Source organism: Brevundimonas sp. A19_0, from assembly GCF_017744255.1.
Classification (GTDB): domain Bacteria; phylum Pseudomonadota; class Alphaproteobacteria; order Caulobacterales; family Caulobacteraceae; genus Brevundimonas.
On the sequence record NZ_JAGHQP010000008.1, the window covers coordinates 54,958 to 111,136 of the forward strand.

Sequence of the window (56,179 nt, forward strand, 5' to 3'; positions counted from 1 at the left end):
CAATTTCACCGCCGACTGGTGCGTGACCTGCAAGATCAATGAGCGGGTGGCCCTGTCATCCGGCGAGGTGAGCGAGGCGCTGGCGGAGACCCGCGGCGTCTATCTGGTCGGCGACTGGACCGTGCGCGACCCGGCCATCACCCGCGAGCTGGAGCGTCACGGGCGCTCGGGCGTGCCGCTGTATCTGCTCTATGCGCCCGGACAGGCGGAGCCGCGCGTCCTGCCGCAACTGTTGACGCCGGGGCTGGTGGCCGAGGCTGTCCGCGACGCGGGCCGCTGATCGCTTCAGCCGAGGCTCTATTCGGGGAAGGTCTGACCCGGGGCGGTGATGACGGCGATGTTGTCGTCGAACAGGTGCACCAGTTCCGACAGGGCCAGATCACGGCTTTCGCGCGTGTCGGCGGCCTCCATGTCGGCGATCCGGCGCGGCATGTCCTCCGACAGGCCCCGGAGTATGCAGGTCATGTCGCCCTGGCTCTCGCGCGACTTGAGGATCAGGTGGCCCTGCATGTCGAGGTCGCTGAGGGCCAGCGCCTCGGTACGGAAGCTGAGCCAGTCTTCGCCGGTCAGGAAGTTCGGCTGGTGCACGGCGCCGCTGGCGGCCCAGCCCTCGGTGACGCCCTTCAGGTGTTCGGCGCGCGAGACGATGTCGACGAACAGGGGCTCGGTCACCAGACCGGTCAGGTCGGCCGGCACGGCGGCCGGATCGATCGAGGCGGCGAGCGCCACATCGGGATTGGTGAGCAGCAGGGCCGTGGCGACCGCCAGTCCACAGGACATGATGACCTTTCCGGGCACGGGGGCCCTTGAATGGTGTCGACCCGTCGGCGCATCCCGAATCAGGTCGACCGGGGGGATTGCACCGGTTTACGCCCGAGCCGTAAACGAGGCCTTGACGTTCCCCGTCCTGTTCCGGAGCTGCCCATGACCCCCGCCCTGCCCGAGACCGATGCCAAACGCCGGGCGGATGCCTGGACGGCCCTTGAGGCGATCGCGCGGCGTGACCGCGATGTGCGGATCGAGACCCTGTTCGAGGCCGAGCCCGACCGGGTGGAGCGGCTGACGCTCGAGGCGGCCGGGCTGTGGCTGGACCTGTCGAAACAGGCCTTCACCCGCGAGGGACTGGAGGCCTGTCTGGCGCTGGCGGACGCCTGTGACGTGCCGGCCTGGAAACGGGCCCTGTTCGGCGGGGCGGCGGTCAATGACACCGAAGGGCGGGCGGTGCTGCATCCGGCCCTGCGGGCACCGGACGGCGCGCATTTCGAGGCGCTGGGCGAGCCGGTCTCGCGCGAGGTCGAGCAGGTGCGCGACCAGATGGTGGCCTTTGCCGAGGCGATCCGGTCGGGCGAGCATGCCGGGGCGACCGGCGCCCGCTTCCGCGCTGTGGTGCATGTCGGGATCGGGGGATCGGATCTGGGCCCGCGGCTGGTGTGGGATGCGCTGCGGCCGGTCGATCCCGAGGTGGACGTTCGGTTCGTGGCCAATATCGACCCGCGCGAGATGGCCGAGGCGCTGAGCGGACTGGATCCGGCCTCGACGCTCGTCATCGTGGTCTCCAAGACCTTCACCACCCAGGAGACCCTGGCCAATGCGGCGCTGGCGCGCGACTGGCTGGCCGCTGCCCTGCCCGCCGAGGGGCTGCGGCGCCATCTGGTGGGGGTGTCGGCGGCGCCGGACCGGGCCGAGGCCTTTGGTTGTGGCCGGGTGTTCGGTTTTTCGGACTGGGTCGGCGGGCGCTATTCCCTGTGGTCGGCCGTCAGCCTGTCATGCGTGATCGGCCTGGGCGGAGAGGCTTTCCGGGACCTGCTGGCCGGGGCGGCGGACATGGACCGGCACACGCTGGAGACCCCGCCGGGCTGGAATGCGCCCGTGCTGATGGCGCTGGCCGAGATCTATAATGTCGAGGGGCTGGAGCGGCGCGCCCGCACCGTGGCCCCCTATGCCCACGGCCTGCGTCGCCTGCCGGCCTTTCTGCAGCAGCTGGAGATGGAGTCGAACGGCAAGGGCGTGGTCCGCGACGGTCAGGCCGTGGCGCACGGCACGGGGCCCGTGGTGTTCGGGGAGCCCGGCACCAATGGCCAGCACGCCTTTTTCCAGCAGCTGCATCAGGGCCCGGAGGCGGTGCCCGCCGACTTTATCGTCGTCCGCGAGACGATGCCCGGGGTGGACGGCGCCCCCCTGTGGTCCAATGCCCTGGCGCAGGCCGAGGCCCTGATGCGGGGGCGGAACACCGCCGAGGCGCGCGAGGGGATGATCGCCGACGGGCTGGATCCGGCCGAGGCCGACCGTCTGGCCCCGCACCGGACCTTCCCCGGCAACCGGCCCTCGACCACGGTGGTGATGGATCGCTTGACGCCGCACGCGCTGGGGGCGCTGCTGGCCCTCTATGAGCACAAGACGTTCGTCGAGGGCGTCATCTGGAACATCAACAGCTTTGACCAGTGGGGCGTCGAGCTGGGCAAGGTGATGGCGAAGCGGGTGCTGGCGGCGGCCCACGAAAAACGGGCCCCACAGATGTGGGACCCGTCAACGCGATCTCTGTTCGACCGGCTGGCCTGACGCCTACCAGCGGCGGTCGTAGCGATAGTCGCGGCGGTCGTCGCGGCGATCCCGACGATCGTACCGGCGGTCGTAGCGACGGTCATAGCGATCATCGCGGCGATCCCGACCGTAGTAGTTCCGGTCGCGGCTGTTGATGCCGTGCTCGCGCTCCCAGTGGCCGCGGTTCCGGTAGCAGCGCCCGTCGCGATAGTAGTCGCAGTTGTCGCCACGGTTGGCCGTGGCGCCGATGGCTGCACCGGCCACGGCTCCGCCGAGGATGTATTCGCCGTCACCATTGCCGATCAGGGCGCCCGCCACGGCGCCGACGGCGGCGCCGATCAGCACATCTTCGGTGCTGGAGGACCGGTCGCGGTCCGGATAGCGGTCATAGCGATAGGACTGGGCCGCCGCCGGATCGGCCGCCATCAGGCCGGTCGCCACGGTCGCGGCGGCGATCAGGCCGGCGAGGACCGCCGGGCGTGCGGTCGGCGCGGGGCGGGCCACGGCACGGGCATGGATCTGGCTTTCGGAGCGGTTCATGGGGTGTCCCTTTCCTGAAGGTGGCGTGAAGCTCATGAGGCCATACTGGGGGCGCGGGCCTGAACCCGCCGGGAGGGGACCGTTCATCCGCCGTTCATCCGGTCAGATTCCGTCAAGGCGCACGCCCTTGTATGAAAGCGGTGTTCGGCGCACCTTGCCGCCGATGATCGCGCGCGCCGCCCCTCTTCGTCGAAGTCTGGCCCATCTGCTGCTGGCAGCGGGGACCCTGCTGGTCGCGCTGCTGCTGGCCCAGGCGGCGATGGCGCAGGATCGACCGCCACCGCCCCCACCCCCTCCGCCGCCACCCCCGCCGACCGATGTCCGGGTCTCCACGCCCGACGCGCTGGCCCGACAGACGCTGGAGGCGGCCGCGGCCGCACGCGACGCCGGGGATGTCGCCGCGGCCGAGGCGGGCTTTGTCTCGGCCGCCGAGGCCTTTGCCCGACTGGACCAGCCGGTCGAGGCGTCGAACGCCTGGATCGATGTGGCGCGGCTGAGGCTGGCGGATGGCCGGGTCGAGGGTGCGGGCGAGGCCCTGACACAGGCCGTCCGGGTGATCGAGGACGCTCGGGGACCGGAGGATCCGGCGCTGGTCCTGCCGCTGCAGATTCAGGGGAAGCTCTATTACATCCAGGGGCGCTATGAGGCGGCGCTGACCAATATCGCCCGGGCGCGGGCCCTGCTGGCCGACCATGGCGACGGGGTGGTGGTGGCTGAGCTGCTGTTCGAGGAAGGCCGGGCGCTGGACGCGCTGGGGCGGTTCGCGGAGGCCGAGACGGCCGCGCGGCTGGGACTGGGCCTGAGGCTGGACCTGCTGGGCCCCGATGATCCGTTCACCGCGGATACGATGAACCAGCTGGCCAATGCCCTGATGGCCCAGGGCCGGTTCGCCGAGGCCGAGCCGATCTTCCGCCGGGCCCTGTCGGTCTATGAGGTGGCCTATGGGCGCGACAGCGACACGGTGGCGCTGGTGCTCAGCAATCTCGGCAATGTGCTGCGCCGGACGGGCCGGATGGAGCAGGCCGAGGCCGCCTATGCCCGGGCGGTGGGCATTGCCGAAGGGGTGGGCGACCCCTTCCTGCTCGCCCAGCTGCTGAACAATTTCGGCTGGTATCTGCATATGGCGGACCGCGATGTGGAGGCCCAGCCGGTGTTCGAGCGGGTGCTGGCCATGGCGCTGGAGCTGGCCGGGCCCGAGCATCCCTTTACCGGCATTGCGCGGGCCAATCTGGCGATCACCCTGTCGGGGCAGGGGCGTCATGCCGAGGCCCTGCCGCTGTTCAGCGAGGCGCTGGCGGTGCTGGAGCCGGGCCTGGGCGCCGACAGTCCCGATCTGGTCACGACGCTGGAGGGGCGGGCGCTGGCGCTGGCGGAAACCGGGGACGACGGGGTGGCCGAGGGTCTGTACCGCCGCGCGCAGGCCATCGTGGCCGCGCGCCTCGCGCCCGGCCATCCCGAGGCGACGCGTCTGGCCGGCACCATGGCGGGCTTCCTGACCGACCGGGACCGGCCGGCCGAGGCCCTGGCCGTGTTGCGACCGGCGCGGCGGGATCTGTTCGCCCGCAACGGCATGGTGCTGGAGGGGCGTGACCCCCTGCGCCGCGCCGCGCCCCTGTTCGCCCAGCAGGTCCGGGCCAGCTGGGACCTCGCAGAAACCCTGCAGACCCCCTGACAATTTTCGCAGCCTGACCGGGCCGGACCCTTGACGGGCCGGGGGTCGCGACCCTACGTGCAGGCCGCATTAGCACTCTCGACCTGTGGCTGCCAAAGCCGGGGCGGGGGACCATTCCAAAGGGAGATACACACAGATGGCGTTTCGTCCTCTCGGCGACCGCGTGCTGGTCAAGCGCGTGGAAGAAGAATCCAAGACCAAGGGCGGGATCATCATCCCCGACACCGCCAAGGAAAAGCCCCAGGAGGGCGAGGTCGTCTCCGTCGGGCCCGGCGCCCGTGACGACAGCGGCAAGGTCAACGCCCTGGAGCTGAAGGCCGGCGACCGGATCCTGTTCGGCAAGTGGTCGGGCACCGAGGTCAAGATCGACGGTGAAGACCTGATCATCATGAAGGAATCGGACGTCCTGGGCGTGCTTTCCTGAGCACCCGGCGCCTGATTTCACCCTCACAAACAGATAGATAGGGAGCTGCCGCACATGGCCGCCAAAATCGTACAGTTCAACACCGACGCCCGCGACAAGATGCTGAAGGGCGTCAACGTCCTGGCCAATGCCGTCAAGGTCACCCTGGGGCCCAAGGGCCGCAATGTGGTCATCCAGAAGTCGTTCGGCGCCCCGCGCTCGACCAAGGACGGCGTCTCGGTCGCCAAGGAAATCGAGCTGGAAGACGCCTTCGAGAACATGGGCGCCCAGATGATCCGCGAGGTCGCCTCCAAGACCAACGACAAGGCCGGTGACGGCACCACCACCGCCACCGTGCTGGCCCAGTCGATCGTCCAGGAAGGCCTGAAGTCGGTCGCCGCCGGCATGAACCCGATGGATCTGAAGCGCGGCATCGACAAGGCCGTCGCCGCCGTGCTGGCCGAGGTCAAGTCCAACGCCAGGAAGGTCTCGGCCAACTCCGAAATCGCCCAGGTCGGCACCATCTCGGCCAACGGCGACCAGGAAGTCGGCGACATGATCGCCAAGGCCATGGAAAAGGTCGGCAACGAAGGCGTCATCACGGTTGAAGAAGCCAAGACCGCCGAAACCGAGCTGGACGTCGTCGAAGGCATGCAGTTCGACCGCGGCTACCTGTCGCCCTACTTCATCACCAATGCCGACAAGATGGAGGCCGACCTCGAGGAGCCGCTGATCCTGCTCCACGAGAAGAAGCTCTCCAGCCTGCAATCCATGCTGCCGATCCTGGAAGCCGTGGTGCAGTCGGGCCGTCCGCTGGTCATCATCGCCGAGGACATCGAGGGCGAGGCCCTGGCCACCCTGGTGGTCAACAAGCTGCGCGGCGGCCTGCGCGTCGCCGCCGTCAAGGCGCCGGGCTTCGGCGATCGCCGCAAGGCCATGCTGGAGGACATCGCTGTCCTGACCGGCGGCCAGGTGATCTCGGAAGACCTGGGCATCAAGCTGGAAAACGTCACCCTGGACATGCTGGGCAAGGCCAAGAAGGTCACCATCACCAAGGACGACACCACCATCGTCGACGGCGTGGGTGAAAAGGCCGCCATCGAGGCCCGCATCGCCCAGATCAAGCGCCAGATCGAGGACACCACCTCGGACTACGACAAGGAGAAGCTGCAGGAACGTCTGGCCAAGCTGGCCGGCGGCGTCGCGGTCATCCGCGTCGGCGGCTCGACCGAGGTCGAGGTCAAGGAGAAGAAGGACCGCGTCGACGACGCCCTGAACGCCACCCGCGCCGCGGTGGAAGAAGGTATCGTCCCCGGCGGCGGCATCGCCCTGCTCAAGGCCACCAAGGCGCTGGAAGGCCTGACCGGCGACAACGCCGACCAGACCGCCGGCATCGCCATCATCCGCCGCGCCATCCAGGCCCCGATCCGTCAGATCTCGGAAAACGCCGGGGTCGAAGGCTCGATCGTGGTCGGCAAGGTGCTGGAGAACAAGGACGCCTCGTTCGGCTTCAACGCCCAGACCGAGGAGTATGGTGACCTGGTGAAGATGGGCGTCATCGACCCCGCCAAGGTGGTCCGCACCGCCCTGCAGGACGCGGCCTCGGTCGCGGGCATCCTGATCACCACCGAAGCCGCCGTGGCGGACGCCCCCAAGAAGGCCTCGGCCGGCGGCGCCCCCGACATGGGCGGCATGGGCGGCATGGGCGGCATGGACTTTTAAGGAAGTCTGTCACCCGGCCAACGAGGGAGGCGCCTCAGCGCCTCCCGAGCCCGAGCCGGGACGTCCGGCCACTCAGGCTGAACAAGCAGAAGAGGCGCTCCGGGAGACCGGGGCGCCTTTTTTGTTGGGGGGTCATGGCTGACCCACTGCGTAACTTACCAGTCAAACCGTTCGTGCCGCTCTCGGTCGTTGTCTGCCTCCCACTTCCTGGTCGCCTCGACTTCGTCGCGAAGTTTCGGAATAGCAGCTTGTACCCAATCCCGAATTCGTTGGTCCGGATCATCGGCGAGCGCTAATATTAGAGCTTCGCGACGGGAAAGAATTTCCGCGAGCGATCCGCTCCAACTCGATGGCCGGAAGTTCTCCTCAAACTCTTTGAGAACAACAACCGGGTTAGGTGCTTCATGGATTAAACGCAGTGCGGTCGGCGTCCATTTCAATCCTCTAGTCTCGTCCTCATCCTCGGGCGCGATGTCGCGGATCAAATCGCTCTTCGTGCCCGTCCAGCCAAGAACGGATGCTGCGAGTGCCGGGAAGCGCGTCTCAGGCCTTTCAAGCGCCCAACCGAGTAGTTCATCATCTGCGATCTTCCGAAGCGGGCAAGGGCGGCTCTCCCGAAAGTGTCCGAAAAGTCCACGACGCGACCCTGCTTCGGCTTCATCCGGCTCGAAAGCTGCTTCCAAAACCACTCGTGGAAAACTGGCGGCCAGCTCGGTCACGACTTCGCTGAAGTCCCACGGGGCCACCTTCCATTCACCAATCGCAGCTAGGAGACGCTGGCAAATTCCCCTAGCAAGTTCGGTATCTTCCGGATTGCGGAGACAGAGCCGCACGACTTCCGCCAACATGTGGGGTTCCCGGTTCTTTTTATCGTCGAACATAGCTTCCGGAAGCAGAAGCCGCGCGACGTCTCGCTCAACCTCTGAGACAGGCTTCTTGTCCGATCCCAAAGAAAACAGTCGCATGTACAGAATCTGGATCGCTACGCCGAAGCCGTCTTCCTTGGCCGCGATCGACGCCATAAGTTTCTTGAAGTCCTCTCCTTCCAAGTCGTCCGTTGCCCGCCCGCCGATCAGAACACCCAAGTTTCCCGCGGGAAGGGCAGGCGACTGCACGACGGCAATCAGGCGCTCGGTTCCTGCCTTGTCCAAGCCCACACTCAGTTGCATTTGAGGCAGGAATGGATGCCATTCAGGCTTCGCGAGCGCGGCATCGAGCAGCTTGCTGGCGTGATCGCGATCACGCTCAGATAGCCCTAGCAGGAACCCGCTAGGGACGTTGTATATCGTGGTGTTCCGCTCAGCTGAGAGCACGGCGTCTTCGATGATTTTCCAAGCAGTGCCGGCGTCAGAGGTCTGCTTCCCGACCGCCTTGGCAAGCGTGAAGACCCTGTCGGAGTTTGACGCTAGCAAATCCGGGATGTGCAACCGAAGGGCTCCCAAGTCTCGGGCCAGCTCAGCACCAATGCCTTCGCAAACTTCTTCGATTTTCCTTTGAGCTCTTCCGTATCGCTTCTCGTCTTCGATATCGATGTCGGCGACGTCGAATGCGCTCCATCGCGCGGGCAACACATAGGTTGCTATCCGATGCGCTAGCGATCCTGGCGCAACCTTCGACTCCAAAGCACTGAGCTTACGCACGCTCTCGGAAATCTCGGCCTTCTTGGCTTGGCGCAAAGCGCGGCAGACACCCGCCCATCCTTCAGGCCATCCACCATCGCTCACGAACCGCTCCGCAAGTGCGATCAGGTCATCGAGCCGCACACGCGGCGCGAGGTAGCTGAACTGGGCAGCCACCATCGAGCGAACTGGAGTTCTCATCGCCGGAAGAGCCGCAAGGTCGCCCGCCAGCAAAAAGGTTTCCGCGTACCAATCCCATTGCTCTCCATAGGTGCGAGGGTGGAAACCGTAGTCTCGCTTGCGCGTACCGAATTCAAATCCGTAGCTGGATGAGAAGTGGGAGCACTCGAGCATGGCATCCAGCCCTGCCAACACGAGAGCTTGGTCTGAATCTGCCCCCGAGGAGGCTAGCTTCCGGAGAAGATCCGCTCTCTGCTTCGGAGCAGCGTGGGTTCCTGATAGATGAATGTGGAACAGCGATTTAAAGACATTTACTGCGTCGCTCATGTTGTTCGACTGTGTTTTCGATCGGGCGAACTCGGCAATCAATCTTGTTGCCTCGTCGAACAGCGCGGGTTCGTAGGCTAGCGAACGAAGAAGGCGAACCAACGCGCTGGCGTTCGGATTGTTTTCAACAACCCCCGTGCTGCTCGCTGTGGCCCGCTGAATTGCATTCAGCGCAGCTTCCGGATGAACGGGCGCGACATTATCAAGGATGACCATCCCCAGCGGATTAAGGCTCTCCACTTCCGCGATCATTCCTCCACTTGCGAGCCATTCGCCCACAATTTTTTGTGCATGGGCGCTGTCGTGTAGGCATCCCAAGCGGCGCGAGAACGACTTCAGAAGGCGCTCGGGCGCAGCCTCCACAAACGTCTGTATATCCCCGGGAGGCAGGTCTTCCAGCGCGAGGTTCGCGAGCCGATGCGCCAGCGCATGAGGGAGCAGCGCTCGCCATCGCGCGCGGACCTGTACGAGCTGTCGCCTCTTCAGCTCAGCAACGTGACCATGGAACTCTGAGACAGATTGGCCGGCCAACGCCGCTAGCAGTGGCAGCTCAGTTTTATCACCCTCGCTTGTTTCGACATCGAATGAATAGACAAGGGAGCAGATCTTCGCCCCCCGAAGTAGTGCGGGGTCATCTTCGTTTTTCTGCCGAAACAGCCGATTAAAGAGCTCCGAGTCTCTAAGGTTCGCAAGCGACTGTCCACTCCTCGAGGTATTCGCCAGAGCCAAGGCAATCCTGAAGTTTCCTTCAGAGAAATCAGCTATTGTCCGGATCTCCGGGTTTGTGAGGGTTGGATGCCTCAAATTCAAAATTCTTTCGATTACGTCTTTGGATGCAGGCTCGAGCATGAACACATCAGTGTTCTCGACGTCATCGTCACTAATGTCGTATTCTACTGTTATCAGGCTTATTAAATTGCTAGCCGACAAACGGGTGGCAAGATTGCGATGAAGTTCAATACCGCAGTTATCAACAATGAAGATACATCTCTGCCCGTTAGATTGAAGCCTGCTCAGGAGTTCTCCTGGTACGGGGTCAGGATTGTCCCCCATGTCAGTGTAGACTGCGAGATGTCTGTCTAGTGGCGCCGCACCTACCCGATCATCGAATAGGGCTTGGACTAGCCGTGTCTTTCCGACTCCGGACAGGCCCACCAAACGTACTACGCCTTTGGGTTCGCTCAGTATCGAACGGAGCCGATTGATTCCCTCTTCGGCCGTCAGTCCGTCGCCGGTTTGGTGTGGGTCAACAAGGCGAACACCTTCATCCAATAGGTACTGCCCGTCTTCATTCTCCGGAGAGCTGGACCAGTCCTGAAACGGTCTCCATCCGGAAAGGGGCTGGCCCACTCTCTCCCGAACCCATGGAATGATACCGGGGTGTTGGTTCGTCCAAGTGGCTAAGCGTCGCTTGTCGTAAAAATCGAGGAAAATCGGCTTGGCGTCTGGTTCGTTTGCGATAGCCTCCGCCATCGCCTTTCTCCGATTTTCCAGGCTTGAATCGGAGACCGACCCCTTCGAGCTGACAATTATATACGCCCCTCCACTCCTGCCGAGGTCACGAATGCTCTCTCGAAGTTCGCCCTTGGGCCGCATCTCGCTCTTGATCGCCGCCGCGCTAAAGTCCTCCGCCTTTGCTTGATACCCAGTGGAAAGCCGCGGGACAAAACCCTTGATCCTTCCGCTCGCTAACGCCACACGAACGTCGATACCACCATCCTTCGCGAGTTGGTGGCCACCGTACGTCACCGCAGCCGCCGAATGCCCGGCAGCCACGACCTCCCGCTCGGCGAGATGACCTATGAGCGTGCGAAGGTCGACGTCGTTAAGCGCCTGGATATGCGCGGGGGTAACCTCGAAAATCATCTGCGATGCCGATCGAATTCAAGAAGCCGATTCCTTCATCGACTATCGCCCCGGCCCTTTCAAACAGGCTATTCGATTCGCCTGCTGAGCCGGCGAATTCCGACAGCGGGGTAGCTGGGCATGTCGGACGCGCGGGCGCGCCGACGCTTTGGGAGGGGTGGTGCGTGTGGAAAGAGCCCCTCCACCCTGCTTCGCCAAGGCTACGCAGGGTCCCCCTCCCCACGCGTGGGGAGGAGACGTAAGGTGGCTCTTGACCGCACCCGTGGCCTCATTCATCGGGCGGCATGACCTATGTCTTGCCTGTCGATCCGGAGCGGTATGCGGCCTTTCTGGGGGTGATGGCGGTGCTGGCGGTGACGCCGGGGCCGGCCAATCTGTTCTCGATCGCCAATGGCATGGCGCGGGGGAAGCGGGCCGTGGTGGTCGGGGTGCTGGGCATGAGTCTGGCGACCCTGGTGTGGTTCACGGCGGCGGCGCTGGGGCTGGGGGCGCTGGTGCTGGCCTTTCCCGAGGCGTTCCGGCTGATCGCCGTGGGCGGGGCGCTGTATGTCGCCTGGCTGGGCGGCAAGGCGCTGTGGGCGGCGGTGCGCGGGGCGGTGCCGGGGAGGCCCGAGCGGCCGAGCCTGACGCTGGGGCGCAGTGCGTTTTTCGACGGTTTCATGGTGCAGTTGGCCAATCCCAAGGCGGTGCTGTTCTTTACCGCCGTGCTGCCGCCGTTTCTGGATCTGGGGCGGCCGCTGGGGCCGCAGCTGGCGCTGTTCGCGCTGGCGACCGTCGGCATGGATATGATCACCATGAATGCCTATGGCCTGGGCGGGGCGGCGCTGGCGCGGCGGATGACGGCGCCGGGGTTCCGGCGCGGGTTCGATGCGGCCGTGGGGGGGCTGTTGCTGCTGGCGGCGGTGCTGATCGGCCTTCGGGTCTGAGGCGGAACCGGGGGCGTTCAGCCTTCGTTCAGGTGAAAAGGCCCTGGCTGGGGACAGCCAAGCTCTTGTTTCGGGCGGCGGGTGAGCGCACCTGTTGTCCCGGACGCCCCTCGCTTTCGGAGATGACCATGACCCTTCGTTCGACTCTTCGTCGCCCCGCGCTGTTCGCGGTGGCGGCCAGCGCCCTGGCCCTGACGGTCGCGGCCTGTGCGACGCCGACCGCCTATGGACCCATGCAGCCCGGTCGCTCGGGCGGCTATGCCGAGCAGCGGCTGGAGGCCAACCGCTTCCGCGTGGCCTTTGCCGGCAACTCCGTGACCTCGCGCGAGCAGGTCGAAATGTCGCTGCTGCTGCGCGCCGCCGAGCTGACGGTGCAGGAGGGCTATGACTGGTTCGCCACGGTGGACCGGGCGACCGACCGCGACACCCGCTATGTCGGGACGCGCGACCCCTTCTATGACCGGTATTATCGCGGCTGGAGCCCCTACTGGCGCTTCTACCGGGGCGGGGCGTGGAGCCGCTACGACCCGTTCTGGGACGATGTGAACGTGCGCCAGATCGACCGCTTCGAGGCGACGTCCGAGATCATCATGGGCCGGGGGCCGAAGCCCGCCGGTGACCCCAATGCCTTTGACGCGCGCGACGTGATCGCCAACCTGGCTCCGCGCATCGCGCGCTAGGGCCAGTTGAGGACGCCCCGGCCGGGTCAGCCCAGCCGGGGTGTTTTCAGGCGCCGCTTGTTGGCGTGGGTCTCGGGCGCCGAGCCCAGATCCTCGGGGATCTCGCCCTTGAAGTAATAGCGCTGCCAGGCCTCCTTGGCGGCCTCGGGATCGCCCTTGGCCAGACGCTGGTTGAAGTCGGTGCGCTGGCGGTTCCAGGCCTCGAACTGGTCCTTCATGCCCGGATTGGACTCCAGCGACCGGATCACCGGCTGGAACTGCTCGACCTTGCGCGCCTCGATCAGGGTGATGAAGCAGAAGGGCTCGCCGCGCTCGAACTTGACCGTGCAGGGGCGGGTGAAGATCCAGTTCATCGTGAAGGGGAAGGGCAGCCAGTCGGTCTCGATCAGGCCGGTCAGGGGCTGGATGCCGTCCTTGACGTGATTGGGCGCGCCGGTCGCCATCATCTGCCAGCCCGGCGGAGTCCGGAACAGATATTGCGGATGCATTGTGATCACCCCGCGCGAGAAGTGCGAGGTGACGAAGTGGCTGAGGTCGGTGTTCACCCGGTCGGTGCGGATGCGGATATCTTCCTGACGCGGGCCACCGTTCCACTCGGCCGTGAAGTCGACCGGGCACAGGATCTCCCAGCCCGTCGTATTGGCCATGTTGAGCGGCAGGCAGCGATAGGGGTGGCGGCTGGCGAAGGCGTCCATCCAGGCGCGCGACTGGCGCCCCGGGACCATGTCCGGCGGCCGGGCCGTCATGGGATAGCACTCCAGTTCCACCTTGGACCCTCCGGTTCGGCATCGGTTCAGACCCCACCTCTATCCGGTGGCCCCGCGCGCGGTCAAAACCTATGATCGGGGGATGAGCGCTATGCCCACCCCGCCCCTCGACCGCGACGGCCTGCTGGACTGGATGACCGGCCATGGTCTTCGGCCGCAGACTCACGATCATCCGCCGGTGTTCCGGGTGGAGCAGGGCCATGCGATCAAGGCCGCCCTGCCCGGCGCCCACACCAAGAACCTGTTCCTGAAGGGACGGGGCGACCGGCTGTGGCTGGTCAGTGCGCGGCAGGACACGACCATCGACCTGAAGAAGCTGGCAAAGCGGCTGGGCTCTGACCGGCTGTCGTTCGGCTCCGAGGCCGCCATGGTCGAGACCCTGGGGGTGACGCCCGGCTCGGTCACGGCCTTTGGCCTGATCAATGATGTCGAGCGGCGGGTGCAGTTCGTGCTGGACCGGGCGCTGTGGACCGCGGCGGTCGTCAACTTTCACCCCCTGACCAATACGGCGACCACCGCCCTGGGCCAGGGCGATTTCCGGCGATTTCTGGCCCTGCTGGAACGGACGCCGGTGGTGGTCGATTTCACAGGGGAAGACGGCCCTGCGATCCTTGACCCGGTTGCTGATCCCGTGCCCGATGACCATGTGGCGTCAGACGCCCCGACCCATTCCGAGGAACCCTGAATGTCCCTGATCGACCCCGGCCAGCCGAACAGCAATGCCAGCCCCGAAGACCTGATCGTCGACGGCTCGGACGCGCAGTTCATGAAACAGGTGGTCGAGGCCTCGATGAGCCGGCCCATCCTGGTGGACTTCTGGGCCAGCTGGTGCGGCCCCTGCCGGCAGCTGACGCCCATGCTGGAAAAGGCGGTCAAGGCCGCCGGCGGCGCCATCGGCCTGGTCAAGATCGATATCGACAAGAACCCGGCCTATGCCCAGCAACTGCGCGTGCAGTCGATTCCGACCGTCTATGCCTTCGTGGACGGGCGACCGGTCGACGCCTTTCAGGGGGCGGTGCCGGAAAGCCAGCTGAAGGCCTTCATCGACAAGCTGACCGGCGGCAAGAGCGGCAATTCCGACGTCGAACAACTGCTGGCGCTGGGCAAGGAGTCCCTGTCGCTGGACGATCTGGGCGGGGCGGCCCAGGCCTTTGCCCAGGTGCTGACGCTGGACCCCGACAACCCCAAGGCCATCGCCGGCATGGCGCGGGTCTATCTGGCCGACGGCGACCGGGAGCAGGCGCTGCAGACGATCGCCATGGTCGGGCCGAATTCGACCGACCCCGATGTCCAGAGCGTGAGGGCCCAGCTGTCGCTGGGCGCGGCTCCGGTCGCGGACGACAGCGAGATCAATGCCCTGAAGGACCGGCTGTCGGCCGATCCGGGCGATCATCAGGCGCGCTTTGACCTGGCCGGGCTGATGGCCGCGCGCGGCGATCTGGCCGGGGCGGTCGATGCCCTGCTCGAGATCGTGCGCGCCGACCGTGAATGGAACGATCAGGCGGCGCGCAAGCAGCTGCTGACCGTGTTCGAGGCGGCGGGGCTGAACTCTGACGTGGCGAAGGACGGGCGGCGTCGCCTGTCGTCGCTGCTGTTCGCCTAGGGCCGGCGCGGTGGCCCAGGGCATCGTCAAGGTGACCGACCTGCCCCAGGTCATCCCCGTCTTTCCGCTGGACGGGGCGGTGCTGCTGGCGCGCGGTCAGCTGCCGCTCAACATCTTCGAGCCGCGCTATTTGAACATGATCGACGACGCCATGGCGGGCGATCGCATCATCGGCATGGTCCAGACCACCGGCGGCCCCCTCGACCGGCCGCATCTGGCCCCGGTGGGATGTGCCGGTCGGATCACCAGCTTCGCCGAGACTCCCGACGGCCGCTATATGATCACCCTCACCGGGCTGTGCCGGTTCGCCTCGGTCGAGGAGATCGACGCGCGGGCACCCTACCGGCAGGTGCGCGCCGATTTTCAGGCCTATGCCGCCGATCTGGTTCCCGCGCCGTCCAGTGCAGAGATCGGCCGTCCCGGTCTGCTGGAGGCGCTGGGCCGGTTCCTGGATCACCGGGGTCTCGACATCGACTGGGATACGGCGCGTGAAGCGCCGGCCGAGGCCCTGGTCAACAGCCTGTGCATGGCCCTGCCGTTCGAGGTGGCCGAAAAACAGGCCCTGATCGAAGCGAAGGATCTGGGCACGCGGGCGCAGGCCCTGACCGCGCTGCTGGACATCAATGCCGCCGACAGCGGGGACGAGGACGATCCGCCCCCGATGCAATAGGCCGCATGCCGCTGGACGCCCGCGCGGCGGCTTCTATGATTGCGGCATGAGCGACAGTTTCAACACCCCCTCGACCGTGGACCCGCGCCTGCTGGAGGTGCTGGTCTGTCCCGTGACGCGCGGCACGCTCAGCTATGACCGGGCGCGACAGGAGCTGGTGTCCAAGGGGGCCAAACTGGCCTTTCCAATCCGCGACGGTGTGCCGATCCTGCTGGTCGGCGAAGCGCGACAGCTGGATTAGGGTGTGTACCCATAAAATCGCCGACGCTACGGGTCCGCTTACAAGCGGCAAATCAATGTCCGCTTTCGACTCAAAGGGGACGTTTGGAGGTCAGCTCGCCGCCTGCTCAGAGGGCCGGATTCCGTCTGAGGTGGATGGGATTTGGTCGCAACTGGGAATCCCGTTGAGGATGGGAGCAAGGGGTTGCATTCGTAAAGGTTGACACGTCACGCCACGCCGTGGCGACTCCTTGGGTAGGATGAAGGAGGAGAGCCTGGCCATGACGTCCTCACGTTTCCTGATCGGCGGACTATTCGCTCCCGCCGTTCTCCTTCTCGTCGCGGCCTGTGCGTCAACACCCTCCGGGGACGATGCCGATGCGTATGTCGGGATGACGATCGATGTCGATCGCATGACGGTCACGACGCCAAGGTGGAGTTCAGGCCTCATCGACTGTTCAGACGATGCCGTTCAATGCCTTGAGGCCCCGGGGCGCTTCCTTGTTTCGATGCAACGTACTTGCGATAGAAGCGCCGAATGGCTGGCGGGCGGTCAGCGCTATCGGGCTATCGGAATAATGCCCCACTACGGGCTCCCGTCGGCCAGCTACATGTCGATGAAATATCCGCATGTGCACTGGTATTTCTGGGTGGGGCCGGGCTATTCGCGCTGGGCACGAACCGCCGGAACGCCGGGTGATAGCTCTTGGGACACCAATGAAACTATCGAGGAGTACCCGGTACGCATTATTGGATCGAATGACTGGTTCCGCTGCGGTCAAGCCTCCTGACGCCGTTACCCGCCGCGTGCTCTCAACTGGCTTGTGGAGAATGGCGAATGCGCCCGGCTCGTGGAACAAGCGATCACTCTGCTCGGACTCACATCAGTCGTGGTGCGGATCAGCTATAAGGGCGAATGAGCACCCTGATTGATTCTGTCCGCTTCCCACCCATAGCGGACAGTCCGCGAGTCCGCTTTTCGGAGGGCGTCGCGCGTCGCTCATGAGTACACGATCTAGACTGCCTCACCCCTGAGGAGCTTCGGCAGGTCGCCGGTGGCGCCGCCGGCTTCGTGCATGAAGGCGCGGCGCAGGGGGGCGATGCGGTTGACCGCGGCCATGCCGAGGTCGCGGACCGCGCGGACGGGCGCAATGTCGTTCGAGAACAGCTTCACAAAGGCGTCGAAGGCCAGGGTCAGCGCCACGGTGTCGAAGCGCCGCCACTGGGCATAGCGCTCCAGCACCGGCTCGGCGCCGATGTCCTCGCCCAGCAGGCGGGCATCGGCCAGCACCTCGGCGAGGGCGGCCACATCCTTCAGCCCCATGTTCAGCCCCTGCCCGGCGACCGGGTGGACGCCGTGGGCGGCATCGCCGATCAGGGCCACGCGCGGCGCGGTCATGGCGGTCGCGAGGCTGAGTTCCAGCGGATAGACGAAGCGCGGCCCCTCGGGCCGGACCTCGCCGAGGAAGTCGCCGAAGCGCCGCGTCAGATGGGCGAGGAAGGCCGGGTCCGAGGCGCTGCGCAGGGCCTCGGCCGCGCGGGTCGGCTCGGTCCAGACCAGACTGGCGCGCTGGTCGGTCAGCGGCAGGATGGCGAACGGTCCGCCGGGCAGGAAATATTCGTGGGCCACATTGCCGTGGGGCTCGGCCATACGGACCGTCGCGACCACTCCGCTCTGGCCATAGGGCTGACGGATGATGCCGATTCCGGCGGCGTCCCGCACCACCGACCGCCGACCCTCGGCCCCGACCACCAGCGAGGCCCGCACGCGCACGCCGTCCGAGAGGGTCACGGCGGAGCGGCCGATGCCGGTCTCGACCGCCGTCACCCCGACCGGGGCGCGCACGGTCACATCGGTCTCGCCCAGCGCCCGCGCGAGCGCCACGCGCAGACGGCGGTTCTCGATCATATAGCCGAGCGGTTCGCCCCCGGTGGAAGCGCCGATCTCGTCCGCGTCGAACCTGAGGAAGGCCGAGGACGGGGCGTGCGCCGCCGCCCCCGGGCGCCGTCCGTCGGTCACCAGAATCCGGTCCATCCGGCAGGCATGCGGGGCCAGATCCTCGCCCAGCCCGAGCGTGTGAAGCATGCGGTAGGTGGAAAAGGCGATGGCGGTCGAGCGGCCGTCGAAGGTGGGCGCCAGCTGGGCCTCGAACGGCTGGGGATCGACCACCGTCACCTCGAGCCCGGCCCGATGGAGGGCCAGGGCCAGGCTGGCCCCGGCCAGGCCGCCGCCGGCGATCAGGACGTCCGTGTCTGTGGTCTCGCTCATGCCCCCTTGTCGCGCCGGGAGGGCCGTCCGTCCAGTGCGGCGAAAGGCCCTCGCAAAGGGGCGAGGTGGCCGGTGAGGTAAACAGCCCCTTAACCCTCCTTCGGTCATGCTGGCGCATCGTCGCCCGATTGCCCGTGCCCGAGGAACACCGTCCGTCCATGTCCGCCGCCCTCGCCATCAGTCACCGCCTCTGGCTGAGTGCCCGCATCGTCTGGCAGGCGCCCGCCATCGTCCGCTTTCGCGGCATGCTGCAGGCCCTGTTGTCCGTGCTGCTGCTGATCGCCCTGATCTCGTGGAACCGGGACGATCCCAGCTGGAATGCCGCCTCGATCCACGCCCCGACCAACTGGCTGGGCGCGCAGGGCGCGGTGGTCGCCGACCTTTTCATGCAGTCGCTGGGGCTGGCGGTCTGGCCGGCCGCCCTGCTGTTGCTGGCGTTCGGACTGGCGATCGCCGTGGGCGATACGGTGCGGCACCGGCTGACGGTGACACCGATGCGAAGCCTGACGGCCACCCTGGGGGTGCTGGTGCTGGCGGCAGCCCTGTCCGCTCCGACCCCGCCGGCCATCTGGCCGCTGGTGACCGGGATGGGCGGTCTGGCCGGAGACGGGTTCAGCGGGGTGCTGGCCGCCGGGCTGGGTGCGCTGGGCCTGCCGGGGGAGAGCGCCCTTGCCCGGACCGTCATCGGTCTGGTGTTTCTGGCCGGGGCTGTCGTGGCCCTGGGCCATGCGCTCGGCCTGAGGCCCGCCGATCTGGCCGAGGGTCTGGCCTGGGTCCGGGGCCGGGGACAGGCCCGGTCGAGGCCGGCCGCCGAAGCGCCCCGTGCCCGCGCGCCGCGCCGGGCCCCGCCCCGGCCGAAGCCGGTCGATCCCGACACCGATGAGGCCCCGGTCCCCGCGCCCATGGCCGCCCGCACGGCCACGGCCCCCGCAGAGACTTCGGAGCCCCGCGTGGCCCCCACCCGCACGGCCCGCGCCCGCAAGGATGTCGACGTCGATCAGCGCACCTTTGACTTCGTGCGGCCGGAAGGGGCCTTTGACCTGCCGTCCCTGTCCACCCTGGCGAAGCCAGAGAAGCGCAATGGCGCGGTCGACGAGGATGCGCTGAAACAGAATGCCCGCCTGCTGGAGGAAGTCCTGCAGGAGTTCGGCGTGCGCGGCTCGATCGACCAGATCCGGCCGGGCCCGGTGGTCACCCTGTACGAGCTGGTGCCGGCCCCCGGCGTCAAGCACGGCCGGGTCGTGGCCCTGGCCGACGACATCGCCCGGTCGATGTCGGCCCGCGCCTGTCGCATCAGCGTGGTGCAGGGCCGGAATGCCATCGGCATCGAACTGCCCAATGCCAAGCGCGAGACCGTCTATCTGCGCGACCTGCTGGCCTCGGGCGAATATGACAAGCCCGCCCATCTGCTGCCGCTGGCGCTGGGGGAGACCATCGGCGGCGAGCCCTATGTCGCCGACCTGGCGCGCATGCCCCACCTGCTGATCGCGGGGACCACCGGTTCGGGCAAGTCGGTCGGGGTCAATGCCATGATCCTGTCGATCCTGTACCGGCTGAGCCCCGAGGAATGCCGCTTAATCATGATCGACCCCAAGATGCTGGAGCTCAGCGTCTATGACGGCATCCCGCACCTGCTGAGCCCGGTCGTGACCGATCCGAAGAAGGCGGTCGTGGCGCTGAAGTGGACCGTTCGGGAGATGGAGGACCGCTATCGCCGCATGTCCAAGCTGGGGGTGCGCAACATCGCTGGCTACAACGCCCGGGCGCGCGAAGCGCAGGAAAAGGGCGAGCATTTCGAGCGGACCGTCCAGACCGGCTTCGACGATCAGGGCCGCCCGGTCTATGAATCCGAGAAGATTCGGCCTGAGCCCATGCCCTATCTGGTCGTGGTGATGGACGAGATGGCCGACCTGATGCTGGTGGCGGGCAAGGACGTCGAGGGGGCGGTCCAGCGGCTGGCCCAGATGGCGCGCGCGGCCGGCATCCACCTGATCATGGCGACCCAGCGGCCCTCGGTCGATGTGATCACGGGCACCATCAAGGCCAATTTCCCGACCCGGATCAGCTTCCAGGTCACCTCCAAGATCGACAGCCGCACCATCCTCGGCGAACAGGGCGGCGAGCAGCTGCTGGGTCAGGGGGACATGCTCTATATGGCCGGCGGCGGTCGCATCACCCGCCTGCACGGCCCGTTCGTGACGGACCGTGAGGTCGAGGAAGTCTGTGCCCATCTGCGGGCGCAGGGCTCGCCCGACTATCTGGACCTGATCACCGATGAGCCGGACGACGAGGGCGGATCGGGCGGCGGCGACGCGGGCGGCACGGGCGACGACCTGTACGACCGCGCCGTGGCCGTGGTCACGCGCGACCGCAAGGCCTCGACCTCCTATGTCCAGCGGCGGCTGCAGATCGGCTACAACCGCGCGGCCTCGCTGATCGAGCGGATGGAGCAGGAAGGCGTGGTCAGCCCCGCCAACCACGCCGGCAAGCGCGATGTGCTCGCCGGACCGCCGCCTGTTTAGGTAGCTCTACCGCTCGGCTCGCGGAGCCTCGCTGCTTGAGAGCAGGTTTCTTCGCCCTGGCGCTCGCTGTTTGAGGGCGTGAACCTGCGGGCGGGAAGGGCGTTGATCGGGGCCGCCGGTGCGGTGATGTCCCGATTTCGATGAACGGGGCTTCATCGCAGCGCCGGAATATGGTCAGGCTGGAGCCATGACCGCGCCTTTCGGACGGGGGATGCTGCACCCTCGATCCCCGCAACGATCAAGGATGGATTCCATGACCACGCCCCCTCTTTCCCGCCGCGACTTCGGCCTGGGCGCCGCGCTGGGCGTGACCGGCCTGCTGGTCGCCGCGCCCGCCGTCATGGCCCAGGCCGGCCTGTCCGAGGCCGATCAGGCCGTGGTGCGCCGCGCCCAGACCTATCTGCGCGGCCTGACCTCTGCCCAGGGCGAATTCGTCGAGACGGGTGCCGGCGGCCAGCGCCGCACCGGCCGGTTCTGGCTGCAGCGCCCGGGCAAGATGCGCTTTGAGTACACCAACCCGGAAGGGCTGCTGGTGGTCTCGGACGGCAACAATGTCATGCGCTATGACCCGCGGCTCGAGGTGTTCCGTCAGGTGCCGCTGGGCGAGACCCCGCTGTCGACCTTCCTGTCGCGCGAGGTTCGTCTGGACCAGGGCGTGCGCATCGAGCGGGTCGTGCGTCGCGACTCGGGCGCCTTTGCCCTGGTGGCGCGGGACGCCCGCCGGCCCAACGACGGCTCGGTGACCCTGGCCTTTGCCGGCGACCCGATGCGGCTGCAGGAATGGACGGTGGTGGACGCCCAGGGCGCCCGCACCCGGACCCAGCTGACCAGCCTTCGCCCCGCGAGCGGGCTGTCGAACAGCCTGTTCCAGCTGCGCGACCCGACACGCCGTCCCGGCCGCAATCGTTGACGCTGACGCCCAGGGGGCGAATCGTGGCGGGCCAGTCACAGAAAAGGCCCGCTGATTATCGGTTTGACTTTTTCCCTTGGGCGTTGCACAATCACAACAGGCTGGGAGCAGCCATTTGACCGCTACGGATGTCATCCCCCTCCCTGCGGCAGAGACACCTTTGAAACGCCCGGTCTCCCCCCTTGGCCGGGCGTTTTTTTGCGCCCGTGCCGCGACGGCAAATTCTTGACGCAGGGCGGCTCACGGCTGCTAAGCCGAGGCCATGAGCCTTCGTCTGACCACCTGGAACATCAATTCGGTCCGCCTGCGCATCGATCAGGTCGCCCGCTATGTGGCCGAGAGCGCCACGGACGTCCTGCTGCTGCAGGAGATCAAATGCACGGATGACCAGTTCCCCGTGCGCGCCTTCGAGGAGATGGGCCTGCCCCATCTGAAGATCGGCGGCCAGAAGGGCTGGCACGGGGTGGCGATCGCCAGCCGCCTGCCGCTGGACGAGGCGCCGAACCTGGGCCTGTGCCGCGAAGGGCATGCGCGCTGCGTGTCGGCCACGGTGCGGGGCGTCGAGATCCAGAATTTCTACATTCCGGCCGGCGGCGACCTGCCCGACCGTGAGCTCAATCCGAAATTCGATCACAAGATGGACTTCTACGAGCGGCTGACCGCCGAGGTCGGCCGACGGGACCCGAAGGCCCCCCTGCTGCTGGCGGGGGATTTCAACATTGCGCCCGGCGAGTTCGACGTCTGGAACCACCGCTATATGCTGAAGATCGTCAGCCACACGCCGGTCGAGATCGAGACCCTGACCCGGCTGCAGGCGGCCGGGCAGTTTTCCGACGTGATCCGCGACGCCTTCCCCGAGCCCGAGAAACTGGCCAGCTGGTGGAGCTATCGGGCGCAGGATTTCCGCAAGTCCAACCGCGGCCTGCGGCTTGACCACATCTGGACCTCCCCGGGCCTGACGCCCGCGGTCGTGGCCGGCAGCGCCCGCATCCACGAGCCGGTGCGGGCCTGGGACCGGCCCAGCGACCATGCCCCGGTCAGCGTCGACCTGGACGTCTGAGCCCTAGAAGGGGAAGAAGATCGGGATGGCGACCATGGCCGCCACCCAGGTGACCAGATTGAGCGGCACGCCGATGCGGACGAAGTCCATATAGCTGTAGCCGGCCATCTGATAGACGAGCACATTGGTCTGGTAACCAAACGGCGTGGCAAAGGCCGCCGAGGCCGCCATCATCACGCACACCAGGAAGGGCCGGGGGTCGACGCCGAGGCTGACGGCCAGCGCCACCGCGACCGGCGTGATCAGCACCGCCACCGTGGCATTGGACAGCAGCTCGGTTGCGAACAGGGTCACGCCGTACAGGATGATCAGGGCCGCCAACGGCCCGAGAGGCCGGATCACATCGATCAACATGCCGGCGCCGGCCTGGGCCAGGCCGGTGACCTCGATGGCGATACCCAGCACAACCATGCCGGCGATCAGCAGCAGGATGTCGGGACGCAGGCCCGCATAGGCTTCCTCGGCCGTCAGGATCCGCAGCAGGATCAGGGCGACCGCACCGCCAAAGGCCGCCGCGGCGATGGGAATCCAGCCGAGGCCCGCCGCCACGACCACCACCACGAAAATGGCGAGCGCCACCATGGCGCGCTTGAACTCAAACGGCCGGTCGGCGGCGCTGTAGAGGCTGACGTCACCCAGATGGGCGTCGCCCGAGCCGTCCTCATTGGTACGGGCCTCGCCCAGACGCGGCAGGTTGAAGGGCAGGCGGAAGCGTCGCGCCGCCTGCTGGGTCTCGGCCTCGATACGGGCCTCCTCGGCGCGCTTGCGGCGGAGCGCCTCGGCCTCGTCGGCGGCCACCGACCGGCCCAGCTGGCGCGCGCCCACGAAATAGAGCCAGACCGCGCCGCTGGCCGCGATCACCAGACCCACGGGGGTGATCTCGAACAGGCCGAACACCGGCTGGCCGACATTGCGCGCCATGTCATTGACCAGAAGATTGGTCGAGGTGCCGATCAGGGTCAGCAGGCCCCCCATGACCGAAATGTGCGACAGCGGCATCAGGAAGCGCTTGGGCGACAGGTCGAGCGTCTTGGCCACATCGCGGATGACCGGCGCGGCCAGCACCACCACCGGCGTATTGTTGATGAAGCCGCCCAGCAGGCCGCACATGGCCATCACCAGCCAGACGCCGGTCGTGCCCAGCCGCAGGCACAGTTTGGTGGCCTGACGGATCAGGAGGCCGAGCAGGCCGGTCAGTTCGATCGCATAGGCAATGACGAACAGGGAGGCGAGGGCGATGACCGCGGGACTGGCAAAGGCGGCCTGCACCTCGACCGGACGCACCACGCCCAGCAGCAGAAGGACAGCGGCGCCGGTCAGGGCCACGACGTCCGACCGCACCCGGCCGTGAATCAGCACCCCGACCACGGCCACCAGCACCGTCAGCGCTATGATCTGGTCGAAAGTCATCCGCCTTCAAGACGCGTCGCCGGGCGCGGCGTCAATACGGATAACGGAAATTCGTCTTCCGCCCGGAGTGTGCTAAGGCCTTGGCATGTTTGGCATTGCGACGATGGCATCACGGCGGGGTCTGGTCGCGGGGCGGGTGGCCCTGGCCGTGGGGCTGGGCCTGGGCCTGACCCAATGCGACCGCGAGCCGCGGCCCGAGCCGGCCGACGCCACGCCCATCGTCGATGAAACGCCCGCGCAAGCCGAAATGCCGCCGCCGACCACCCTGGACCGCAGCGCCTTCCTCGGCGCGGTCTCCCGGGCGGGCTCGGCCTATGCCGCCGGGTCAACGCCGGAAGGGCCTGACACTCTGGTCGGCCGGACCTTTGCCATCCGACTGCCCTTCGGCTGTGGCGAGCCGCGCCCGGCCCCGCCCATCGACGCCGCCCCGGCCCGTGAGGAAACCGACGCCGGCCTGCCGACGGTCAGCTGGGGCACGGACAAGGCCACCCTGAACCTGTCGCTGACGCCCGATGACTGGGCCGAGACGGCGCTGATCGTGGGATCGGGTGCCTCGGATCGCTGGGAAGCGGTCGAGGGGTTCTGGGTGCCCCGGCCCTGGCTGGGCAATGAGACCTGTCCGCAGATCACGCGCGACCCGCTGGTCGGGGTGAGTGGCCAGCCGGCCGCCCAGACGGTCGGCCTGGCCTCGGTGCACGAGACGAACGGATCGCGGCTGGCCCGGCGCGACGGCCAGGCCTATCGCTTTACCCTGCGCGGCGAGGACGGGCGCCCGCCCGTGCCCTCGCCCATGGGCTATCGTGTGGTGTTGGAGGGCCGGTTCGCCGCCTTCCCCGACGGCCGCGCCATTCGCTGCCGCGCCGCCAGCATCGACCAGCGCCCCATCTGTATCGCCGCCGTCCAGCTGGACCGGGTGGCGTTCGAGGACGGGGGCTCCGGCGCCGTGCTCAGCGAGTGGCGTCCCGGATAGCGCCTTCGGCGCTTCCGGGATGACAAACGGGTTCCCTGACGCCTACGGCTGAAGCCGGTAGCCGCCCTGGTCGGTGACGAGGATACGGGCCTGGCCCGGTTCGGGCTCGATCTTCTGGCGCAGGCGATAGATGTGGGTCTCGAGCGTGTGGGTGGTGACCCCGGCGTTGTAGCCCCAGACCTCGGTCAGCAACTCCTCGCGCGACACGGCCTTGGCGCCCGCGCGATACAGGTATTTGAGGATATTGGTTTCCTTCTCGGTCAGGCGGATCTTGCGCCCGCCCGAGGCGGTCAGTGACTTGGCCGCCGGACGGAACTCGTAGGGCCCGATGCCGAACACCGCGTCCTCGGACTGCTCGTGGCTGCGCAGATGGGCCCGGATGCGGGCCAGCAGCACGGCGAAGCGGAAGGGCTTGGCGATATAGTCGTTGGCCCCGGCGTCGAGGCCGAGGATGGTGTCGGAGTCCGAGGTCTGGCCCGTCAGCATGATGATGGGCGTCGAGACGCCGGCCTTGCGTAGCAGACGACAGGCCTCGCGGCCGTCCATATCGGGCAGATCGACGTCCAGCAGGATCAGGTCCACGCGCGAATCCCGCCCCATGCGGATGCCGTCCGTCGCATTGGCGGCCTGTCGGGGCACGAACTCCTCGTGGAGGGCCAGCTGTTCGGCCAGCGCCTCGCGCAGGTCGTCGTCGTCGTCGATGATCAGCAGGGTCTTGGGCGTGGGCATGATCCGATGATGGCGAGCGTCGCGCCCCACGCCAAGAGCAGGCCTGCGTTTTCCGTCGTTTCAGCCCGGGTCGCGCTCGCCGAACAGGGCCGTTCCGACCCGCACATGGGTGGCGCCCAGCCGGATGGCGGTCTCGAAATCGCCGCTCATCCCCATGGACAGGACCGGCAGGCCGTTCCGGCGCGCGATCTTCGCCAGCAGGGCGAAATGGGGGCCGGGCGCCTCGTCGACGGGCGGAATGGCCATCAGTCCCTCGACCGACAGGCCGTGCACATCGCGCACGCGGGCGATGAAGGCGTCGGCGTCGCGCGGGGCGATCCCGGCCTTCTGCGGCTCCTCTCCCGTATTGACCTGCACAAGGACGCGCGGCCGCTTGCCCAGCTTGTCGGCGGCCCGGGCAAGGGCCTCGGCCAGCCGGTCGCGATCCACCGTCTCGATCACATCGAAGCGGGCCAGTGCCGCCTCGGCCTTGTTGGTCTGCAGCGGGCCGATCAGGCGCACGTCTCCGGCCAGACCCTCTGCTTCGGAGGCCCCCCAGCGGTCGTCGGCCTCCTGCACCCGGTTTTCACCGAAGACGGTCTGGCCCGCCTCGATCAGGGCCTTCACCCGGCCCCAGGGTTGGGTCTTGGTGACCGCCACGAGGGTGACGTCGGCCGGGTCGCGGCCGGCCTCGCGCGCGGCAGCGGCCATCCGCGCCTGCACAGCGGCGAGACGCGCGGCGATGGACTGGGGGGCGGAGTCGGGCGAAGAGGAGGACATGGCGGGCAATCCGGACGAAAGAGGCCTCTGGCAGGCCGCACAGGCTCTAAACCGCGCGGCGGCGGCTGTCAGCCCGGCGGTCTCCGCCCTGCCCCCCCTGCTGTTCTTCACCGATCCTGCGCGCACGCCCCGGCCGTGGGAGGTGGCCGCCCGGATGCCCGCCGGGTCGGGCGTGGTCTATCGGGGCTTCGGTCGCGCAGAGGCGGGCGAGGAGGCCCGACGCCTGAGACAGGTGACCACAGCGCGCGGCATGGTGCTGCTGATCGGTCAGGATGACGGGCTGGCCGAGGCTGTGGAGGCGGACGGCGTCCACCTGCCCGAGCGTGAGCGCGGCCGGGCCGCCACCCTTCGCCGTCAGCATCCACGCTGGATCCTGACCGGCGCCCTGCACGATCCGGAAGCCGTGCCAGCGGACACGGACCGGGCGCTGGACGCCCTGGTGCTGTCGCCTGTGTTCCGCGCGGGCGGGGCCAGTGCCGCGCGCGCGCCGCTGGGCGCCGAAGAACTGGCCCAACGGGTCGCCCGGCTCGGCCGGCCGGCCTATGGGCTGGGCGGGATCACAGCCGGGAGCGTCAGGGCGCTGTCGGGCAGCGGCCTGTGCGGGATTGCGGCGATCGACGGGGTGCTGGAGGCCTTTGGCCCCAAGGCGTCCTAGAAGCGGAAGATGCTTTCCAGACGGACGCGCGGCTGGGTGCGCGTATCGGATTCGCGCAGCCGGGCCGGATCCGGGTCGGGCGTGGCCAGACCGGCCGCCGCGCCGACCCGCAGGCTGGGATTGACGCGATAATAGGCGCCGGCCTCGACATCGCCCCACTCGGCCTCGCGACCGACGGGCTGGCTGAGGTTGAAGTCCAGGCCCCAGCGGCCGCTCTCATTGACGCGCAGGCCCCGGCGCTGGCCCGAACGGGCGGCGCGGTCGGCATCGCTGAGCGAGACGGCGGGTGCCTGGGCGCGGGGGGACGTCTGGGTGCGGGACTGGGCCGATGCCTCGGGAGCCGGGAGCAGGGCAAGGCCCACGACCGCCACCGCGAGCGGAAGGGCAAGGCAAACGCCGAGCGGGCCGCGGGGGGCCTTGTCCGGTCCTGTGCGCATGTGGCGCATATTCCTGCCCTTCGAGCCTTCGACTCTGGTTGGTACCCTCAGGCAAATACGCGCCCGTGGCACTTTTATGATCAAAGCTAAGACACTGGCCGTTCGCACGGTCAATGCAAAGCCGCCGTCGGGGTTGCCCCGGGCGCGACTCATTTTTCGCCTGTGGCGCAAGCGTCACGCGAATTCGGGGGGCTATTCCCCCAGACACCTCAGGGCGACCTCGAGGTTCCGCAGGCCGTCCTCGCCCGTGACCGCCGGGGTCTCGCCGGTGCGGATGGCGTGGACGAAGGCCTCCAGCTCCTTCTTGAGCGGCTCATTGGGCCAGCTATGGACGCCGCGCGTCGAATAGCTGCCGTCGGGCTGCTGGCCGAAATATTCGGTCACCTGACGCGTCATCAGGTCGGCCACCACGAATTTGGCCTTGGTCGCGACCTGCAGGGTGCGGGTCTTGTACGGCGTCACCCAGTTGGTGGTGATGTGGGCGATGGTGCCGTTGGCCAGCCGGAATTGCAGCAGGGCCGTATCCTCGCGCTCGGCCTTGGTGCGGGCCAGCTGCGGCTGCACCTCGACGATCTCGCTGTCGGTCAGGTGGCGGATGATGTCGATATCGTGCACCGCCAGATCGATGACCACCCCGACCTCGCCCATACGGGGCGGGAAGGGGCCGACCCGGGTGATCTGGATCGAGATGACGTCCTCGTCCTTGATCGCGCGCTTGACCGCCTCGACCGCCGGATTGAAGCGCTCGACCTGACCGACCATCAGCATCCGGTCATTGGCCCTGGCCGAATCGATCAGGCGCTGGGCATCCGCGACGGTCGCCGCGATCGGCTTTTCGACCAGTACATGGACGCCGCGCTCCAGCAGGGCCACGCCCAGATCGGCATGGGTGCGGTTGGGGGTGGCGATCACGGCGGCGTCCAGACCGGCCTCGGCAAAGGCCTCGGCGCTGGTCACGGGCGAGGCGCCATAGGCCTCGGCCACGCCCTGGGCGACCACGGTATCGGGGTCGAACACATGGGTCAGGTTCACGTCGCGGATGTCGGTCAGCACCCGGGCATGGTTACGGCCCATGACGCCGGCGCCGGCCACGCCGATCTTCAGAACTTGCATCAGGCTTATCCCTTGTAGCTGGCGACCGCGGCGATGATGCGGTCCTGGGTGGCCTCGTCCAGATCCGAATGCATGGGCAGGCTCAGCACCCGGTCCTTCAGCCGCTCGGTGACCGGCAGGCCCCCGGCCCCTTGCGGGAAACGGGCATAGGCCGGCTGCATATGCATGGGCACCGGATAATAGACGGCGGTCGGCACGCCCTCGCCCTTCAGATGGGCGATCAGGCTTTCACGGTCGTCGTGCTCGATCGTGTACTGGGCCCACACCGAAACCCCGCCCTCGATCACATGCGGCACCGCCGCGACATGCGGAGAGAGGTGCTCGTTGTAGCGGGCCGCGATGCGGTTCCGCCATTCGATCTCCTCGGGGAAGACCTTCAGCTTCTCGATCAGGATAGCCGCCTGAATCGTATCAAGGCGCGAGTTCATGCCGATCCGCATGGCCAGATATTTGGGATCGTGGTCGAAGGTCTGGCCCTGCATGTCCTTGGCCACGACCTTGCCGTGCACGCGCAGCGAGTCCATTTCCTCGGCCAGATCGGCGTCGTTGGTCAGCACTGCCCCGCCGTCGCCGTAGCAGCCCAGCGGCTTGGCCGGGAAAAAGCTGGTGGTCGTGACATCGGCCCACTTCAGCGGATGGGCGCCATTCAGTGTACAGCCAAAGCCCTGCGCCGAGTCCGAGATCAGCTTCATGTCGTGGCGGTCGCACAGGGCCCGGATCGCCGGATAGTCGGCGGGCTGGCCGAACAGGTCGACGGCGATGACCACGCGTGGTTTCAGCTTGCCCTCGGCCTTCACCGCCTCAATGGCGGCCTCCAGCTTCTGCGGGTCCATATTGTATGTCTTCGGATCGACATCGACGAAGACGGGCGTGCAGCCCAGCCACGGCACCACCTCGGCGGTCGCCGTGAAGGTGAAGCTGGGCACGAACACCGCGTCGCCGGTGCGCAGGCCCCAGGCCATCAGCGGCAGGATCAGGGCGTCGGTGCCGTTGGCACAGCCCAGTGCGTGTTTAGCCTGACCAAAGGCGGCCAGGTCCTCCTCGAACTGGCGGACCGGCGGGCCCATGACCCAGGCGCCGCTTTCCACGGCGGCCATCACGGCGGCCTCGATCTTGCCGCCGAGGCGACGGCGCTGGGCCTGAAGGTCGATGAAGGCGATGCTCATGAACGTCTGTCTTCCTGTGCGGCGGGGTGCCCCGCGTCCGGAGGCGCGCCATAGCAAGGGCGCGCCTCACTGACCAAACGGGAAACGGTCACTTCACGTTGCGGCTTTTTACGATGCGCCCTAATCAGGGCGACCTCAATGCCTGTCCCCCGGACGGGCCGGACCGACAGCCACCCACGGGAGAAGGCGTGACTTCAACACCGGCGTCCGCCGGCCTTGCGGCCGTATTTCTGGATCGGGACGGGGTTCTCATCGACGACGTCGGCTACCCCCACCGTGAGGATCAGCTGGCCTTTGTGCCCGGCGCAGCCGAAGCCGTCCGTCGGCTGAACACCCTGGGCTATCTGGTGGTGATCGTGACCAACCAGTCGGGCGTGGCGCGCGGCATGTTCACCCATGGGCAGATGGAAGCCTTCAACGATCTGATCGTGCGTCGGCTGGCGGCAAAGGGGGCCCGTATCGGGGCGGTCTATGCCTGTCCGTATCACGCCGAGGCGGTCGATCCGGCCTGGCGCCACCCGGACCATCCGGACCGCAAGCCCAACCCCGGCATGATCCACCGCGCCATCGCCGACCACGGCATCGACCCGAAGCGCGCCTTCATGATCGGCGACCGCCCCAGCGACATGGAGGCCGCACGCCGTGCCGGCATTCCGGGCTTCCTGTTCGACGGTGGAAATCTCGACGATTTCGTTCGCGACCTGCTGGCGATCTGAGGCATAAATTCTACATGGGGTGAAATACCCCGCCCCAGCCTGTCGGAGCCCTGACCATGACCGAGACCCGGACCTATGCCGAGCGTCGCTTCACCTCCGAGGACGGTCTTGACCTCTATGCCCGCGACTATGCGGGGGCGGACGGTCAGGCGCGCCTGCCGGTCATCGCCATCCACGGCCTGACCCGTAATTCGGCCGACTTCCACGGCATCGCCACCCTGCTGGCCCAGAGCGGTCGTCGCGTCCTGGCGGTCGATGTCCGGGGGCGCGGCCGCTCGGACCGGGCCCCCGATCCCATGACCTATCAGCCCGCCACCTATGCGAAGGACGTTCTGGCCCTGCTGGCCCAGACGGGCATCGAGCGCGCCGTGTTTCTGGGGACCTCCATGGGCGGTCTGATCACCATGGCGGTTGCCGCCCTGCGGTCGCGGGTGATCGCGGCGGCCATCCTCAACGACATCGGGCCCGAGGTGGACAAGGCGGGTCTGGCCCGCATCGCCGCCTACACCGGCCAGCCGGTCGACACACCGACCTGGGAGGCCGCCGCCGCCTATGTCGAGAAGACCAATGGCGTCGCCTTCCCCCACTATGGCCCCGACGAGTGGGCGGCCTTTGCCAGGCGCGTGTTCCGCGAGGGCACCGAGGGCACGCCGGTGCTCGACTATGATCCGGACATCTCGGTGCCGATCCGCGAGGCGGGCGACAAGGCGCTGGTCCCCAATCTGTGGCCCATGTTCGGGCGACTGGCCAAGGGGCGCCCGACCCTGCTGGTGCGCGGCGAAACCTCGGACCTGCTCAGCGCCGACATCGCCGCCAAGATGCGCAAGCGCGCCCCCAGGATGGACTATGTCGAGGTGCCCGGCATCGGCCATGCGCCCATGCTGGACGAACCCGCCGCGCGGGCCGCCATCTTCGAATTCCTGTCGGACGTGCCCTGAGCGAAGGGGGCTCAGGCCTTCTTGACGAACTCGGTGCGCAGCACCAGCCCCTTCACCTTGTCGACATTGGCCTCGATCTCGTCGGGGTCGCCCGTCAGGCGGATCTTGCGCACCATGGTGCCGCGCTTCAGCGTGACCCCGCCCGAGCCCTTGACCTTCAGGTCCTTGATCAGGGTGACGCTGTCGCCGTCGGACAGTTCATTGCCGTTGGCGTCGCGGGTCGGGGTATCGCTCATGTCGGGTCTTTCGTTGAAGCGGTCCTGACTGGCACATTGGCATCCAGTTCGTCCAGCCACACGCGGGCGGACACATCCGAGGGTGCGCGCCAGTCGCCCCGCGGGCTCAGCGACCCGCCGGTCACCACCTTGGGCCCGTTCGGCAGTGCCGAGCGCTTGAACTGGCTGGCCTGGAAGAAGCGGACCAGGAATTTGCGCAGCCAGAAGACGATCGTCTCCAGATCGTATTCGACCTTTTCGGCGTCCGGCGTCCCCGAGGGCCAGTGCCCGCTTCCGGCATCCTTCCACGCCTGCCAGGCCAGGAAGGCGACCTTGGACGGCGCCATGCCATAGCGGCTGAAGTGGAACAGGAAGAAGTCGTTCAGCGCATAGGGGCCGACGGTCGCCTCGGTCGACTGGATCTGGCCGTCCTTCGCCGGCACCAGTTCGGGCGAGATTTCGGTGTCGAGGATGGCCTTCAGCACGGGGGTGGCCTCGGCGCCGACCAGCTCCCGGTCGGCCACCCAGCGGATCAGGTGCCGGATGAGGGTCTTGGCCACGCCGGAGTTGACCCCGTAATGGCTCATGTGGTCGCCCACGCCATAGGTGGCCCAGCCCAGCGCCAGCTCGGACAGGTCGCCCGTGCCGATGACAAAGCCGTCGTGCTGATTGGCCAGCCGGAACAGATAGTCGGTCCTCAGGCCCGCCTGCACATTCTCATAGGTGATGTCGTGGACCGGTTCGCCGTTCGCCGCCGGATGGCCGATGTCGGCCAGCATCCGCTCCGCAGCCGGGCGGATATCCAGCTCGGCGGCCGTCACGCCCAGCGCCTTCATCAGGGCCCAGGCGTTGGCCTTCGTCCCCTCCGACGTCCCGAAGCCCGGCAGGGTCCAGGCGCGTATGCCGGTGCGCGGCAGCTCCAGCCGGTCAAACGCGCGACAGGCCACCAGCAGGGCATGGGTCGAATCCAGCCCGCCCGAAATGCCGATGACCACGGTCTTCGACCCGGTGGCGGTCATCCGTTTCATCAGGCCCTGGACCTGGATATTGAACGCCTCATAGCAGTCGCGGTCCAGTCGCGCGGGGTCATCCGGCACAAACGGGAAGCGGTCGACGGGGCGGATCAGGTCGGCGGCTGCGGACGCCTCGCGGGTCGAAAAAAGAACGGTGTCAAAAGAGGAGGGGCTCACCTCGGCTCGCGCACAGTCGGCAAAGGTACCGTTCCGGAGGCGGTCGTCGCCGATGCGCGCCACATCGACATCGGCAATCGTCAGATGCGGCGTCAGGGCAAAGCGTTCGCCCTCGGCCAGTTGGGCGCCCAGTTCGTGGATCAGGCTCTGGCCGTCCCAGGCGAGGTCGGTGGTCGACTCGCCCCAGCCGGACGCCGAGAACACATAGGCTGACAGGCTGCGGGCCGACTGGCTGGCGCACAGCAGGGCGCGCTCGTCTGCCTTGCCGATCACGATGTTGGAGGCCGACAGGTTGCACAGGATGCGCGCCCCGGCCATGGCCTGCCGTGTCGAGGGAGGCAGAGGCGCCCAGAAGTCCTCGCAGATCTCGACGCCGAAACAGAAGCCCGGGCGATTGTCGGCCTCGAACAGCAGGTCCGTTCCGAAGGGGACTTCCTCGTCGTTCAGGATGAACGGCGGGCCGCAGGACGCATCGGCCGAAGCCGGCGAGAACCAGCGCTTCTCATAGTATTCGCGATAGTTGGGCAGATAGGTCTTGGGCACCACGCCGATCACTCGCCCTTCGGCCATCACCACGGCACAGTTGTAGAGCCGCTCGGCGTGACGGATCGGGGCGCCGGCGACCACGGCGATTGCTGCATCGGCGGTCACCTCGGCCAGCCGCGCGATCTGCCGATCCACCTCGTCCAGCAGCGCCTCCTGCATCAGCAGGTCGTCCAGCGCATAGCCGCTCAGGCTCAGCTCGGGAAAGACGATCAGGTCGACGCCCTGTTCGGCCGCCTGTTCGATCAGACGGATATGCTCGTCGGCGTTGGCCTTCGGGTCGGCCGGGTGGACGACAGGGGTGGCCGCCGCCACGCGCACAAAGCCGTGGGTCGCGGGGCTGAAGAAGGGATGTGTCTGGGCCATCAATCCATCCGGGCGCGCGCCGAGGGCGCATCTGGGCGCCGACCGCCGCCTTGTCGCACATAGAGGGCGGATTTCCCAAGATGGGGTTTCTTCGTGTCACAGGTGACGCTGGCGACGGCGACCGCTAAAGCGGACCCATGAACGACGCACCGAAAAAAGGCTGGTTCCAGCGGCTGAGCGACGGGCTGTCCCGCTCCTCGCGCCAGATGACCGAACAGGTGGTGGCCACCTTCGTCAAGGAACCCCTGTCCGAGGCGGCCCTTGAACAGCTGGAAGAGCATCTGCTGGAAAGCGATCTTGGTCCGGCCGCGACCGACCGCATCGTCGAACGCTTCCGCGCGCTGCGATTCGGCGCCGGCGCCTCCGAGGTCGAGGTCAAGACGGCCCTGGCCGAGGCCGTGGCCGATGAACTGCGCTCGCACGAGGCCCGCTATGAGCCGCTGGACGGCCCGCGCCCCTTCGTCACCCTGTTCGTCGGGGTCAACGGCTCGGGCAAGACGACCACTCTGGGCAAGATCGCCGCCGATCTGACGGGGCAGGGCGCCAAGGTCATGATTGTGGCCTGCGACACCTTCCGGGCGGCTGCCCGCGAACAGCTCAAGGTCTGGGCCGACCGCGCCGGCGCCACCTTCGAAAGCCGCCGCGACGGCGCCGATCCCGCCGGTCTGGCCTTCGATGCCCTGACCCGGGCCCGGGCCGAAGGCTATGACGTCGTCCTGATCGACACAGCCGGGCGGTTGCAGAACAAGTCGGCCCTGATGGACGAACTGCTGAAGATCGTCCGCGTCCTGAAGAAGGTCGATTCCGAGGCCCCGCACGAGACCCTGCTGGTGCTGGACGCCACCGTCGGCCGCAATGCGCTGGAGCAGGAAAAGATCTTCGGCCGCACGGCCTATGTCTCGGGTCTGGTGATGACCAAGCTGGACGGTACGGCGCGGGGCGGGGTGCTGGTCCCGGTCGCCCAGGCGTCGGACGCCCCCATCAAGCTGATCGGGGTGGGCGAGGGAATCGACGATCTCCAGCCCTTCGATGCCGAGGCCTTCTCCCGGTCGCTGGTGGGTCTGGAGGCCCGGTCATGAGCACGCGCAAACAGCCCCCCGCCTGGGTTCGCCAGGCCGTCGACTTCGGTGCGCTGGCGGCCTTCGGCGGCGCCTTCCTGTTCTACCGGATCAAGGGCCTGCCGGGCGACGAGGCCCTGGTCCAGGCCACATGGTTCCTCGTCGGCGGGGCCGCGATCGCGGTGATCGTCGGGGCGGTGGTCGAGCGCCGGCTGGCCCTCATGCCCCTGATCGTCGGGGGGTTCGCCCTGGTGTTCGGCGTGCTGACGCTCGTCACCCAGGACGACATCTGGGTGAAGCTGAAGGTGACGGTGCTGAACCTGACGCTCGCGGTCGCCCTGCTCGGGGGCCTGCGGCTGGGCAAGAACCCGCTCAAACTGCTGCTGGGCAGCGTCATCCCGATCAATGACCGCGCCTGGCGAATCCTGACCCTGCGCTACGGCCTGTTCTTCGCCGTGGTCGGCCTGACCAATGAACTGGTGCGCAGCGAGGCGCTTGTCGGCTGGGCGATGAGCCAGATCGGGCGCGAGGGGATCGATCCCGCCGATGTCTGGGTCAGCTTCCGGGGCGTCCTGTGGATCGCGTCCTCGGTGTTCGGCATCTGCAACCTGCCCCTGATCCTGCGGAATCTCGAGCCGGGCAGCGACGAGAGCGTCCCGCCGATCGAGGGGCCCAACGCCGCGCCGTGACATCGGCGACCGAACGGCGGCGCCAACGGAAGAAATGTCGCGCAGCCGTCGTCAAAGCGTAAAGCGGCGCTGATAGCCCTTGGATGTTCAGGAACGCCGAGGGGAGGCGATCGGTATGGTCAAGTCGGGCAAGAAGGCGCGCGAGGCCGGCGCGCTCGCCGAATCCCCCAGCCATCTGATCCATCGCGCCCTCCAGCTCGCGCTGGACGTCTATACGCGCGAAGTCGGATCGGACGGCCTGACCCAGCGCCAGTTCGCCGTGCTCGAGGCGGTCTCCCTGCGGGGCGGCCTGACCCAGACCGATCTGGTCAAGGCGACCGGCATCGATCGCTCCACCCTGGCCGATCTGGTGGCCCGTATGACCCGGCGGGGCCTGCTGTCGCGCGAGCGCTCGACGCTGGATGCCCGCGCCATGGCCGTCCACCTGACACCTGAAGGCGAGACCGCCCTCGCCGACGCCCGCCCGCGCGTGATCGAGGCCGACCGCCAGATCATGGCCCTGCTGCCCAAGGCCCGGCGCGAGAGTTTCCTCGAGATCCTGACCGAACTGGCCGGTGCGGCCGATGCGGCCCCCGAGGAGGCCAAGGCCGAGGCCCGCGCCGAGAAAAAGCGCCTCAAGGAGCTGCGCAAGGCGGAAAAGGCCGCGCTCAAGGCCGAAAAGGCCGCCTCAAAAAAGTCTGGCAAGAAGGGGGGCAAGGGCAAGGACAAGGACGCTCCTGCCGCCAAGCCCGAGCCCGAGGCCGCCTAGGCGCGCGTGCCGCTGACGGCGCGGAAGCCGGCCGAGGCAAACCGCACCATATACTCGCAGGCACTGTCCAGATCTCCGGACTGGCACAGGCCGCCGGATAGCCGGTCCAGCCGCCCGGTCTCGCCCAGCGTCAGGGTCAGCGCCCCCGACAGATTGTGCCAGCCCCAGTACAGGTCGGCGTCGCTGGCGTCCGGAAGCACCACGCGCAGCAGGTCGATCAGGCGCCGGATCGACGGGTCGAAGTAGCGGGCCATGGTCTCGCCGCCGAAGGTCGGATTGGCATTGGTCTGGGCCACCAGCGCGGAATAGTGTTTCCAGCCCGGCCCGCCCTTCAGCGACCACTGGAACGGGGGCCGCAGGAAGGCTTCCAGCAGGCCCTCCAGCGTCATGGCCCCTTCATGCTCGCGGGCATAGCGGTTGATGGCCTCGACCCGCTCATTGTTCCAGACCTCGGCCCGGCGCAGGAAGACGGCGTCAAACAGGTCGCGCTTGGCCCCGAAATAATAGTGCACCAGCGCCGTATCGACTCCGGCCTCGCGGGCCACCTCGCGGATGGTCACTCCATAGAAGCCATGCTTCGAGAACAGGTCCTCGGCGGCATCCAGGATCGAATCACGCGTCTCTCCGTTGCGCCCGGCCTGATTCTTGGCGGGCCGACCCCGCTTTGCCGCAGGGGTCCCGGGCCGTGTCCGATGGCTGCGCTCGACGGGCGGCTCGGCGGCCGGCGGGGCGGAAGGCTTGCTCATGGCGGCAAGCTAGTCGCGCCGGTCAAGGGGGGCAATCGGCGCCGGGGCCGGGCTCCTGCCCTGTGCATTCCTGCCACAGGCCCGCCCCATTCCCCCTCCGCGACAGGCGTCACGGTTTGACAGAAGGGCAAAAACAGGGTCAGTCTGCCGAAAATCATTGAACGCTGAATAAAAGCGTCTCGGGCTGGAAACAGAGATTGGGGTTCCAAATGAACAGACTCGTCAAGACCGTCCTCCTGGCGGGAGCCGCCTGGGGCGCGCTGTCCGCTACCGCCATTGCGCAAGAGGCTCCCGCACAGGAGCCGACCGCCACTTCGCTGGACGAAATCATCGTCACCGCCCGTCGTCGTGACGAGCAGCTGAAGGACGTGCCGGTCGCCGTGACCGCCCTCTCGGCCGAGCGCCTCGAGGAAACGGGCGCCACCGACATCACCGCCCTCCAGCAGCAGTCGCCCAACGCGACCGTCCAGGTGGCCCGGGGGTCGAACTCGACCCTGATCTCCTTCATCCGCGGCGTCGGCCAGCAGGACCCCCTGTGGGGCTTTGAGCCGGGCGTGGGCCTGTACGTCGACGACGTCTACATCGCCCGTCCGCAGGCCGCCGTTCTCGACATCTTCGACATCGAGCGCATCGAGGTCCTGCGCGGACCGCAAGGCTCGCTGTACGGCCGCAACACCGTCGGTGGCGCGATCAAATACGTCACCTCGCGCCTGTCGCCCGAGGCCGAAGCCACCGTCCGCGCCGCCTACGGCACCTACAACCAGATCGATCTGGTCGCCTCGGGCAGCCTGCCGCTGACCGACAACTTCCGCGTCGGCGCCGCCTTCGCCAACCTCACGCGCGACGGCTACGGCCGGAACATCAACACCGGCGCCGAACACTACGACAAGGACGTCACCGCCTTCCGCGCCAGCGCCGAGTTCACCCCGCGCGACGAAGTCTTCTTCCGTCTGGCCTATGACCGGACCCAGGATGACTCCAACCCGCGTCACGGCCACCGCGAAGTGGCCGGCGTCGGCTACGGCGCCAACTCGCCGGGCAGCGTCTACGACACCTACGCCGGCGTCGGTGACGAAAACTCGGTCGAAAGCGAGGGCCTGTCCTTCACCGGCCAGATCGACGTCAGCGAGCACTGGACCTTCAAGGCGATCTCCGCCTGGCGCGAGGGGCGGACGGACACCGTCATCGACTTCGACAACACGCCCGCGCCCACGCTCGACATCCCGGCCTACTATGCCGACGAGCAGTACACCCAGGAGTTCCAGTTCCAGTTCGACTATGACCGGATCCAGGGCGTGTTCGGCGTCTTTTATCTGGACGCCACCGCTGAAGGCGCCTTCGACACCATCCTCGGCGGCGCGGGCATTGTCATCGGCACCGGCGGTTCGGTGGAAACCGAGAGCGTGGCCCTGTTCGGCGACGTGAACCTGGACCTGACCGACCGTCTGCACCTGGGTCTGGGCGTTCGCTGGACGCAGGACTCCAAGACCGGCGAGGTCTTCCGCGCCAACTATCTGGGTGCCACGCGCTCGCCCCTGCTCGGAGGCTCGGCCCGGGCGCCGATCCTGCTGCGCACCGACTACACCAACTCGCGCAACTACGATGACGTCTCGCCGCGCGTCGCCGTGTCGTACGACTTCTCGGACGACATCACCGGCTATGCTTCGTGGTCCTCGGGCTTCAAGTCCGGCGGCTTCGACATGCGCGGTGACGCCATCCTGACCCCGGACACCGTCAACGGCTATGATCCGGAAACGGTCGACAGCTACGAAATGGGTCTGAAGGGCCGCGCCGGTCCGCTGTCGTTCAGCTCGGCCATCTTCTACAACGAATATCAGGACCAGCAGGTCACGACCCAGGTGCCGGCCGGCGCCTCGATCGCCAGCTTCGTGGACAACGTCGGCCAGTCGACCATCTACGGCGCCGAGTTCGAGGGCTCGCTGTACCTGACCGAAAACCTGTCGGCCAACTTCGCGGTCGGCTATCTGAACGCCGAGTTCGACCAGTTCCTGCGCTACAACCTCACCACCATGCAGTACGAGGATATCTCGGATCAGGTGGTGCTGCAGAATGCTCCGGAATGGACCGGCTATTTCGGCCTGACCTGGCAGAGCCAGCTGGCCGGCGGCGAGCTGGTGGTGACCCCCTCGGTCAGCTATCGCGACGACTACAGCCAGTTCGAGTTCCCGAACCCGACCCTCGATCAGGAAGCCTATGCGCTGGTCGACCTGTCGGCGATCTGGACCGCCCCCAGCGAGCGCTGGAGCATCGGCGTGTTCGGCAAGAACCTGACCGACGAAGAATACCGCGTGGGCGCCTACAGCTTCCCGGGTGCGCTCTTCAACGACTCGCTCATCGGCTACTACGGCCCGCCGCGGACCGTCACGGGCTCGATCCAGATCAAGTTCTGATCCGGCGAGCGGTGACCGTCTGAGGACACCATACGGGGCGGCGGTTCCTTCGGGGGCCGCCGCCCTTTTTCTTTTGAATGCGCGGCCGGGAGCGCTACCGTCCCACCCGGCATCAAGACCACCAGGGGGAAATCGTCCATGACCGAAGCCACCGTGCCCGGCCCGGAGCAGACCGGCAGCGAAAAGCCCGTTGCCCCCGGATACCGCTTCTATGTGCTGGCGGTTCTGATCTTCATCTACATGCTGAACTTCCTCGACCGGCAGATCATCGGCATCCTCGCCGCGCCGTTGAAGGAAGAGTTCGGCATGTCCGACAGCCAGTTCGGACTGCTCGGCGGCATCGCCTTCGCTTCGGTCTATTCCACCCTGGCCATCCCCCTGGCCTGGCTGGCCGATCGCTACAGCCGCGTCTGGATCATGACCGGGGCGCTCGCGGTCTGGTCAGGCTTCACCGCTCTCTGTGGCGTGGCCGGCTCCTATGGCCAGCTGTTCCTCTACCGGATGGGCGTCGGCGTGGGCGAGGCCGGGGGCGTGGCCCCCGCCTATTCGCTGGTTGCTGACTATTTTCCGCCCCATCAGCGGGCGCGCGCCCTCGCCGGCTTTGCCTTCGGCATTCCGCTGGGCACCGCCGCGGGTACCCTGGTCGGCGGTCTGCTGGCGGCCCAGTACGGCTGGCAGACAGCCTTCATCACCGTGGGCCTGCTTGGCCTGATCGTGGCGCCGGTCCTGCGCTTGACGGTGCGCGATCCGAAGCGCGGCGGCACCGATACGCCCAAACCCATTGCCCCGGCCGCCCCCGCCGATGCGGCGCCCGTCGCCTCGCATCCGCCGGCAGCCCCGTCGTCGGTCGGCCGGATCGCCTCCCTGATCATGCTGGGTCTCGGCGCCGGTCTCATGGTCCTGGCGGCGCTGGTCCACTTCGGCCTGATCGATTTCGCCAGCCGCAATGTCCTGGGCTTCGGCGGACTTCTGGCCCTTGTGATCGGTGTTTCACTGATGATCGCCCGCTCGACCGCCTCGGTCGTCATTCCGAAGCGCAGCTTCTGGCTGCTGGCGCTGGGGGCGGCCTCGTCCTCGGTGTGCGGTTACGGCGTGGCGGGCTGGCTGCCCCTGTTCTTCATGCGTAGCTTCGACCTGACCCTGCGCGAGGTCAGCTGGTACTATTCCGGCATCGCCCTGATCGGCGGTACCCTGGGCATCTGGCTGGGCGGCATGATCGCCGACAAGCTGGCGAAGCGCGGCAAGGGCGCCTATCCGCTGGTGCCGGCGATCGCCTTCCTGATCTCGGCCCCGTGCTTCATCCTGGCGATGAACTCCGACTGGTTGATCGCCCAGATCTTCGCCGACGGGGGCACCCGCGCCCAGTCGCTGACGGTCGCCTTCCTGATCTTCATCATCCCGACCGGGCTGAACCTCGCCTGGCTGGGGCCGATCACGGCCTCGATCCAGAATCTGGTCGCCGCCCCGATGCGTTCGACCGCCTCGGCCCTGTTCCTGCTGATCAACAACCTGCTCGGCATCGCCGTGGGCTTCTACTATTTCGGCGCCGTCTCGGACCTGCTCCGGCCGCAGTTCGGCGACGAAAGCCTGCGCTGGGCCATCTACACCGGCATGGGCTTCTATGTGCTGGCGGCCCTGCTGCTGATCGGCGCCTCGCGCACCCTGAAGCGCGACTGGGTCGACTGATCCGCCCCATCTGACACGCCCCGCCTGTTGCGCCTGCGAACAGGCGGGGCCTATAAGCCTCGCACCCTTTCCCATCAGCGGTCGCGACGGTTTCCATGAATATTCACGAGTATCAGGCCAAGCAGGTTCTGAAGGGCTATGGCGCGCCGGTCGCGGCGGGCGTGGCCATCACCTCGGCGGACGAGGCCGAGGCCGCCGCCCGGTCCCTGCCCGGCCCGCTCTATGTCGTGAAGTCCCAGATCCATGCGGGCGGCCGCGGCAAGGGCAAGTTCAAGGAACTGGGCCCGGACTCCAGGGGCGGCGTGCGCCTGGCCAAATCGGTTGAGGAAGCCGTCTCCCACGCCCGGGAAATGCTGGGCAACACCCTGGTCACCGCCCAGACCGGCGAGGCCGGCAAGCAGGTCAACCGCCTCTATATCGAGGACGGCGCCGACATCGCCCGCGAACTGTACTGCTCGCTGCTGGTCGACCGTTCGGTCGGGCGCGTGGCCTTCGTCGTCTCGACCGAGGGCGGCATGGACATCGAGGCCGTCGCCCACGACACCCCGGAAAAGATCGTCACCGTGGCCATCGACCCCGAGGCCGGCGTGACCGACGCCGATGTGGCCCGCATCAATGACGCGCTGAAGCTGGACGGCGAGGCCGCCACCGACGGCAAGACCCTGTTCCCGCTGCTCTACAAGGCCTTCGTCGAGAAGGACATGAGCCTGCTCGAGATCAACCCGCTGATCGTCATGGAGAACGGCCGCCTGCGCGTGCTGGACGCCAAGGTCAGCTTCGACGGCAACGCCCTGTTCCGCCATGACGACATCGTCGCCCTGCGCGACGAGACCGAGGAAGACCCCAAGGAGATCGAGGCCTCGAAATGGGACCTCGCCTATGTCGCCCTCGACGGCAACATCGGCTGCATGGTCAACGGCGCCGGGCTCGCCATGGCGACCATGGACATTATTAAGCTGTACGGGAAGGAGCCCGCCAACTTCTGTGACGTCGGCGGCGGCGCCTCCAAGGAAAAGGTCGCGGCGGCCTTCAAGATCATCACGGCCGACCCCCGGGTCGAGGGCATCCTGGTCAACATCTTCGGCGGCATCATGCGCTGTGACGTGATCGCCGAGGGCGTGGTCGCGGCCGTCAAGGAAGTGGGCCTCAAGGTGCCGCTGGTTGTGCGTCTGGAAGGCACCAATGTCGATGAGGGCAAGCGGATCCTGAACGAATCGGGTCTCGCCATTACCGCCGCCGACGACCTCGACGACGCCGCCCGCAAGATCGTGAAGGCGGTCGGCTGATGCTGGCCGCACTCTTTCTGAGTGCCTGGGCGACCGCTGCGGCACCCGAGCCAGGTGACGCGGCCACGCAGCTGGTGCGCGAAGCCTGTATCGCCACGGGTATGCAGAAGGATGCTTTCGAACGCCTCGGCCGGGAGCGCAGATGGCGCCGGGCCAGACTCTCGTCTTCATCGACCGAACCGGGAAGCTGGCATGTTGGCTTCCAGGCGCGAGAGGGTCTGGTGACGCTTTCGACCATCCCGCAATTTCCGGGCGAGCCTGCGGTGGACGGTGCGGCCTGCACGGTGAGGGTCGAGTCGGTCGGCGATGACTGGCTGCCTGCCGCCGAGGATCTTGCTGCGGAGATTGGTCTGGGCGGTTATCAGGCACTGTCGGCCATGCCGGGCCCGGAAGAGATGCATGTCTGGTCCGATGGTCCGGGAGGCCAGACAATGACGGTGGCATACGTCCGCCAGCGGCGTGTGCTTTCCATAACCTATGTCAAAAGGGTGCCGGGCCCCACGCCCTGACCTCCTTCAATCCGGGACGGCGTCCCATCCCTTCGACGAGTAATCCAATGTCTCTGAAAACATTTGCCGCTGTCGCAGCTCTGGCCTTCGTCCTCACCCCCGCTGCGGCCCAGGCCCAGGCCCAGCCTGACCCCCTGCTGTCCACCTTCCAGTCGGCCTGTGTCGCCGCGGATGGGGACGCGAATGCCACGATGGCCAAGCTGGACGGTCAGGGCTGGGACGTGCTGCCCGCGGAGTTGCTGGGTGCGGACGCCCCCTTCGACAACATGCAGGCCCGCATCAAGTTCGAGGGCGCGGGCATGGTGATCGCCATGACCGGCGACATGGCCGACGAAATGGGCACCCTGACCGACAGCGGCAATGTCCATCTGGCGGTCTGCGCCGTCGGGACCACACCGGGCGACTATGAGGCCGTGGATCGCGTGGTGGCCGACTGGCTCGGCATGACGCCCAACACGACCATGAGCATGGACGGCCTGCGGGGCTATCCCTACACCCTGGTCAACGGCCGGCGGCAGGCCGTGCCGGCCGATCTGGGCGAGGGCGAACTGATGGCCCTGGTCGACTCGGGCCAGGTGCGGGTCGTCATGACGGGGGATTCGGACGGCGTGATCATGATCATGTTCATGCGACCGGTTCCGAACTAGCGCTCCAAACCTTTTTCTTTCAAATGCCTGCCGCCCTGCGGCGCTCAATTCAGGTCCACAATGTCCATTCTCATCGACAAGAACACCAAGGTCCTCGTCCAGGGGCTGACCGGCAAGACCGGCACCTTCCACACCGAACAGGCGCTGCGCTATTTCGGCACGAAGATGGTGGGCGGGGTTCACCCGAAGAAGGGCGGCGAGACCTGGCACGGGTCCGAGGGCGAAAGCCTGCCGATCTTCGCCTCGGTGGCCGAGGGCCGCGACCAGACCGGCGCCGACGCCTCGGTCATCTATGTGCCGCCGGCCGGTGCTGCGGATGCCATCATCGAGGCGATCGAGGCCGAGGTGCCCTTCATCGTCTGCATCACCGAGGGCATTCCGGTCGCCGACATGGTGCGGGTCAAGGCGCGCCTCGACCGGTCGAACTCGCGCCTGCTGGGCCCGAACTGTCCCGGCATCCTGACGCCCGAGGAATGCAAGATCGGCATCATGCCGGGCTCCATCTTCAAGAAGGGCTCGGTCGGCATCGTGTCGCGTTCGGGCACCCTGACCTATGAGGCCGTCTTCCAGACCACCAATGAAGGCCTGGGCCAGACCACGGCGGTCGGCATTGGCGGCGACCCGGTCAAGGGCACCGAGTTCATCGACGTGCTCGAGATGTTCCTCGCCGACGAGGCCACGAAGTCGATCGTCATGATCGGCGAGATCGGCGGCTCGGCCGAGGAGGACGCCGCCCAGTTCCTGATCGATGAGGCGAAGAAGGGCCGCAAGAAGCCGATGGTCGGCTTCATCGCCGGCCGGACTGCGCCCAAGGGTCGCACCATGGGCCACGCCGGCGCCGTCGTTTCGGGCGGCAAGGGCGATGCGGAGTCCAAGATCGCGGCCATGGAGGCGGCCGGCATTACGGTTTCGCCGTCCCCGGCGCGCCTGGGCACCACCCTGGTCGACGTCCTGAAGGGCTGAAGCGGGGCTGTTGCGGGAAATTTCTGGTCGCAGGACGAAATTTCCCGCCCTTTCGCCCCGTTTCGGTCATGACCCGCCGCCGAACCGTGCGTATATGTCCCGTCACCGACGGAGCGTGCCGCTCCGCGGCCAAGGGACTGCGACGAACACGATGGCGGATGATGCCGGTCGGCTGAACCAGGTCTTTGCCGAGACCAGCTTTCTCTACGGGGCGAACGCCGCCTTTATCGAGGATCTCCACGCGCGCTGGGCCGATGACCCGGCCTCGGTTTCGGCCGAGTGGCGATCCTTCTTCGACCAGCTGCGCGATTCCGCCTCGACGGTGAAGGCCTCGGCCGGCGCCGGTGCCTGGGGCCGCAAGGGCGCGGGCGAACCGTCCGAGGATACCGGCGTATTCGACGGCCGCTGGCCCGAAGCGAAGCCCGCCGCCAAATCCGCTGGAAAGCCGGGAAAGGCCGCTACGCCCGCCCCTGCATCCGCCGCCTCGGCCGCGACGCCCGAGGATGTGCGCGCCGCCGCCCACGATTCGATCCGCGCCCTGATGCTGATCCGCAGCTACCGCGTGCGCGGCCACCTGCAGGCCACGCTCGATCCGCTGGGCATGGAGCCGCCGGTCCAGAACCCCGAGCTGACCCCCGAATTCTACGGCTTCAGCGAGGCCGACCTCGACAAGCCGATCTTCCTCGACGGCGTGCTGGGTCTCGAGACCGGCACCCTTCGCGAGGTGCTGGCCATCCTGAGGCGTACCTACTGCGGCCACATCGGCATCCAGTACATGCACATCGCCGAGCCGGAGGAGAAATCCTGGCTGCAGGCGCGCATCGAGGGCCCCGACAAGTACGAGGAAAACGCCTTCACCCGCGAGGGCAAGCTGGCCATCCTCAACAAGCTGATCGAGGCCGAGACCTTTGAGCGCTTCCTGCACAAGCGCTTCCCCGGCACCAAGCGGTTCGGTCTGGACGGCGGCGAGGCCATGGTCCCGGCGCTGGAGCAGGTCATCAAGCGCGGTGGCAATCTGGGCGTCGACGAGATCGTGCTCGGCATGGCCCACCGGGGTCGCCTGAACGTCCTGTCGGCCGTGATGGGCAAGCCCTATCGCGCCATCTTCCACGAATTCCAGGGCGGCTCGTCCGTGCCGTCCGACATCGATGGCTCGGGCGACGTCAAATATCACATGGGCGCCAGCTCGGACCGGTCGTTCGACGACAACCGGGTCCACCTGTCGCTGACCGCCAACCCCAGCCACCTCGAGATCGTCAATCCGGTGGTGCTGGGCAAGGCACGCGCCAAACAGGCCTTCGACATCCGTGAGGCCAATGCCGGCAAGCCCGAGGCCGAATGGGCGCTGGACCGCACCAAGGTGCTGCCCCTGCTGATCCACGGCGACGCGGCCTTCGCCGGTCAGGGCGTGGTGGCCGAATGTTTCGCCCTGATGGGGCTGAAGGGCTACCGCACCGGCGGCACGGTGCATTTCGTGGTCAACAACCAGATCGGCTTCACCACCGCTCCGCGCAACAGCCGCTCCTCGCCCTATCCGTCGGACGTGGCCCTGATGGTCCAGGCGCCGATCTTCCACGTGAACGGCGACGATCCCGAGGCCGTGGTCTTCGCCGCCAAGGTGGCCACCGAGTTCCGCCAGAAATTCCACAAGGACGTGGTGGTGGACATGTTCTGCTACCGCCGCTTCGGCCACAACGAAGGCGACGATCCGACCTTCACCCAGCCGCTGATGTACTCGAAGATCCGGGCCCAGAAATCGACCCGCGAACTCTACGCCGAGCGTCTGGTCGCCGAGGGCGTGATCTCCGCCGAGGAGGTCGAGGCCGAGATCACCCGCTTCGAGGAATTCCTCGACGCCGAATTCGACGCCGGCAAGACCTTCAAGGCCGAGAAGGCCGACTGGCTGGACGGCCAGTGGCACGGCATCGGCAAGCCCGAGGGCGACGAGCTGCGCGGCGAGACCGCCGTCTCGAAGGACCGCCTTGTCGAGATCGGCACCCGCCTGACCACCGCGCCGAACAGCATCGACGTCCACAAGACCCTGCGTCGCGTGCTGGATGGCCGCCGCCAGATGATCGAGACCGGTCAGGACCTCGACTGGGCGACCGCCGAGAGCCTCGCCTTCGGCACCCTGCTGGACGAGGGCTTCCCCGTCCGCCTGTCAGGCCAGGATTCGGTTCGCGGCACCTTCTCCCAGCGCCACTCCGGCATCATTGATCAGACCACGGAAGAACGCTTCGTTCCGCTCAACCACCTCCGCGACGGCCAGGCCCATTTCGAGGTGATCGACTCCGCCCTGTCGGAAGAGGCCGTGCTGGGCTTCGAATACGGCTATGCCCTCAGCGACCCCAATACGCTGGTCATGTGGGAGGCCCAGTTCGGCGACTTCGTGAACGGCGCCCAGGTCGTCATCGACCAGTTCATCAGCTCGGGCGAGCGCAAATGGCTACGCATGTGCGGCCTGACCATGCTGCTGCCGCACGGCTATGAAGGGCAAGGGCCCGAGCACTCCTCGGCCCGCCTGGAGCGCTTCCTGCAGGCCTGCGCCGAGGAAAACATGCAGGTTGCCAACTGCACCACCCCGGCCAACTATTTCCACATCCTGCGCCGCCAGATGCACCGGCCGTTCCGCAAGCCGCTGATCCTGATGACGCCCAAGTCGCTGTTGCGTCACAAGAAGGCCGTCTCGCCCCTGTCGGATCTGGCCGAGGGCAGCTCCTTCCACCGCGTGCTGCACGACGACGCCCAGACCCGTCCCGACGTGGCCGGCATGACGCTGAAGGGCGATCCCGACATCCGGCGCGTCATCCTGTGCTCGGGCAAGGTCTATTATGACCTGCTGGAAGCGCGCGAGGCCGCCTTCAAGGACGGCAAGGCCGTGGACGATATCTACATCCTGCGTCTGGAACAGTTCTATCCCTGGCCGATGAAGTCGCTGATGACCGAACTGGCGCGCTTCCCCGGCGCCGAACTGGTCTGGTGTCAGGAAGAGCCCAAGAACATGGGCGGCTGGACCTTCGTCGATCCCTGGCTTGAACTGACGCTCGACAAGCTCGATGTGAAGTCGAAGCGCGCCCGTTATGTCGGTCGTCCCGCCTCGGCGTCCACGGCGGCCGGTCTGATGAGCCGCCACAAGGCCGAGCTCGACGCCTTCCTCGCCGACGCCCTCGCCACCCCGAACTGACCCCTGCTTATCCGGAACCGGAACTGACATGGCTGATATCCTGACCCCCGCCCTTGGTGAATCCGTCACTGAGGCCACCATTGCGAAGTGGACGAAGAAGGTCGGCGACCCGGTCAAGCGGGACGAGCTTCTGGTCGAGCTGGAAACCGACAAGGTCTCGCTGGAGGTGGTCTCGCCCGCCGACGGCACCCTGGCTGAAATCGCCTTCGACGCCGGCGACACCGTCACCCCCGGCGCCGTGCTGGGCAAGGTGACCGAGGGCGCCGCCGCCCCCGCCGGCGGGGCTGCCCCCAAGGCCGAGGCCGAGCCCGCCGCCGACCCGGCCGCCAAGGGCGACAGCGAAGCCGCGGTGCCGGTCCAGGTGCCGACCATGGGTGAAAGCGTCGCCGAGGGCTCGGTCGGGACCTGGCAGAAAAAGTCCGGCGACCGGGTGTCGAAGGATGAGCTGCTGGTCGAGATCGAGACCGACAAGGTGGCCGTGGAAATCAGCGCTCCGGCCGATGGCGTCCTGACCATTTCGGCCGAGGCCGGTTCGACCGTCACCCCAGGTCAGGTGATCGGCCAGATCGCCGCCTCGGGTGAGGCGGCTGCCGCTGCGCCGAAGGCCGAGGCCGCGCCCGCCAGGGCGTCGTCGGGCTCGGACGCGCCGCACCTGTCGCCCGCCGTCCAGCGCGTGGTGGCCGAGAACAACCTTGATCCGAAGTCCATCCAGGCCACCGGACCCAAGGGCAATATCACCAAGGCCGATGCGCTGAAGGCCGCGTCTCAGCCTCAGGCTTCGGCTCCGGCCGCTGCCGCTCCGGCCAAGGCCGCGCCGGCTGCTCCGCCGCGCGAGGTCGGTCCGCGCGAGGAACGGGTCAAGATGACCCGCCTGCGCCAGACCATCGCCCGCCGCCTGAAGGAATCGCAGAACACGGCCGCCCAGCTGACCACCTTCAACGAGGTGGACATGTCGGCGATCATGGCGCTGCGCAATCGCTACAAGGATGCCTTTGAAAAGCACCACGGCATCAAGCTGGGCTTCATGAGCTTCTTCGTGAAGGCCACGGTCGCGGCGCTCAAGGAACTGCCCGCCGTCAATGCCGAGATCGACGGCACCGACATCATCTACAAGAACCACTACGATATCGGCGTGGCGGTCGGCACCGACAAAGGTCTGGTCGTGCCGGTCCTGCGCGACGCCGACGTCCTGTCGCTGGCCGGCATCGAAAAGGGCATCGGCGATCTGGGCCGCGCCGCCCGCGACGGCGATCTGACGCTGGACCAGCTCCAGGGCGGCACCTTCACCATCACCAATGGCGGGGTCTACGGCTCGCTGATGTCGACGCCGATCCTGAACATGCCCCAGGCCGGCATCCTCGGCATGCACAACATCGTCCAGCGCCCGGTCGCCATCGACGGCAAGGTCGAGATCCGCCCGATGATGTATCTGGCCCTCAGCTACGATCACCGCATCGTCGACGGCAAGGAAGCCGTGACCTTCCTTGTGCGGATCAAGGAACACCTCGAGGACCCGCAACGCTTCCTGCTGGATCTGTAGGAGCAATCGTACCGGAAGGCGAATGGCCGAAGAGTTCGAAGTCGCCCGATTTTTGACGGTTGCCGAAGCGGAACTGCTGGTCGCGCTGTTGGGCCGGCATGGTATCCGCGCATGGCTCCCGGATCGGGACATGGCCACCATGTTGCCCCACGTGCAGATGGCTCTCGGCGGCATCCGGGTCGTTGCATACGAAGAGCAGATCGTCGCGGCCCGCGACATCGCCGTGCGCGCGCGGGCAGGCGAATTCGCGACTCCGGTTGACTTTGACGATTGGCAGGAAGACGCCATTCCCGGCCAGATCGGGGAATTGGACGAGGCGGATGTTCATGGAACGGTGGGAGCACCGGCCCTGAAATGGTGGGGTGTCGGGCTCGTGGCGGCCGGAACCCTGATTGTCTGGATGCTGGGCTACACCAACGATCTCAGGGAGTTCCTGCCCTAGACGTCCCCCAGCACCTCATCCGTATGCTCGCCCAACGCGGGCGGCGGCCGATCATAGGCGACCGGCGTGGCCGACATCCGGATCGGGCTGGCGACGGTGCGCACCGGCTCCGACAGATCGGCGCGGACCTGTTCGACCTCCAGACCCCGGTGCCGCGCCTGTGGCTCCTCGAACACCTGATCGACTGTATTGACCGGACCACAGGGCACGCCCGCAGCCTCCAGTACGGCCATCAGTCCCTTCATGGGGTGCCCGGCTGTCATCGCCGACAGTTCGGCCGACAGGGTCGCGCGGTGCTCGATCCGCACAGCATTGGTGGCATAGCGAGGGTCGGTGCCCATGGCTGCAGCGCCCAGAGCCGAGCACAGGGCGCGGAACTGGCTGTCGTTGCCGACCGCGATTACGACCATACCGTCCGTGCACGGAAAGGGCTGATAGGGCGCCAGGTTCGGGTGGGCGTTGCCCATGCGCGTCGGCGCCGTGCCCGAGACGAAATAATTGGTCGCCTGATTGGCCAACATGGCCGCCTGCACATCGAACAGGGCGATGTCGATCTGCTGGCCCTCGCCCGTCGCCCGGGCATGCAGCAGGGCCGCCATGATGGCGTTCGACGCATAGAGCCCGGTGAACAGGTCGGCGACCGCCACCCCGACCTTCATCGGCTCGGCCCCCGGGGCCCCGTCGGGCTGGCCGGTGATCGACATCAGCCCGCCCATGGCCTGGATCATATAGTCATAGCCGGCCCGGTGGGCGTCGGGCCCGTCCTGCCCGAAGCCGGTGATCGAGCAATAGACCAGCTTCGGATTGATCGCCTTCAGCGAGGCCCAGTCCAGCCCGTACTTCTTCAGCCCGCCGGTCTTGAAATTCTCGACCACGACATCGCAGGTCCTCGCCAGTTTGCGGACCGCCCCGGCCCCCTCGGGCGAGGCGATGTCGACCGCCACCGACTTCTTGCCCCGGTTGGCGCACAGGAAATAGGCGGCGTCGCCCCGCGACCCGTCGGTCCTGGTGGTGAAAGGCGGGCCCCACAGGCGGGTGTCGTCCCCCGCCCCGGGCCGTTCGATCTTGATCACCTCGGCGCCCAGATCGGCCAGCGTCTGCGTCGCCCACGGCCCTGCCAGCACCCGGCTGAGATCAAGAACGCGAACGCCGGAGAGAGGACCTTTCGGAGTGACGAGTGGCGAGTGGTGAGTGGCGAGGCGATCCTGGCCCTGGCCGTCGGTCATCGAGCCGCGTCCGGTCGCGCCATCGGCGTCGCGGTAATTTCGCTCATCACTCGCCACTCGCCACTCATCACTGTCTTACAGCCCCGGATCCCACACACCCGCCTCGCGCATGCGGCATTCGCGCGCCTCGCGGGCGCGGCTGCCCACCTCCTCAGCCATGCAGCAGACCTCGCGCGAGACCGTGGTCTTGCACAGGCCCGGCACGATCGAATGCAGGAAGGCCGCGCCGGCCAGCCTCAGCAGGCGGAAGCCGAACCGCGACGAGGCGGCCATATGCTCGAAATACCCCTCGTCCACCTCGCGCGGGTGGTCGACGAACAGACGGTGAAACAGGCGGCTCATGCGCGGATCATAGCCGCAGTCCGCGCGGCCCTCTACCCGTCCGGCACGTTCTGTCCTACACCCCCGCGGCAAGGGCAGAACAAGAGGTCCGCCCGGAGACCCGCCCGCAGACCTTCAGGAGCGCACCATGGCCGACGGCGCCACCCCCACCCGTACCTTCCGCTGGGATGACCCGCTGGATATGGACAGCCGCCTGACCGACGACGAGGGCATGATCCGCGACGCCGCCCGGTCCTATGCGCGCGACCAGCTGCTGCCGCGCGTGGTGCGCGCCTTCGCCGACGAGACCTTCGACCGGTCGATCATGACCGAGATGGGCGAGATGGGCTTTCTGGGCGCCATGCTGCCCGAGGAATACGGCGGCTCCAACGCCTCCCACGTGGCCTACGGCCTGATCGCCCGCGAGATCGAGGCGGTCGACAGCGGCTATCGCTCGGCCATGTCGGTCCAGTCGTCGCTGGCCATGTACCCCATCTATGCCTTCGGCTCCGACGAACAGAAGGCGAAATTCCTGCCGAAAATGGCCGCCGGGGAGTGGATCGGCTGTTTCGGCCTGACCGAGGCCGATGGCGGCTCGGACCCGGCCTCGATGAAGACGAAGGCCGAAAAGGTCGACGGCGGCTATCGCCTGAACGGCGCCAAATACTGGATCACCAACAGCCCCATCAGCGATCTGGCCATCGTCTGGGCCAAGCTGGATGACGTGATCCGTGGCTTCATCGTCGAGCGCGACTTCGATGGCTTCACCACCGACAAGATCGGCGACAAGCTGTCGCTGCGCGCCTCCATCACCGGCGACATCGGCCTGAACGACGTCTTCGTGCCCGAGGCCAATCTGCTGCCGGGCGTGAAGGGGCTGCGCGGTCCGTTCTCCTGCCTGAACAAGGCGCGCTACGGCATCGCCTGGGGCGCCATGGGTGCGGCCGAGTTCTGCTTCCACGCCACCCGCGACTATGTGGGCGAGCGCATGCTGTTCGGCCGCCCCCTGTCCTCGCGCCAGCTGGTCCAGAAGAAGCTGGCCGACATGCAGACCGAAATCTTCCTCGGACTGGAGGGCGCGCTGGCGCTCGGCCGTCTGCTGGATACGGGCGCCTGGGTGCCCGAGGCCATCTCGATGATGAAGCGCAACAACTGCGGCAAGGCACTGGCCATCGCCCGCGAGGCCCGCGACATGCACGGCGGCGCCGGCATCACTGGCGAGATGCATGTCATGCGCCACGCCATGAACCTCGAGACGGTCAACACCTATGAGGGCGCCCACGACGTCCACGCCCTGATCCTCGGCCGCGCCATCACGGGCCAGAGCGCCTTCTAGGGCTCTTCCGAACCGTCCGACTCTTCGGTCTCTTCGGCCGCCGCCCCGCTCAGTTCGGGCGAATAGAGGCCGGTGACCAGCCGCGCGGCAAAACCCTCGGGCCGGATGCGCGGGCCGAAGCGGGCACAGGGGTCCGGGTCGGCGATGGCCCGCACTTCCCGCTCGGGCGGCGCGAACGCGTCGCCCACGGCGTCACCGAACGGTTCGGCCAGTTGCACGGCGTCGCCCACCCGCGACAGGGACGGATTGTCCGTCCCGATGGCCTGGGCGTTGCGCGACCACAGGATGATCGCCACCTGGCCCCGGTCGTTGCCAGCCAGCAGCTCGGCCTCGGCCGACAGCCCGCCCAGGGTGCCGGGCACCCGCACGCCGATCGGCCCGGGAATGAAGAAGCCGCTGGCCGCCGACACCGCCGATGCGGCACGCCCCGTCGGCCCGATGCGGCTGACCACGGCCCGCACCCGTCCGGCACCGGCCTCGGGCCCCGGGATCACGGTGAAGCGTTCGCTCAGCTCGTAGCAGACCTGCCGGTCGACCTCGCGCAGGACAAGCGCGATCTCGGCCTCTGTCAGGCCTTCTCCTGCGCCGTCCGCCAACAGGGCAGGCTCAAGGAACAGGCGCTCGACCGTGGCCGCCCGGTCGTCGTCCCTGCGCTGCCGGATTGAGGCGCGCACGGTATCCTCCCGTTCGACCAGTCCGTCATAATTGCTCAGCAGGCCGGACGGCGCCGCGCCGGGCGTGCCGCAGGCGGCAACCAGCAGGGCACCAAGCGTAACAGGCAGCATGGGGTGGAGCTTCATGGACAGGTCTCATCAGAAAACGTCAGCGCCCCGGCGCGCCGGCATCCCTTACATACGTTGCCCTGCGGCCATGGTTGCACCGGCCGGTCGGGCAAGCGTTGCCAATCCCGGTCTGCGCTCTATCCTTGCCGGGCGTGGGGGAGGCCAGATGACAGACCCGATCACTGACGAAACGGACGCCTTTGCGGCCCTCCGCGACCAGTTCGCCGGCCTGACCGCCCTGTTGCTCGAGGACGAGCCGGCCCTCTCCGAACATGTTGCCAGCCGGCTGACGCGCGCCGGCTTTGCCCGGGTGGACCGGGTCGAGTCGGGCGAGGCCGCGATAAAGGCCGTGGCCGACACTCCCTATGATGTGCTGATCCTCGACCGGCTGACGGCCGGGCTGGACGGGCTGGAGACGCTGAAACGCATCCGCGCGGGATCGGGGCCCTCGGCGGATTCCCCGGCCCTCATGCTGACCGCGCTGGGCGCCGAGCGGCAGAAGGTCGAGGGCCTGCTGGGCGGAGCCGACGACTATCTGGCCAAGCCCGTGGGCGACGAGGAACTGCTGGCGCGGATCGCGGCCCAGCTGCGCCGCTCGGGCCGCCGCTCGAAGGCGAACGGCGGCGATGTCACCAATGGCCCCTTCACCCTGTCGCCCGGCGCCCGCACCCTGCAGATCCGGGCCGCCGACGGCAGCCAGCGCGCCATCGACCTGTCCCCGCTCGAATTCGCTATCGTCTGTGAGCTGATGACCGCGCGCGGCCAGCCCGTTACCAAGACCATGCTGTGGGACAAATGCTGGGTGGAGTGGAATTTCCTCCCCGACAATTTCGTCAACATCATCGACGCCCGCATCAGCGCCCTGCGTCGCCGGCTCAAGGACCAGTGCCCCGAGGTGCCCGAGGCCATGCATCCGCTGATCGTCTCGGCCCGGAGCCAGAGTCTGGTGTTCCGCGACCTCGACGGCGTCGGCTGAGGCCCGGGTGACGGGCCCGACAGGCCTCCTGCGCGGCTGGCTGTCGCGGCGCACCACGGCCCAGCTGTCGGTCGCCGTGGCGGTGCTGGCGGCGCTGGCCCTGTCCGGCTCGGTGGTCATCACGGGACAGGCCGTCCGCGCCGACCAGCGCCAGAAGGCCGCCCTCTCGGCGCTGGCCGACTATGCCGCCATGGTCGACAAGCTGGGTGTCCAGGCCTACCTCGGCGCCGATCAGATCACCGAGGCCGACGCCGCCTATTTCTCGGCCTGGCTGACCGCCTTCCAGTCGGGTCCGAACCGCGAGGATCGCACGCTCGAGGAAGTCTGCCGCACGGGTCGCGGCGGGGCAGGGGTCCGTTTCATCCGCGCCCCGACCGGCAAGCCTGCGGGTCTGGCCGAGCTTGAGGAGGCCAGGGCCCGCCGCCTCCCGGGCCTCGGCGACGACGTCTATGCGGTCCGCCTGCCGTCCGGCACCCTCTGCCCGGGCCGCGACGTCGAGGTGGTGGTGGTCAAGCGCCAGACGGGCGCGCTCAGCATCATCGTCGGGCGGGTGGTGGACCGCGCGGGCGAAGCCTGGGGCCGGGCCGCCCTGATTGTGGGTCTCAGCGGCCTGCTGATCCTGATTTCGGGGCTGACCGCGGCCGTCTTTGCCCGTCGGCGGCTGGGCCAGGCGCTGGCCGAGGTCAGTGCCTCGCTCGACCGGGCCGCCATGGGCGACTTCTCGCGCCGCCCGCCGGTCGACGACATCGCGCCGGAACTTCGCCCCCTCAGCCTGCGGGTCAATCGCACCCTCGACCGGCTGGAGGAGCTGCTGGGCTGGCTGCGCGACTCCTCGGACCAGCTGGCCCATGATTTCCGCACGCCGCTGGCCCGCGCCACCGCCCGGCTCGAGCGGCTGGAGGAGGCCGACACCCCCGGAGAGCGCACCCGCCTCGCCCGGCTGGCCGGCGATGACCTGCGCCAGCTGACCCGCGCCATGAACGAGACGCTCGCCCTGCGCGACGGCTCCGCCTGGGTGTTCGAGACGGTCCAGCTCGATGACCTCGTCCGGGCTACGGTCGAGCTCTATGAGCCGCTCGCCGAGGCCCGGGACATCCGGCTGGTGGCCGACGTCGAGCCGGCCGCCCTGCTCGGGGTGCGCTCCCTGTTGCAGCGCGCCCTGACCAATCTGGTCGACAATGCGATCAAATTCTCGCCCGATGGCGGCACGGTCACCGTGTCGACACGGCCGACCGACACCGGGGTTACCTTCACCATCGCCGATCAGGGCCCCGGCATGGATCCCGCCCGGGCCCGGGGTGCGGTCGATACCGAGGACTCGACCGACCGGCCCGAGGTCGAGAGCCACGGCATGGGCCTGCCGTTCGTGCGCGCGGTGGTGCGGCGCCACGGCGGAACCCTGACAATCGATGACGCCGCGCCGGGGGCCATCGTCACGGCGCGTTTCTCGCGCTAAGACTCGGTCAGGAATGGATAAGGGAAATGCGATGCGTCGGTCTGTCCTGCTGAAGATGTCGGCCGCGGCCGTGGTGGCCCTCAGCCTGGGTGTGATCCCGGCCGGGATGGCCAGCGCCCAGGCCGGTCCCCTTCCGTATGACGAGGCGCGCGGCGTCTTCACCTTTGCCGCCGGGCTGGAGCGCACGCTTCCGGCGGTGGTCCAGGTCACCACCCTCGGCCAGTCGCGCGGTCCCCGCTCCGAGGACACCGAGGCCCAGCCCTTCGCCACCGGCTCGGGCGTCATCATCGACGCGGCCGAAGGCATCATCATCACCAACAACCACGTGATCGAGGGCGGCTCGAAGTATACGGTCGACCTCGCTGACGGTCGCCTGTTCGACGCCGTTCTGATCGGCACCGACAAGGCCACGGACATCGCCGTCCTGCGCATCCAGGGCACCGGCCTGTCCCAGGTCGAGATCGCCGATT

Annotated in this window: 52 protein-coding genes (2 of these 52 running past the window's edge); 35 read left to right on the forward strand and 17 right to left on the reverse strand. The window is 67.5% G+C overall.

What is annotated here, in order from left to right:
* Positions 1 to 280 carry the 3' portion of a thioredoxin family protein gene (locus J7346_RS09165; RefSeq protein WP_348521483.1) on the forward strand. The gene continues 1,886 nt to the left of window position 1, outside the view, so 280 of the gene's 2,166 nt are visible here — the last part of the coding sequence; the start codon falls outside the window, past its left edge; the stop codon is at positions 278 to 280.
* Between the two features lie 17 nt (positions 281 to 297).
* Here J7346_RS09165 and J7346_RS09170 read toward each other — a convergent pair whose 3' ends face one another.
* Positions 298 to 780 carry a hypothetical protein gene (locus tag J7346_RS09170; RefSeq protein ID WP_209119610.1) on the reverse strand — a complete coding sequence of 161 codons (483 nt, stop codon included), beginning with the start codon at positions 778 to 780 and terminating at the stop codon, positions 298 to 300.
* A 144-nt stretch (positions 781 to 924) separates the two neighbouring features.
* Here J7346_RS09170 and pgi point away from each other — a divergent pair, with 144 nt between their 5' ends.
* On the forward strand, positions 925 to 2,559 hold the full coding sequence (gene pgi / locus J7346_RS09175; RefSeq protein ID WP_209119611.1) for a glucose-6-phosphate isomerase: 1,635 nt from the start codon (positions 925 to 927) through the stop codon (positions 2,557 to 2,559).
* A 3-nt stretch (positions 2,560 to 2,562) separates the two neighbouring features.
* Here the strand turns inward: pgi and J7346_RS09180 are convergent, their stop codons facing one another.
* Positions 2,563 to 3,081 carry a hypothetical protein gene (locus J7346_RS09180; RefSeq protein ID WP_245157762.1) on the reverse strand — a complete coding sequence of 173 codons (519 nt, stop codon included), beginning with the start codon at positions 3,079 to 3,081 and terminating at the stop codon, positions 2,563 to 2,565.
* Between the two features lie 163 nt (positions 3,082 to 3,244).
* Between J7346_RS09180 and J7346_RS09185 the strand changes: the two genes are divergently transcribed.
* The 3 genes from J7346_RS09185 (at position 3,245) to groL (ending at position 6,878) form a co-directional block, all read left to right on the forward strand.
* Positions 3,245 to 4,753 carry a tetratricopeptide repeat protein gene (locus J7346_RS09185; protein WP_209119612.1) on the forward strand — a complete coding sequence of 503 codons (1,509 nt, stop codon included), beginning with the start codon at positions 3,245 to 3,247 and terminating at the stop codon, positions 4,751 to 4,753.
* 136 nt (positions 4,754 to 4,889) lie between these two features.
* Complete coding sequence (gene groES, locus J7346_RS09190) at positions 4,890 to 5,177, forward strand: co-chaperone GroES (protein ID WP_123288102.1); 288 nt, start codon at positions 4,890 to 4,892, stop codon at positions 5,175 to 5,177.
* Positions 5,178 to 5,231: 54 nt separating this feature from the next.
* A complete protein-coding gene (gene groL, locus J7346_RS09195) occupies positions 5,232 to 6,878 on the forward strand; it encodes a chaperonin GroEL (protein ID WP_209119613.1) in 1,647 nt (548 codons plus the stop codon).
* A 155-nt stretch (positions 6,879 to 7,033) separates the two neighbouring features.
* On the opposite strand, the gene J7346_RS09200 is transcribed toward groL, so the two are convergent.
* Positions 7,034 to 10,870, reverse strand: coding sequence for a hypothetical protein (locus tag J7346_RS09200; RefSeq protein ID WP_209119614.1), 3,837 nt, complete (start codon positions 10,868 to 10,870; stop codon positions 7,034 to 7,036).
* Between the two features lie 284 nt (positions 10,871 to 11,154).
* On the opposite strand from J7346_RS09200, the gene J7346_RS09205 reads away from it, so the two are divergent.
* Together J7346_RS09205 and J7346_RS09210 are read left to right on the forward strand one after the other, a co-directional pair.
* Positions 11,155 to 11,796, forward strand: coding sequence for a LysE family translocator (locus J7346_RS09205; protein ID WP_209119615.1), 642 nt, complete (start codon positions 11,155 to 11,157; stop codon positions 11,794 to 11,796).
* 128 nt (positions 11,797 to 11,924) lie between these two features.
* A complete protein-coding gene (locus tag J7346_RS09210) occupies positions 11,925 to 12,476 on the forward strand; it encodes a hypothetical protein (protein WP_209119616.1) in 552 nt (183 codons plus the stop codon).
* Positions 12,477 to 12,502: 26 nt separating this feature from the next.
* On the opposite strand, the gene J7346_RS09215 is transcribed toward J7346_RS09210, so the two are convergent.
* Positions 12,503 to 13,243, reverse strand: a complete 741-nt coding sequence (locus tag J7346_RS09215; RefSeq protein WP_209119617.1) for a DUF6065 family protein — start codon at positions 13,241 to 13,243, stop codon at positions 12,503 to 12,505.
* Positions 13,244 to 13,334: 91 nt separating this feature from the next.
* Between J7346_RS09215 and J7346_RS09220 the strand changes: the two genes are divergently transcribed.
* From J7346_RS09220 to J7346_RS09240, 5 genes are all read left to right on the forward strand, one after another.
* Positions 13,335 to 13,928: a prolyl-tRNA synthetase associated domain-containing protein gene (locus tag J7346_RS09220; protein ID WP_209119618.1), complete on the forward strand. Its 594-nt coding sequence runs from the start codon at positions 13,335 to 13,337 to the stop codon at positions 13,926 to 13,928.
* A complete protein-coding gene (locus J7346_RS09225) occupies positions 13,929 to 14,846 on the forward strand; it encodes a co-chaperone YbbN (protein WP_209119619.1) in 918 nt (305 codons plus the stop codon).
* 10 nt (positions 14,847 to 14,856) lie between these two features.
* Positions 14,857 to 15,516 carry an LON peptidase substrate-binding domain-containing protein gene (locus tag J7346_RS09230; protein WP_209119620.1) on the forward strand — a complete coding sequence of 220 codons (660 nt, stop codon included), beginning with the start codon at positions 14,857 to 14,859 and terminating at the stop codon, positions 15,514 to 15,516.
* Between the two features lie 46 nt (positions 15,517 to 15,562).
* Positions 15,563 to 15,757, forward strand: coding sequence for a Trm112 family protein (locus tag J7346_RS09235; protein ID WP_209119621.1), 195 nt, complete (start codon positions 15,563 to 15,565; stop codon positions 15,755 to 15,757).
* 259 nt (positions 15,758 to 16,016) lie between these two features.
* Positions 16,017 to 16,526, forward strand: coding sequence for a hypothetical protein (locus tag J7346_RS09240; protein WP_209119622.1), 510 nt, complete (start codon positions 16,017 to 16,019; stop codon positions 16,524 to 16,526).
* A gap of 224 nt (positions 16,527 to 16,750) precedes the next feature.
* On the opposite strand, the gene J7346_RS09245 is transcribed toward J7346_RS09240, so the two are convergent.
* Entirely contained in the window at positions 16,751 to 18,004 is a 1,254-nt protein-coding gene (locus J7346_RS09245) for a UbiH/UbiF/VisC/COQ6 family ubiquinone biosynthesis hydroxylase (protein ID WP_209119623.1), read from the reverse strand.
* Positions 18,005 to 18,162: 158 nt separating this feature from the next.
* Here J7346_RS09245 and J7346_RS09250 point away from each other — a divergent pair, with 158 nt between their 5' ends.
* From J7346_RS09250 to J7346_RS09260, 3 genes are all read left to right on the forward strand, one after another.
* Complete coding sequence (locus tag J7346_RS09250) at positions 18,163 to 20,526, forward strand: DNA translocase FtsK (protein WP_209119624.1); 2,364 nt, start codon at positions 18,163 to 18,165, stop codon at positions 20,524 to 20,526.
* 253 nt (positions 20,527 to 20,779) lie between these two features.
* A complete protein-coding gene (locus J7346_RS09255) occupies positions 20,780 to 21,436 on the forward strand; it encodes an outer membrane lipoprotein carrier protein LolA (protein WP_245157764.1) in 657 nt (218 codons plus the stop codon).
* A 262-nt stretch (positions 21,437 to 21,698) separates the two neighbouring features.
* On the forward strand, positions 21,699 to 22,496 hold the full coding sequence (locus tag J7346_RS09260; protein ID WP_209119625.1) for an exodeoxyribonuclease III: 798 nt from the start codon (positions 21,699 to 21,701) through the stop codon (positions 22,494 to 22,496).
* A 3-nt stretch (positions 22,497 to 22,499) separates the two neighbouring features.
* Here the strand turns inward: J7346_RS09260 and J7346_RS09265 are convergent, their stop codons facing one another.
* Positions 22,500 to 23,906 (reverse strand): SLC13 family permease, encoded by a 1,407-nt coding sequence (locus tag J7346_RS09265; protein ID WP_209119626.1) that lies wholly within the window; start codon positions 23,904 to 23,906, stop codon positions 22,500 to 22,502.
* Positions 23,907 to 24,009: 103 nt separating this feature from the next.
* On the opposite strand from J7346_RS09265, the gene J7346_RS09270 reads away from it, so the two are divergent.
* Positions 24,010 to 24,876 (forward strand): hypothetical protein, encoded by an 867-nt coding sequence (locus tag J7346_RS09270; protein WP_209119627.1) that lies wholly within the window; start codon positions 24,010 to 24,012, stop codon positions 24,874 to 24,876.
* Between the two features lie 42 nt (positions 24,877 to 24,918).
* On the opposite strand, the gene J7346_RS09275 is transcribed toward J7346_RS09270, so the two are convergent.
* Both J7346_RS09275 and J7346_RS09280 read right to left on the reverse strand, forming a co-directional pair.
* Positions 24,919 to 25,605, reverse strand: coding sequence for a response regulator transcription factor (locus J7346_RS09275; protein ID WP_209119628.1), 687 nt, complete (start codon positions 25,603 to 25,605; stop codon positions 24,919 to 24,921).
* Between the two features lie 60 nt (positions 25,606 to 25,665).
* On the reverse strand, positions 25,666 to 26,364 hold the full coding sequence (locus J7346_RS09280) for a YggS family pyridoxal phosphate-dependent enzyme (RefSeq protein WP_209119629.1): 699 nt from the start codon (positions 26,362 to 26,364) through the stop codon (positions 25,666 to 25,668).
* Here J7346_RS09280 and J7346_RS09285 point away from each other — a divergent pair.
* A complete protein-coding gene (locus J7346_RS09285; protein WP_209119630.1) occupies positions 26,363 to 27,019 on the forward strand; it encodes a thiamine phosphate synthase in 657 nt (218 codons plus the stop codon). The genes J7346_RS09280 and J7346_RS09285 overlap by 2 nt on opposite strands.
* Here J7346_RS09285 and J7346_RS09290 read toward each other — a convergent pair.
* The 3 genes from J7346_RS09290 to J7346_RS09300 all read right to left on the reverse strand — a co-directional run bounded on the left by J7346_RS09290 (position 27,016) and on the right by J7346_RS09300 (position 29,735).
* A complete protein-coding gene (locus J7346_RS09290; protein WP_245157765.1) occupies positions 27,016 to 27,456 on the reverse strand; it encodes an NtrZ family periplasmic regulatory protein in 441 nt (146 codons plus the stop codon). The genes J7346_RS09285 and J7346_RS09290 overlap by 4 nt on opposite strands.
* Before the next feature lie 192 nt (positions 27,457 to 27,648).
* Positions 27,649 to 28,569, reverse strand: a complete 921-nt coding sequence (locus J7346_RS09295) for a Gfo/Idh/MocA family oxidoreductase (protein ID WP_209119631.1) — start codon at positions 28,567 to 28,569, stop codon at positions 27,649 to 27,651.
* Positions 28,570 to 28,574: 5 nt separating this feature from the next.
* On the reverse strand, positions 28,575 to 29,735 hold the full coding sequence (locus tag J7346_RS09300; RefSeq protein WP_209119632.1) for a DegT/DnrJ/EryC1/StrS aminotransferase family protein: 1,161 nt from the start codon (positions 29,733 to 29,735) through the stop codon (positions 28,575 to 28,577).
* Positions 29,736 to 29,923: 188 nt separating this feature from the next.
* Here J7346_RS09300 and J7346_RS09305 point away from each other — a divergent pair, with 188 nt between their 5' ends.
* Together J7346_RS09305 and J7346_RS09310 are read left to right on the forward strand one after the other, a co-directional pair.
* Positions 29,924 to 30,451 carry an HAD family hydrolase gene (locus J7346_RS09305; RefSeq protein WP_348521484.1) on the forward strand — a complete coding sequence of 176 codons (528 nt, stop codon included), beginning with the start codon at positions 29,924 to 29,926 and terminating at the stop codon, positions 30,449 to 30,451.
* Between the two features lie 56 nt (positions 30,452 to 30,507).
* The gene (locus J7346_RS09310; protein ID WP_209119634.1) at positions 30,508 to 31,389 is read left to right on the forward strand and encodes an alpha/beta hydrolase; all 882 of its coding nucleotides are present in this window, start codon (positions 30,508 to 30,510) and stop codon (positions 31,387 to 31,389) included.
* An 11-nt stretch (positions 31,390 to 31,400) separates the two neighbouring features.
* Here J7346_RS09310 and J7346_RS09315 read toward each other — a convergent pair whose 3' ends face one another.
* Positions 31,401 to 31,625, reverse strand: coding sequence for an alkylphosphonate utilization protein (locus J7346_RS09315; protein ID WP_209119635.1), 225 nt, complete (start codon positions 31,623 to 31,625; stop codon positions 31,401 to 31,403).
* A complete protein-coding gene (locus tag J7346_RS09320) occupies positions 31,622 to 33,703 on the reverse strand; it encodes an NAD(+) synthase (protein ID WP_209119636.1) in 2,082 nt (693 codons plus the stop codon). The genes J7346_RS09315 and J7346_RS09320 overlap by 4 nt, the downstream gene beginning before the upstream one ends.
* Positions 33,704 to 33,840: 137 nt before the next feature.
* On the opposite strand from J7346_RS09320, the gene ftsY reads away from it, so the two are divergent.
* The 3 genes from ftsY (at position 33,841) to J7346_RS09335 (ending at position 36,198) form a co-directional block, all read left to right on the forward strand.
* Positions 33,841 to 34,782, forward strand: a complete 942-nt coding sequence (ftsY, locus tag J7346_RS09325) for a signal recognition particle-docking protein FtsY (protein ID WP_209119637.1) — start codon at positions 33,841 to 33,843, stop codon at positions 34,780 to 34,782.
* Entirely contained in the window at positions 34,779 to 35,450 is a 672-nt protein-coding gene (locus tag J7346_RS09330) for a septation protein IspZ (protein ID WP_209119638.1), read from the forward strand. The genes ftsY and J7346_RS09330 overlap by 4 nt, the downstream gene beginning before the upstream one ends.
* 115 nt (positions 35,451 to 35,565) lie before the next feature.
* On the forward strand, positions 35,566 to 36,198 hold the full coding sequence (locus J7346_RS09335) for a MarR family transcriptional regulator (RefSeq protein ID WP_209119639.1): 633 nt from the start codon (positions 35,566 to 35,568) through the stop codon (positions 36,196 to 36,198).
* On the opposite strand, the gene J7346_RS09340 is transcribed toward J7346_RS09335, so the two are convergent.
* Positions 36,195 to 36,944, reverse strand: coding sequence for a TetR/AcrR family transcriptional regulator (locus J7346_RS09340; protein ID WP_209119640.1), 750 nt, complete (start codon positions 36,942 to 36,944; stop codon positions 36,195 to 36,197). The two genes, J7346_RS09335 and J7346_RS09340, sit on opposite strands and share 4 nt — an antisense overlap.
* 209 nt (positions 36,945 to 37,153) lie before the next feature.
* Between J7346_RS09340 and J7346_RS09345 the strand changes: the two genes are divergently transcribed.
* The 9 genes from J7346_RS09345 (at position 37,154) to J7346_RS09385 (ending at position 49,612) form a co-directional block, all read left to right on the forward strand.
* Complete coding sequence (locus J7346_RS09345) at positions 37,154 to 39,355, forward strand: TonB-dependent receptor (protein WP_209119641.1); 2,202 nt, start codon at positions 37,154 to 37,156, stop codon at positions 39,353 to 39,355.
* Positions 39,356 to 39,493: 138 nt separating this feature from the next.
* Entirely contained in the window at positions 39,494 to 41,041 is a 1,548-nt protein-coding gene (locus J7346_RS09350) for an MFS transporter (protein ID WP_209119642.1), read from the forward strand.
* Positions 41,042 to 41,136: 95 nt separating this feature from the next.
* On the forward strand, positions 41,137 to 42,327 hold the full coding sequence (gene sucC / locus J7346_RS09355) for an ADP-forming succinate--CoA ligase subunit beta (RefSeq protein ID WP_209119643.1): 1,191 nt from the start codon (positions 41,137 to 41,139) through the stop codon (positions 42,325 to 42,327).
* Complete coding sequence (locus J7346_RS09360) at positions 42,327 to 42,836, forward strand: hypothetical protein (RefSeq protein ID WP_209119644.1); 510 nt, start codon at positions 42,327 to 42,329, stop codon at positions 42,834 to 42,836. Before sucC ends, J7346_RS09360 begins: the two co-directional genes overlap by 1 nt.
* A 47-nt stretch (positions 42,837 to 42,883) precedes the next feature.
* Positions 42,884 to 43,483 carry a hypothetical protein gene (locus J7346_RS09365; protein ID WP_209119645.1) on the forward strand — a complete coding sequence of 200 codons (600 nt, stop codon included), beginning with the start codon at positions 42,884 to 42,886 and terminating at the stop codon, positions 43,481 to 43,483.
* Positions 43,484 to 43,543: 60 nt separating this feature from the next.
* Complete coding sequence (sucD, locus tag J7346_RS09370) at positions 43,544 to 44,446, forward strand: succinate--CoA ligase subunit alpha (RefSeq protein WP_209119646.1); 903 nt, start codon at positions 43,544 to 43,546, stop codon at positions 44,444 to 44,446.
* Between the two features lie 151 nt (positions 44,447 to 44,597).
* Positions 44,598 to 47,630 carry a 2-oxoglutarate dehydrogenase E1 component gene (locus J7346_RS09375; RefSeq protein ID WP_209119647.1) on the forward strand — a complete coding sequence of 1,011 codons (3,033 nt, stop codon included), beginning with the start codon at positions 44,598 to 44,600 and terminating at the stop codon, positions 47,628 to 47,630.
* Positions 47,631 to 47,658: 28 nt separating this feature from the next.
* The gene (gene odhB, locus J7346_RS09380) at positions 47,659 to 49,170 is read left to right on the forward strand and encodes a 2-oxoglutarate dehydrogenase complex dihydrolipoyllysine-residue succinyltransferase (RefSeq protein WP_209119648.1); all 1,512 of its coding nucleotides are present in this window, start codon (positions 47,659 to 47,661) and stop codon (positions 49,168 to 49,170) included.
* A gap of 22 nt (positions 49,171 to 49,192) precedes the next feature.
* Positions 49,193 to 49,612, forward strand: coding sequence for a hypothetical protein (locus J7346_RS09385; RefSeq protein ID WP_209119649.1), 420 nt, complete (start codon positions 49,193 to 49,195; stop codon positions 49,610 to 49,612).
* On the opposite strand, the gene J7346_RS09390 is transcribed toward J7346_RS09385, so the two are convergent.
* Together J7346_RS09390 and J7346_RS09395 are read right to left on the reverse strand one after the other, a co-directional pair.
* The gene (locus tag J7346_RS09390; RefSeq protein ID WP_348521485.1) at positions 49,609 to 50,895 is read right to left on the reverse strand and encodes a CaiB/BaiF CoA-transferase family protein; all 1,287 of its coding nucleotides are present in this window, start codon (positions 50,893 to 50,895) and stop codon (positions 49,609 to 49,611) included. The two genes, J7346_RS09385 and J7346_RS09390, sit on opposite strands and share 4 nt — an antisense overlap.
* Before the next feature lie 18 nt (positions 50,896 to 50,913).
* On the reverse strand, positions 50,914 to 51,180 hold the full coding sequence (locus J7346_RS09395) for a DUF6356 family protein (protein ID WP_209119650.1): 267 nt from the start codon (positions 51,178 to 51,180) through the stop codon (positions 50,914 to 50,916).
* 127 nt (positions 51,181 to 51,307) lie between these two features.
* Between J7346_RS09395 and J7346_RS09400 the strand changes: the two genes are divergently transcribed.
* Positions 51,308 to 52,495, forward strand: coding sequence for an acyl-CoA dehydrogenase (locus J7346_RS09400; protein WP_209119651.1), 1,188 nt, complete (start codon positions 51,308 to 51,310; stop codon positions 52,493 to 52,495).
* Here J7346_RS09400 and J7346_RS09405 read toward each other — a convergent pair.
* Complete coding sequence (locus tag J7346_RS09405) at positions 52,492 to 53,295, reverse strand: DUF3313 family protein (RefSeq protein ID WP_209119652.1); 804 nt, start codon at positions 53,293 to 53,295, stop codon at positions 52,492 to 52,494. The two genes, J7346_RS09400 and J7346_RS09405, sit on opposite strands and share 4 nt — an antisense overlap.
* Positions 53,296 to 53,443: 148 nt before the next feature.
* Between J7346_RS09405 and J7346_RS09410 the strand changes: the two genes are divergently transcribed.
* The 3 genes in view from J7346_RS09410 to J7346_RS09420 are tightly spaced (at most 31 nt apart) and all read left to right on the forward strand, a layout consistent with a single transcriptional unit that may run on beyond the window.
* Positions 53,444 to 54,253 (forward strand): response regulator transcription factor, encoded by an 810-nt coding sequence (locus tag J7346_RS09410; protein WP_209119653.1) that lies wholly within the window; start codon positions 53,444 to 53,446, stop codon positions 54,251 to 54,253.
* Positions 54,254 to 54,260: 7 nt separating this feature from the next.
* A complete protein-coding gene (locus J7346_RS15210) occupies positions 54,261 to 55,709 on the forward strand; it encodes a HAMP domain-containing sensor histidine kinase (protein ID WP_209119654.1) in 1,449 nt (482 codons plus the stop codon).
* 31 nt (positions 55,710 to 55,740) lie between these two features.
* On the forward strand, positions 55,741 to 56,179 hold the beginning of the coding sequence (locus tag J7346_RS09420) for a trypsin-like peptidase domain-containing protein (RefSeq protein WP_209119655.1). Its footprint extends 905 nt past the window's final position; 439 of the gene's 1,344 nt are visible here — the first part of the coding sequence; it begins with the start codon at positions 55,741 to 55,743; the stop codon falls past the right edge of the window.

Bases quoted from the DNA above. Each gene is read 5' to 3' on its own strand.
- J7346_RS09170 (WP_209119610.1), bottom strand. From the start codon at position 780: ATGTCCTGTGGACTGGCGGTCGCCACGGCCCTGCTGCTCACCAATCCC.
- pgi (WP_209119611.1), top strand. From the start codon at position 925: ATGACCCCCGCCCTGCCCGAGACCGATGCCAAACGCCGGGCGGATGCC.
- J7346_RS09180 (WP_245157762.1), bottom strand. From the start codon at position 3,081: ATGAACCGCTCCGAAAGCCAGATCCATGCCCGTGCCGTGGCCCGCCCC.
- J7346_RS09185 (WP_209119612.1), top strand. From the start codon at position 3,245: ATGATCGCGCGCGCCGCCCCTCTTCGTCGAAGTCTGGCCCATCTGCTG.
- groES (WP_123288102.1), top strand. From the start codon at position 4,890: ATGGCGTTTCGTCCTCTCGGCGACCGCGTGCTGGTCAAGCGCGTGGAA.
- groL (WP_209119613.1), top strand. From the start codon at position 5,232: ATGGCCGCCAAAATCGTACAGTTCAACACCGACGCCCGCGACAAGATG.
- J7346_RS09200 (WP_209119614.1), bottom strand. From the start codon at position 10,870: ATGATTTTCGAGGTTACCCCCGCGCATATCCAGGCGCTTAACGACGTC.
- J7346_RS09205 (WP_209119615.1), top strand. From the start codon at position 11,155: ATGACCTATGTCTTGCCTGTCGATCCGGAGCGGTATGCGGCCTTTCTG.
- J7346_RS09210 (WP_209119616.1), top strand. From the start codon at position 11,925: ATGACCCTTCGTTCGACTCTTCGTCGCCCCGCGCTGTTCGCGGTGGCG.
- J7346_RS09220 (WP_209119618.1), top strand. From the start codon at position 13,335: ATGCCCACCCCGCCCCTCGACCGCGACGGCCTGCTGGACTGGATGACC.
- J7346_RS09225 (WP_209119619.1), top strand. From the start codon at position 13,929: ATGTCCCTGATCGACCCCGGCCAGCCGAACAGCAATGCCAGCCCCGAA.
- J7346_RS09235 (WP_209119621.1), top strand. From the start codon at position 15,563: ATGAGCGACAGTTTCAACACCCCCTCGACCGTGGACCCGCGCCTGCTG.
- J7346_RS09240 (WP_209119622.1), top strand. From the start codon at position 16,017: ATGACGTCCTCACGTTTCCTGATCGGCGGACTATTCGCTCCCGCCGTT.
- J7346_RS09245 (WP_209119623.1), bottom strand. From the start codon at position 18,004: ATGAGCGAGACCACAGACACGGACGTCCTGATCGCCGGCGGCGGCCTG.
- J7346_RS09250 (WP_209119624.1), top strand. From the start codon at position 18,163: ATGTCCGCCGCCCTCGCCATCAGTCACCGCCTCTGGCTGAGTGCCCGC.
- J7346_RS09255 (WP_245157764.1), top strand. From the start codon at position 20,780: ATGACCACGCCCCCTCTTTCCCGCCGCGACTTCGGCCTGGGCGCCGCG.
- J7346_RS09260 (WP_209119625.1), top strand. From the start codon at position 21,699: ATGAGCCTTCGTCTGACCACCTGGAACATCAATTCGGTCCGCCTGCGC.
- J7346_RS09265 (WP_209119626.1), bottom strand. From the start codon at position 23,906: ATGACTTTCGACCAGATCATAGCGCTGACGGTGCTGGTGGCCGTGGTC.
- J7346_RS09270 (WP_209119627.1), top strand. From the start codon at position 24,010: ATGGCATCACGGCGGGGTCTGGTCGCGGGGCGGGTGGCCCTGGCCGTG.
- J7346_RS09275 (WP_209119628.1), bottom strand. From the start codon at position 25,605: ATGCCCACGCCCAAGACCCTGCTGATCATCGACGACGACGACGACCTG.
- J7346_RS09285 (WP_209119630.1), top strand. From the start codon at position 26,363: ATGGCGGGCAATCCGGACGAAAGAGGCCTCTGGCAGGCCGCACAGGCT.
- J7346_RS09280 (WP_209119629.1), bottom strand. From the start codon at position 26,364: ATGTCCTCCTCTTCGCCCGACTCCGCCCCCCAGTCCATCGCCGCGCGT.
- J7346_RS09290 (WP_245157765.1), bottom strand. From the start codon at position 27,456: ATGCGCACAGGACCGGACAAGGCCCCCCGCGGCCCGCTCGGCGTTTGC.
- J7346_RS09295 (WP_209119631.1), bottom strand. From the start codon at position 28,569: ATGCAAGTTCTGAAGATCGGCGTGGCCGGCGCCGGCGTCATGGGCCGT.
- J7346_RS09300 (WP_209119632.1), bottom strand. From the start codon at position 29,735: ATGAGCATCGCCTTCATCGACCTTCAGGCCCAGCGCCGTCGCCTCGGC.
- J7346_RS09310 (WP_209119634.1), top strand. From the start codon at position 30,508: ATGACCGAGACCCGGACCTATGCCGAGCGTCGCTTCACCTCCGAGGAC.
- J7346_RS09315 (WP_209119635.1), bottom strand. From the start codon at position 31,625: ATGAGCGATACCCCGACCCGCGACGCCAACGGCAATGAACTGTCCGAC.
- J7346_RS09320 (WP_209119636.1), bottom strand. From the start codon at position 33,703: ATGGCCCAGACACATCCCTTCTTCAGCCCCGCGACCCACGGCTTTGTG.
- ftsY (WP_209119637.1), top strand. From the start codon at position 33,841: ATGAACGACGCACCGAAAAAAGGCTGGTTCCAGCGGCTGAGCGACGGG.
- J7346_RS09330 (WP_209119638.1), top strand. From the start codon at position 34,779: ATGAGCACGCGCAAACAGCCCCCCGCCTGGGTTCGCCAGGCCGTCGAC.
- J7346_RS09335 (WP_209119639.1), top strand. From the start codon at position 35,566: ATGGTCAAGTCGGGCAAGAAGGCGCGCGAGGCCGGCGCGCTCGCCGAA.
- J7346_RS09340 (WP_209119640.1), bottom strand. From the start codon at position 36,944: ATGAGCAAGCCTTCCGCCCCGCCGGCCGCCGAGCCGCCCGTCGAGCGC.
- J7346_RS09345 (WP_209119641.1), top strand. From the start codon at position 37,154: ATGAACAGACTCGTCAAGACCGTCCTCCTGGCGGGAGCCGCCTGGGGC.
- J7346_RS09350 (WP_209119642.1), top strand. From the start codon at position 39,494: ATGACCGAAGCCACCGTGCCCGGCCCGGAGCAGACCGGCAGCGAAAAG.
- sucC (WP_209119643.1), top strand. From the start codon at position 41,137: ATGAATATTCACGAGTATCAGGCCAAGCAGGTTCTGAAGGGCTATGGC.
- J7346_RS09360 (WP_209119644.1), top strand. From the start codon at position 42,327: ATGCTGGCCGCACTCTTTCTGAGTGCCTGGGCGACCGCTGCGGCACCC.
- J7346_RS09365 (WP_209119645.1), top strand. From the start codon at position 42,884: ATGTCTCTGAAAACATTTGCCGCTGTCGCAGCTCTGGCCTTCGTCCTC.
- sucD (WP_209119646.1), top strand. From the start codon at position 43,544: ATGTCCATTCTCATCGACAAGAACACCAAGGTCCTCGTCCAGGGGCTG.
- J7346_RS09375 (WP_209119647.1), top strand. From the start codon at position 44,598: ATGGCGGATGATGCCGGTCGGCTGAACCAGGTCTTTGCCGAGACCAGC.
- odhB (WP_209119648.1), top strand. From the start codon at position 47,659: ATGGCTGATATCCTGACCCCCGCCCTTGGTGAATCCGTCACTGAGGCC.
- J7346_RS09385 (WP_209119649.1), top strand. From the start codon at position 49,193: ATGGCCGAAGAGTTCGAAGTCGCCCGATTTTTGACGGTTGCCGAAGCG.
- J7346_RS09395 (WP_209119650.1), bottom strand. From the start codon at position 51,180: ATGAGCCGCCTGTTTCACCGTCTGTTCGTCGACCACCCGCGCGAGGTG.
- J7346_RS09400 (WP_209119651.1), top strand. From the start codon at position 51,308: ATGGCCGACGGCGCCACCCCCACCCGTACCTTCCGCTGGGATGACCCG.
- J7346_RS09405 (WP_209119652.1), bottom strand. From the start codon at position 53,295: ATGAAGCTCCACCCCATGCTGCCTGTTACGCTTGGTGCCCTGCTGGTT.
- J7346_RS09410 (WP_209119653.1), top strand. From the start codon at position 53,444: ATGACAGACCCGATCACTGACGAAACGGACGCCTTTGCGGCCCTCCGC.